Source organism: Exobacillus caeni, from assembly GCF_005747095.1.
GTDB lineage: Bacteria > Bacillota > Bacilli > Bacillales > Guptibacillaceae > Exobacillus > Exobacillus caeni.
In genome coordinates this window covers 1-55,989 of record NZ_SWLG01000017.1, presented here as the reverse complement: position 1 = coordinate 55,989, position 55,989 = coordinate 1, and the positions used below count along the sequence as shown (strand labels likewise).

General features: G+C 41.2%; 65 protein-coding genes and 1 rRNA gene (1 of these 66 only partly in view). 45 read left to right on the top strand and 21 right to left on the bottom strand.

Features of this window, described 5'->3' with window-relative positions:
• On the top strand, positions 1-1,125 hold the 3' portion of the coding sequence (locus tag FCL54_RS19040) for a glutamate-5-semialdehyde dehydrogenase (RefSeq protein ID WP_138128522.1). The gene continues 126 nt to the left of window position 1, outside the view; 1,125 of the gene's 1,251 nt are visible here — the last part of the coding sequence; the start codon falls outside the window, past its left edge; the stop codon is at positions 1,123-1,125.
• 43 nt (positions 1,126-1,168) lie between these two features.
• Here the strand turns inward: FCL54_RS19040 and FCL54_RS24135 are convergent, their stop codons facing one another.
• Positions 1,169-1,318: a hypothetical protein gene (locus FCL54_RS24135; RefSeq protein ID WP_171016928.1), complete on the bottom strand. Its 150-nt coding sequence runs from the start codon at positions 1,316-1,318 to the stop codon at positions 1,169-1,171.
• Between the two features lie 159 nt (positions 1,319-1,477).
• Between FCL54_RS24135 and FCL54_RS19035 the strand changes: the two genes are divergently transcribed.
• The 5 genes from FCL54_RS19035 to FCL54_RS19015 all read left to right on the top strand — a co-directional run bounded on the left by FCL54_RS19035 (position 1,478) and on the right by FCL54_RS19015 (position 4,632).
• On the top strand, positions 1,478-1,891 hold the full coding sequence (locus FCL54_RS19035; RefSeq protein WP_138128521.1) for an NUDIX domain-containing protein: 414 nt from the start codon (positions 1,478-1,480) through the stop codon (positions 1,889-1,891).
• A 66-nt stretch (positions 1,892-1,957) separates the two neighbouring features.
• Positions 1,958-2,359, top strand: a complete 402-nt coding sequence (locus FCL54_RS19030; protein ID WP_138128520.1) for a secondary thiamine-phosphate synthase enzyme YjbQ — start codon at positions 1,958-1,960, stop codon at positions 2,357-2,359.
• Positions 2,360-2,488: 129 nt separating this feature from the next.
• On the top strand, positions 2,489-3,136 hold the full coding sequence (gene trhA, locus FCL54_RS19025; protein ID WP_246055344.1) for a PAQR family membrane homeostasis protein TrhA: 648 nt from the start codon (positions 2,489-2,491) through the stop codon (positions 3,134-3,136).
• Between the two features lie 153 nt (positions 3,137-3,289).
• Positions 3,290-3,760 (top strand): low molecular weight protein-tyrosine-phosphatase, encoded by a 471-nt coding sequence (locus FCL54_RS19020; RefSeq protein ID WP_138128519.1) that lies wholly within the window; start codon positions 3,290-3,292, stop codon positions 3,758-3,760.
• Complete coding sequence (locus FCL54_RS19015) at positions 3,757-4,632, top strand: fructosamine kinase family protein (protein WP_138128518.1); 876 nt, start codon at positions 3,757-3,759, stop codon at positions 4,630-4,632. Before FCL54_RS19020 ends, FCL54_RS19015 begins: the two co-directional genes overlap by 4 nt.
• A 147-nt stretch (positions 4,633-4,779) precedes the next feature.
• Here the strand turns inward: FCL54_RS19015 and FCL54_RS19010 are convergent, their stop codons facing one another.
• Positions 4,780-5,025: a GlsB/YeaQ/YmgE family stress response membrane protein gene (locus tag FCL54_RS19010; protein WP_138128517.1), complete on the bottom strand. Its 246-nt coding sequence runs from the start codon at positions 5,023-5,025 to the stop codon at positions 4,780-4,782.
• A 181-nt stretch (positions 5,026-5,206) separates the two neighbouring features.
• On the opposite strand from FCL54_RS19010, the gene FCL54_RS19005 reads away from it, so the two are divergent.
• From FCL54_RS19005 to FCL54_RS18995, 3 genes are all read left to right on the top strand, one after another.
• Positions 5,207-5,584, top strand: coding sequence for a YtxH domain-containing protein (locus FCL54_RS19005; protein ID WP_138128516.1), 378 nt, complete (start codon positions 5,207-5,209; stop codon positions 5,582-5,584).
• A 26-nt stretch (positions 5,585-5,610) separates the two neighbouring features.
• Positions 5,611-6,435 carry a YihY/virulence factor BrkB family protein gene (locus FCL54_RS19000; protein WP_246055343.1) on the top strand — a complete coding sequence of 275 codons (825 nt, stop codon included), beginning with the start codon at positions 5,611-5,613 and terminating at the stop codon, positions 6,433-6,435.
• A gap of 168 nt (positions 6,436-6,603) precedes the next feature.
• Entirely contained in the window at positions 6,604-8,241 is a 1,638-nt protein-coding gene (locus FCL54_RS18995) for an acetolactate synthase large subunit (RefSeq protein ID WP_138128540.1), read from the top strand.
• Between the two features lie 369 nt (positions 8,242-8,610).
• On the opposite strand, the gene FCL54_RS18990 is transcribed toward FCL54_RS18995, so the two are convergent.
• Complete coding sequence (locus FCL54_RS18990) at positions 8,611-10,545, bottom strand: heavy metal translocating P-type ATPase (RefSeq protein WP_138128514.1); 1,935 nt, start codon at positions 10,543-10,545, stop codon at positions 8,611-8,613.
• Between the two features lie 275 nt (positions 10,546-10,820).
• Here FCL54_RS18990 and FCL54_RS18985 point away from each other — a divergent pair, with 275 nt between their 5' ends.
• The gene (locus FCL54_RS18985) at positions 10,821-11,618 is read left to right on the top strand and encodes a VLRF1 family aeRF1-type release factor (protein ID WP_138128513.1); all 798 of its coding nucleotides are present in this window, start codon (positions 10,821-10,823) and stop codon (positions 11,616-11,618) included.
• An 82-nt stretch (positions 11,619-11,700) separates the two neighbouring features.
• On the opposite strand, the gene FCL54_RS24770 is transcribed toward FCL54_RS18985, so the two are convergent.
• Complete coding sequence (locus FCL54_RS24770; RefSeq protein ID WP_342773903.1) at positions 11,701-12,894, bottom strand: class I SAM-dependent methyltransferase; 1,194 nt, start codon at positions 12,892-12,894, stop codon at positions 11,701-11,703.
• A 231-nt stretch (positions 12,895-13,125) separates the two neighbouring features.
• Between FCL54_RS24770 and FCL54_RS18975 the strand changes: the two genes are divergently transcribed.
• Positions 13,126-13,605: a VanZ family protein gene (locus FCL54_RS18975; RefSeq protein WP_138128512.1), complete on the top strand. Its 480-nt coding sequence runs from the start codon at positions 13,126-13,128 to the stop codon at positions 13,603-13,605.
• A 220-nt stretch (positions 13,606-13,825) separates the two neighbouring features.
• Here the strand turns inward: FCL54_RS18975 and FCL54_RS18970 are convergent, their stop codons facing one another.
• On the bottom strand, positions 13,826-14,281 hold the full coding sequence (locus tag FCL54_RS18970; RefSeq protein WP_138128511.1) for a TlpA family protein disulfide reductase: 456 nt from the start codon (positions 14,279-14,281) through the stop codon (positions 13,826-13,828).
• Between the two features lie 152 nt (positions 14,282-14,433).
• Entirely contained in the window at positions 14,434-15,624 is a 1,191-nt protein-coding gene (locus FCL54_RS18965) for an MFS transporter (protein WP_342773905.1), read from the bottom strand.
• Positions 15,625-15,771: 147 nt separating this feature from the next.
• Between FCL54_RS18965 and FCL54_RS18960 the strand changes: the two genes are divergently transcribed.
• On the top strand, positions 15,772-16,152 hold the full coding sequence (locus tag FCL54_RS18960; RefSeq protein WP_138128509.1) for an OsmC family protein: 381 nt from the start codon (positions 15,772-15,774) through the stop codon (positions 16,150-16,152).
• Positions 16,153-16,556: 404 nt separating this feature from the next.
• Here the strand turns inward: FCL54_RS18960 and FCL54_RS18955 are convergent, their stop codons facing one another.
• Together FCL54_RS18955 and FCL54_RS18950 are read right to left on the bottom strand one after the other, a co-directional pair.
• Positions 16,557-16,979: a pyridoxamine 5'-phosphate oxidase family protein gene (locus FCL54_RS18955; protein WP_138128508.1), complete on the bottom strand. Its 423-nt coding sequence runs from the start codon at positions 16,977-16,979 to the stop codon at positions 16,557-16,559.
• Positions 16,980-17,204: 225 nt separating this feature from the next.
• Positions 17,205-17,624 (bottom strand): hypothetical protein, encoded by a 420-nt coding sequence (locus FCL54_RS18950; RefSeq protein WP_138128507.1) that lies wholly within the window; start codon positions 17,622-17,624, stop codon positions 17,205-17,207.
• A 141-nt stretch (positions 17,625-17,765) separates the two neighbouring features.
• Between FCL54_RS18950 and FCL54_RS18945 the strand changes: the two genes are divergently transcribed.
• The 8 genes from FCL54_RS18945 (at position 17,766) to rlmD (ending at position 25,641) form a co-directional block, all read left to right on the top strand.
• The gene (locus FCL54_RS18945; protein WP_138128506.1) at positions 17,766-19,136 is read left to right on the top strand and encodes an MATE family efflux transporter; all 1,371 of its coding nucleotides are present in this window, start codon (positions 17,766-17,768) and stop codon (positions 19,134-19,136) included.
• The gene (locus FCL54_RS18940; protein ID WP_138128505.1) at positions 19,137-19,682 is read left to right on the top strand and encodes a short-chain dehydrogenase; all 546 of its coding nucleotides are present in this window, start codon (positions 19,137-19,139) and stop codon (positions 19,680-19,682) included.
• A 100-nt stretch (positions 19,683-19,782) separates the two neighbouring features.
• On the top strand, positions 19,783-20,382 hold the full coding sequence (locus FCL54_RS18935; RefSeq protein ID WP_138128504.1) for a YczE/YyaS/YitT family protein: 600 nt from the start codon (positions 19,783-19,785) through the stop codon (positions 20,380-20,382).
• A gap of 142 nt (positions 20,383-20,524) precedes the next feature.
• The gene (locus FCL54_RS18930) at positions 20,525-21,358 is read left to right on the top strand and encodes a YfkD famly protein (RefSeq protein WP_138128503.1); all 834 of its coding nucleotides are present in this window, start codon (positions 20,525-20,527) and stop codon (positions 21,356-21,358) included.
• Positions 21,359-21,571: 213 nt separating this feature from the next.
• The gene (locus FCL54_RS18925) at positions 21,572-22,000 is read left to right on the top strand and encodes an RDD family protein (RefSeq protein ID WP_138128502.1); all 429 of its coding nucleotides are present in this window, start codon (positions 21,572-21,574) and stop codon (positions 21,998-22,000) included.
• A 418-nt stretch (positions 22,001-22,418) separates the two neighbouring features.
• Complete coding sequence (gene pdaA, locus FCL54_RS18920; protein ID WP_138128501.1) at positions 22,419-23,219, top strand: delta-lactam-biosynthetic de-N-acetylase; 801 nt, start codon at positions 22,419-22,421, stop codon at positions 23,217-23,219.
• 144 nt (positions 23,220-23,363) lie between these two features.
• Positions 23,364-24,248, top strand: coding sequence for a DNA-3-methyladenine glycosylase family protein (locus FCL54_RS18915; protein WP_138128500.1), 885 nt, complete (start codon positions 23,364-23,366; stop codon positions 24,246-24,248).
• Positions 24,249-24,252: 4 nt separating this feature from the next.
• On the top strand, positions 24,253-25,641 hold the full coding sequence (gene rlmD, locus FCL54_RS18910; RefSeq protein ID WP_138128499.1) for a 23S rRNA (uracil(1939)-C(5))-methyltransferase RlmD: 1,389 nt from the start codon (positions 24,253-24,255) through the stop codon (positions 25,639-25,641).
• 319 nt (positions 25,642-25,960) lie between these two features.
• On the opposite strand, the gene FCL54_RS18905 is transcribed toward rlmD, so the two are convergent.
• Entirely contained in the window at positions 25,961-26,119 is a 159-nt protein-coding gene (locus FCL54_RS18905; RefSeq protein ID WP_138128498.1) for a YfhD family protein, read from the bottom strand.
• A 95-nt stretch (positions 26,120-26,214) separates the two neighbouring features.
• The gene (locus FCL54_RS18900) at positions 26,215-26,328 is read right to left on the bottom strand and encodes a YfhE family protein (protein WP_138128497.1); all 114 of its coding nucleotides are present in this window, start codon (positions 26,326-26,328) and stop codon (positions 26,215-26,217) included.
• A 129-nt stretch (positions 26,329-26,457) separates the two neighbouring features.
• On the opposite strand from FCL54_RS18900, the gene FCL54_RS18895 reads away from it, so the two are divergent.
• Entirely contained in the window at positions 26,458-26,667 is a 210-nt protein-coding gene (locus tag FCL54_RS18895) for a hypothetical protein (protein ID WP_138128496.1), read from the top strand.
• A gap of 112 nt (positions 26,668-26,779) precedes the next feature.
• Here the strand turns inward: FCL54_RS18895 and FCL54_RS18890 are convergent, their stop codons facing one another.
• The 3 genes from FCL54_RS18890 to FCL54_RS18880 all read right to left on the bottom strand — a co-directional run bounded on the left by FCL54_RS18890 (position 26,780) and on the right by FCL54_RS18880 (position 29,807).
• Positions 26,780-27,349: a GNAT family N-acetyltransferase gene (locus FCL54_RS18890; protein ID WP_138128495.1), complete on the bottom strand. Its 570-nt coding sequence runs from the start codon at positions 27,347-27,349 to the stop codon at positions 26,780-26,782.
• 222 nt (positions 27,350-27,571) lie between these two features.
• Positions 27,572-28,693: an amidohydrolase gene (locus FCL54_RS18885; RefSeq protein ID WP_138128494.1), complete on the bottom strand. Its 1,122-nt coding sequence runs from the start codon at positions 28,691-28,693 to the stop codon at positions 27,572-27,574.
• A 205-nt stretch (positions 28,694-28,898) separates the two neighbouring features.
• Complete coding sequence (locus tag FCL54_RS18880) at positions 28,899-29,807, bottom strand: TIGR01777 family oxidoreductase (RefSeq protein ID WP_138128493.1); 909 nt, start codon at positions 29,805-29,807, stop codon at positions 28,899-28,901.
• A gap of 209 nt (positions 29,808-30,016) precedes the next feature.
• Here FCL54_RS18880 and recX point away from each other — a divergent pair, with 209 nt between their 5' ends.
• Entirely contained in the window at positions 30,017-30,838 is an 822-nt protein-coding gene (recX, locus tag FCL54_RS18875) for a recombination regulator RecX (RefSeq protein WP_171016927.1), read from the top strand.
• On the opposite strand, the gene FCL54_RS18870 is transcribed toward recX, so the two are convergent.
• Positions 30,828-31,502, bottom strand: a complete 675-nt coding sequence (locus FCL54_RS18870; RefSeq protein ID WP_138128491.1) for an SDR family NAD(P)-dependent oxidoreductase — start codon at positions 31,500-31,502, stop codon at positions 30,828-30,830. The genes recX and FCL54_RS18870 overlap by 11 nt on opposite strands.
• 147 nt (positions 31,503-31,649) lie before the next feature.
• Here FCL54_RS18870 and FCL54_RS18865 point away from each other — a divergent pair, with 147 nt between their 5' ends.
• Positions 31,650-31,943, top strand: coding sequence for a YfhH family protein (locus tag FCL54_RS18865; protein WP_138128538.1), 294 nt, complete (start codon positions 31,650-31,652; stop codon positions 31,941-31,943).
• Positions 31,944-31,980: 37 nt separating this feature from the next.
• On the opposite strand, the gene FCL54_RS18860 is transcribed toward FCL54_RS18865, so the two are convergent.
• Together FCL54_RS18860 and sspK are read right to left on the bottom strand one after the other, a co-directional pair.
• Positions 31,981-32,139 carry a YpzG family protein gene (locus tag FCL54_RS18860; protein WP_138128490.1) on the bottom strand — a complete coding sequence of 53 codons (159 nt, stop codon included), beginning with the start codon at positions 32,137-32,139 and terminating at the stop codon, positions 31,981-31,983.
• Positions 32,140-32,166: 27 nt separating this feature from the next.
• Complete coding sequence (gene sspK, locus FCL54_RS18855) at positions 32,167-32,328, bottom strand: small, acid-soluble spore protein K (protein ID WP_138128489.1); 162 nt, start codon at positions 32,326-32,328, stop codon at positions 32,167-32,169.
• A 122-nt stretch (positions 32,329-32,450) separates the two neighbouring features.
• Between sspK and FCL54_RS18850 the strand changes: the two genes are divergently transcribed.
• The gene (locus FCL54_RS18850; protein ID WP_138128488.1) at positions 32,451-32,717 is read left to right on the top strand and encodes a YfhJ family protein; all 267 of its coding nucleotides are present in this window, start codon (positions 32,451-32,453) and stop codon (positions 32,715-32,717) included.
• Positions 32,718-32,771: 54 nt separating this feature from the next.
• On the opposite strand, the gene FCL54_RS18845 is transcribed toward FCL54_RS18850, so the two are convergent.
• Positions 32,772-33,749, bottom strand: coding sequence for a metal-dependent hydrolase (locus tag FCL54_RS18845; protein ID WP_138128487.1), 978 nt, complete (start codon positions 33,747-33,749; stop codon positions 32,772-32,774).
• Between the two features lie 190 nt (positions 33,750-33,939).
• Between FCL54_RS18845 and mutY the strand changes: the two genes are divergently transcribed.
• Both mutY and FCL54_RS18835 read left to right on the top strand, forming a co-directional pair.
• On the top strand, positions 33,940-35,046 hold the full coding sequence (gene mutY, locus FCL54_RS18840) for an A/G-specific adenine glycosylase (RefSeq protein WP_138128486.1): 1,107 nt from the start codon (positions 33,940-33,942) through the stop codon (positions 35,044-35,046).
• Positions 35,047-35,063: 17 nt separating this feature from the next.
• Complete coding sequence (locus FCL54_RS18835) at positions 35,064-35,825, top strand: SDR family NAD(P)-dependent oxidoreductase (protein WP_138128485.1); 762 nt, start codon at positions 35,064-35,066, stop codon at positions 35,823-35,825.
• A gap of 40 nt (positions 35,826-35,865) precedes the next feature.
• Here FCL54_RS18835 and FCL54_RS18830 read toward each other — a convergent pair whose 3' ends face one another.
• Positions 35,866-36,057, bottom strand: coding sequence for a hypothetical protein (locus tag FCL54_RS18830; protein WP_138128484.1), 192 nt, complete (start codon positions 36,055-36,057; stop codon positions 35,866-35,868).
• A gap of 152 nt (positions 36,058-36,209) precedes the next feature.
• Between FCL54_RS18830 and FCL54_RS18825 the strand changes: the two genes are divergently transcribed.
• The 10 genes from FCL54_RS18825 to FCL54_RS18780 all read left to right on the top strand — a co-directional run bounded on the left by FCL54_RS18825 (position 36,210) and on the right by FCL54_RS18780 (position 46,042).
• A complete protein-coding gene (locus FCL54_RS18825) occupies positions 36,210-36,398 on the top strand; it encodes a gamma-type small acid-soluble spore protein (protein WP_138128483.1) in 189 nt (62 codons plus the stop codon).
• Between the two features lie 107 nt (positions 36,399-36,505).
• Positions 36,506-37,183 carry an SOS response-associated peptidase gene (locus tag FCL54_RS18820; RefSeq protein WP_138128482.1) on the top strand — a complete coding sequence of 226 codons (678 nt, stop codon included), beginning with the start codon at positions 36,506-36,508 and terminating at the stop codon, positions 37,181-37,183.
• 100 nt (positions 37,184-37,283) lie between these two features.
• The gene (locus FCL54_RS18815; protein ID WP_138128481.1) at positions 37,284-37,520 is read left to right on the top strand and encodes a hypothetical protein; all 237 of its coding nucleotides are present in this window, start codon (positions 37,284-37,286) and stop codon (positions 37,518-37,520) included.
• A 226-nt stretch (positions 37,521-37,746) separates the two neighbouring features.
• On the top strand, positions 37,747-38,274 hold the full coding sequence (ntdP, locus tag FCL54_RS18810; RefSeq protein WP_138128480.1) for a nucleoside tri-diphosphate phosphatase: 528 nt from the start codon (positions 37,747-37,749) through the stop codon (positions 38,272-38,274).
• 154 nt (positions 38,275-38,428) lie between these two features.
• A complete protein-coding gene (locus FCL54_RS18805) occupies positions 38,429-40,174 on the top strand; it encodes an ABC transporter ATP-binding protein (protein ID WP_138128479.1) in 1,746 nt (581 codons plus the stop codon).
• Positions 40,175-40,388: 214 nt separating this feature from the next.
• A complete protein-coding gene (locus tag FCL54_RS18800) occupies positions 40,389-41,363 on the top strand; it encodes an ABC transporter ATP-binding protein (RefSeq protein ID WP_138128478.1) in 975 nt (324 codons plus the stop codon).
• Positions 41,364-41,374: 11 nt separating this feature from the next.
• Complete coding sequence (locus FCL54_RS18795; RefSeq protein WP_138128477.1) at positions 41,375-42,352, top strand: ABC transporter ATP-binding protein; 978 nt, start codon at positions 41,375-41,377, stop codon at positions 42,350-42,352.
• Positions 42,353-42,387: 35 nt separating this feature from the next.
• Positions 42,388-44,016 (top strand): ABC transporter substrate-binding protein, encoded by a 1,629-nt coding sequence (locus FCL54_RS18790; protein ID WP_138128476.1) that lies wholly within the window; start codon positions 42,388-42,390, stop codon positions 44,014-44,016.
• Positions 44,017-44,080: 64 nt separating this feature from the next.
• Positions 44,081-45,085 carry an ABC transporter permease gene (locus FCL54_RS18785; RefSeq protein ID WP_138128537.1) on the top strand — a complete coding sequence of 335 codons (1,005 nt, stop codon included), beginning with the start codon at positions 44,081-44,083 and terminating at the stop codon, positions 45,083-45,085.
• A gap of 45 nt (positions 45,086-45,130) precedes the next feature.
• Positions 45,131-46,042, top strand: a complete 912-nt coding sequence (locus FCL54_RS18780; RefSeq protein WP_138128475.1) for an ABC transporter permease — start codon at positions 45,131-45,133, stop codon at positions 46,040-46,042.
• Between the two features lie 62 nt (positions 46,043-46,104).
• Here the strand turns inward: FCL54_RS18780 and FCL54_RS18775 are convergent, their stop codons facing one another.
• Positions 46,105-47,178 (bottom strand): FUSC family protein, encoded by a 1,074-nt coding sequence (locus FCL54_RS18775; RefSeq protein WP_138128474.1) that lies wholly within the window; start codon positions 47,176-47,178, stop codon positions 46,105-46,107.
• 232 nt (positions 47,179-47,410) lie between these two features.
• Positions 47,411-48,700: a glutamate-1-semialdehyde 2,1-aminomutase gene (locus FCL54_RS18770; RefSeq protein ID WP_138128473.1), complete on the bottom strand. Its 1,290-nt coding sequence runs from the start codon at positions 48,698-48,700 to the stop codon at positions 47,411-47,413.
• Between the two features lie 188 nt (positions 48,701-48,888).
• Between FCL54_RS18770 and FCL54_RS18765 the strand changes: the two genes are divergently transcribed.
• From FCL54_RS18765 to perR, 7 genes are all read left to right on the top strand, one after another.
• Positions 48,889-49,911, top strand: coding sequence for an ABC transporter ATP-binding protein (locus tag FCL54_RS18765; RefSeq protein WP_138128472.1), 1,023 nt, complete (start codon positions 48,889-48,891; stop codon positions 49,909-49,911).
• Positions 49,895-50,686, top strand: coding sequence for an ABC transporter permease (locus FCL54_RS18760; RefSeq protein WP_138128471.1), 792 nt, complete (start codon positions 49,895-49,897; stop codon positions 50,684-50,686). The genes FCL54_RS18765 and FCL54_RS18760 overlap by 17 nt, the downstream gene beginning before the upstream one ends.
• 3 nt (positions 50,687-50,689) lie before the next feature.
• Positions 50,690-51,475 carry an ABC transporter permease gene (locus tag FCL54_RS18755; RefSeq protein WP_138128470.1) on the top strand — a complete coding sequence of 262 codons (786 nt, stop codon included), beginning with the start codon at positions 50,690-50,692 and terminating at the stop codon, positions 51,473-51,475.
• A 151-nt stretch (positions 51,476-51,626) separates the two neighbouring features.
• A complete protein-coding gene (locus FCL54_RS18750) occupies positions 51,627-52,052 on the top strand; it encodes a potassium channel family protein (RefSeq protein WP_138128469.1) in 426 nt (141 codons plus the stop codon).
• 59 nt (positions 52,053-52,111) lie between these two features.
• Positions 52,112-52,582, top strand: coding sequence for a thioredoxin-dependent thiol peroxidase (bcp, locus tag FCL54_RS18745; protein WP_138128468.1), 471 nt, complete (start codon positions 52,112-52,114; stop codon positions 52,580-52,582).
• A 305-nt stretch (positions 52,583-52,887) separates the two neighbouring features.
• Positions 52,888-53,436, top strand: a complete 549-nt coding sequence (locus tag FCL54_RS18740; RefSeq protein WP_138128467.1) for a cob(I)yrinic acid a,c-diamide adenosyltransferase — start codon at positions 52,888-52,890, stop codon at positions 53,434-53,436.
• A gap of 119 nt (positions 53,437-53,555) precedes the next feature.
• Entirely contained in the window at positions 53,556-53,984 is a 429-nt protein-coding gene (gene perR, locus FCL54_RS18735) for a peroxide-responsive transcriptional repressor PerR (RefSeq protein WP_425467151.1), read from the top strand.
• A gap of 47 nt (positions 53,985-54,031) precedes the next feature.
• On the opposite strand, the gene FCL54_RS18730 is transcribed toward perR, so the two are convergent.
• Complete coding sequence (locus tag FCL54_RS18730; protein WP_138128465.1) at positions 54,032-54,406, bottom strand: YgzB family protein; 375 nt, start codon at positions 54,404-54,406, stop codon at positions 54,032-54,034.
• Positions 54,407-54,604: 198 nt separating this feature from the next.
• On the opposite strand from FCL54_RS18730, the gene FCL54_RS18725 reads away from it, so the two are divergent.
• Both FCL54_RS18725 and FCL54_RS18720 read left to right on the top strand, forming a co-directional pair.
• Positions 54,605-55,465, top strand: a complete 861-nt coding sequence (locus tag FCL54_RS18725) for a nucleotidyltransferase-like protein (protein ID WP_138128464.1) — start codon at positions 54,605-54,607, stop codon at positions 55,463-55,465.
• 428 nt (positions 55,466-55,893) lie between these two features.
• Positions 55,894-55,989 (top strand): 16S ribosomal RNA (locus tag FCL54_RS18720); the annotation flags it as partial.

Sequence of the window (55,989 nt, the reverse complement as noted above, 5' to 3'; positions counted from 1 at the left end):
ACAGCATACATCCTTGTTGAAAATAAAAAAGACCTGGAGGCTGGTAAAGAAAAAGGCTTTACAGAAGCATTCATGGATCGCCTGCAGCTAACAGAGGCGAGAGTAAAAGACTTTGCTACAGGTTTAAGAGAGCTTATTCATCTGGACGATCCAGTAGGAGACAGTCTTGCATCATGGACACTCGATAACGGTATGAAGGTAGACCAGATCCGGGTACCGCTCGGTGTTATCGGTATGATCTATGAAGCACGACCTAATGTAACAGTAGATGCTACAGGATTGGCGCTTAAATCAGGCAACGCTATTGTCCTTAAAGGCGGATCAAACGCGCTTCATTCCAACCAGGCTATTGTAAAAGTAATGCATGAAGCGTTAAATGATACGGATATTCCTGTTGATGCTGTACAGCTTATCGCAACAACGGACCGTGAAGCAACAGGGCAATTGTTTACGATGAAAGAGCACATCGATGTATTGATCCCCCGGGGCGGAGGCTCTTTAATCAATACTGTTGTTAACAACGCGACAGTGCCGGTTCTTGAAACCGGAGTCGGAAACTGCCATATATACATTGATAAGGATGCAGACAAAGAAAAGGCCCTCAACATTTTAATCAATGCAAAAACAGATCGTCCGGCCGTATGTAATGCTGCAGAAACGGTCATCGTCCACAGTGAGTGGTTAAAAGAAAACAAAGAAGAACTGATCGCAGCATTCAATGAGCACAACATTCAAGTGCATGGAGACGATAAAGCGGTAGAAGCGATTCCAGGAGCAGTTCCAGCTACTGAAAAAGACTGGGCTGAGGAATTTCTTGGGCTTGCGATAGCAGTGAAAGTAGTCGATGATGTTCAGGGAGCGATTGACCATATCGAGGAATATGGCACAAAGCACTCTGAAGCGATCATTACTGAAAACAAAATGGCAGCAGCAGCGTTCATGAACCAGGTGGATGCGGCGGCAGTTTACCATAATGCTTCAACAAGGTTTACGGATGGTTCTGCGCTTGGTTTTGGGGCGGAAATCGGTATTTCGACCCAAAAGCTGCATGCTAGAGGACCGATGGGATTACCTGCTCTTACAACAACAAAGTATTGTATGACAGGCGATGGACAAATACGATAAGACAATAACCATGAAAAGGTGCCGTCGTAATGACGGCACCTTATTACATATACCATTTATACGCATCCAGTTGAAAAGCGCGATGTTTCGTTGTCGCCATGATTTGTTTCCACTCACTTTGTACAAAGGGTTTTTCTTCGAAAGGTACATACGCCGGCTCGTTATCCCAAAACCATTTTATAAAGCGTTTCATCTTTATATCTCTCCCTCGGTAGCGCTGGTTTTCTTTCACAACTTACTATACTTGTTAAATGTTAAGGATGATTAAAGGGTTAATAAAAGAAGAGTAAAGGATATGAGAAGGTGAAAATAGAATATTGGGATACCAACTATACGGATTCAGAGGTGGAAAATGCGAAAGTCTGCGAGAGTACTTATCGTGCAGGATGGAAAAGTAGCGCTTATCAAAAGAGAAAAGAATAACCAGATTTATTTTGTACTTCCGGGCGGAGGGGTAGAAGGTGAAGAAGGCTTTGAACAGGCTGCTTTAAGGGAGGCTTATGAAGAACTTGGCGTACGGGTTGAAATAATTCGCCTGGTGACTCTAGTTCGTTCCGAGGAGCGGATAGAATATCTATATGAAGCAAAAGTAATATCAGGGATGTTTGGAACCGGAAAAGCTCATGAATTCTCCGATCCCTTAAGAGGTAAATACTTCCCGATGTGGTTGGATATTAAGGAAGTTACAAATTATGATTTAAGACCATCCATTGTGAAGGGAATATTAACAAAAAAATTTATTAATGAGAAATATAGCTTAAAATAAAATGGTTCACCGATTAAAAGCAATGAGCGAAGGGAAAAAGTAAACAAAACGAAAAGGAGGACAAGAATGCTTCATAAACTCACAGTCGAAACGAACAAGAGGGACGAAATGATCGATATTACTGGACAGGTTCGGGAACTGCTTGAAAAGGAAAACATGGATAGTGGATATGTGATCGTATATTCTGCACATACGACGGCCGGAATCACGATAAACGAAAACGCTGACCCGGATGTTAAGCATGACATGTTGATGCGGCTTGATGAAGTATATCCATGGGATCATGAAAAATACCGGCATGCTGAAGGGAATTCTGCCTCGCATCTTAAAACAAGTACCGTTGGAACATCCCAAACGGTCTTAATTGAGCGGGGAAAAATGATTCTCGGAACCTGGCAGGGCATTTATTTTTGCGAATTTGACGGGCCACGTTCAAGAACATGCTATGTTAAATTTGTAAAAGATTAATGAAAGGACTGTATATCTTCGCTTTGTTGATGTACAGAAATAACGCATATCCGTTATACTTGGTATAGTATATCGTCATTCTCGAAAAATGTAAGCTCATAGTAAAAGAAAAGGGAAGGAGCTGCTTCTTTGCGATTTTTAAAGATGAAAGAACCGGTCAACACTTGGACCCACTTTATTACGTTTCTGGCCGCGATCGTCGGTTTAGTTTTTTTAATCTTGCTGACAAGAGACAGTATGACAAAGCTGATTGTGATGACTGTTTATGGTGTGAGTGTTATTTTATTATACGGAGCAAGTTCACTGTTGCACTGGGTCAGAACAACGCCCAGAAAGGAAGTTATCTTAAGGAAGCTTGATCACATCGCAATATACCTGTTGATTGCCGGATCTTACACCCCCGTGTTCTTTTATGGATTAGAAGGTGTATGGCGGTGGACGATGCTTTCGTCAATCTGGATTCTAGCAGCGATTGGAATGGCGCTTAAAATCTGGTTTATTAATGTGCCGCGATATGTTTCCACAGCTTTTTATGTTACGTTAGGCTGGATAGCAGTGGTACCTTTTGGGCAGCTGATTCACTATCTGCCGATCGGCGCTATCATTCTTATGATTGCTGGAGGAATCGCGTATACTGCAGGAGCGATCATTTACGCAACTAAGTGCTTTGATTTTATTCCGAACAAATTCGGTTTTCATGAGATTTTTCATTTGTTTGTTATGGCTGGGACAATTACCCATTTTATTATGATGCTTGTTTATATCATTCCTTTATAAGGGGAAGTACGCTGGCGATGGTTGCCAGCGTTTTTTTGTTTCTCTTAAGAGAGCCAGGGAGCGTATTTGTTATGTTATCGGTTTCGATAAAGTGCTTCTGGTTTTAATGGGAAAAAGGAAAGATTATAATAAGGAGAAAGGAGGAGGTAGATCATGGTTAACGTTTTATTTGTTTGTCTGGGCAACATTTGCCGTTCACCTATGGCGGAAGCGATCTTTAGAGACTTGATAAAGGAAAATGGCATGGAAGGAAAGATTGCGGTAGATTCTGCCGGCACAGGTGATTGGCATATCGGTGCTCCCCCTCATGAAGGAACACAAAACATCTTATCGAACAATAACATTGATTATGAAAATATTAAGGCACGCCAAATTGTTAAAGAAGACATTGATACTTTTGAATACATAATCGCCATGGATGCTAAAAATCTTGGTGAAATAAACCGCTTGGCTGGAAAAAAACCAAAAAGATTGATTGCAAGGCTGCTGGACTTTGTTCCGGAAAGTAAGGTTGAGGATGTTCCCGACCCTTACTTTACCGGGAATTTCGAAGAAGTTTATGAGATGGTTAGTGAAGCCTGCCTAAACCTGTTTAACATGATCAAAGAACGTGAGGAGCTATGAAAAAATCCATTCAAACTGCACTGGAGAAAATCGGAGATCCCTCTGAAATAAAAGAAATGAAAAGCGTATCAGGCGGGCAAATTAATGATTCCTATTATGTTAGAACGAATGAACATGAGTGGTTTATAAAAATGAATTCCCGCGCAGGAGAAGGTTTTTTTCAAAGCGAAGCCCTGGGACTTAACCTGTTAAAAGAAGTAGGACAAGCAAGAGTGCCAGAAGTGAAAGGGGTTTTTAAAGAAGAGAAAGACCATCCTGCAATGTTAATTTTAGAATGGATCGAGGAGGGGAGAGAGCCTGTAAACCAGGAGGAGCTCGGAAGAATGGTCGCCAGGATGCACTGTGCAACGTCGCGTTTTGCAGGACTGAAAGAAGATAATTTTGTAGGCGAGCTTCCGCAGATAAACCAGCAGAATGAAGACTGGGTCCAATTTTATGGTGAAAACAGGCTGATGCCACAGGCAAAGATCGCCAAAGAAAAAGGTTATTTTAACGGCGCAAGAGAAAAAAGTTTTAACAAAGTCATCGAATTTCTTGATCGATGGATCGGGCATGGTCCGTCATTTTCCTTGCTTCACGGCGACCTTTGGTCTGGTAACTTCCTTTCCGATGAGCAGGGAAAGCCAGTTTTGATCGATCCCGCGGTAAGCTACGGGGACAGAGAGGCAGACCTTGCGTTCACAGAATTATTCGGGGGATTTTCACCGGGATTTTATGAAGCGTATAAGGAGTTCAGCCCTCTTGAAGAAGGCTATACGGAAAGAAAACCGATATACCAATTGTATTACTTGTTGATACACCTTAACATATTTGGAGAAATGTATGGGCCGTCTGTGGATAGAATTTTAAATTTTTACGCAGGAAAGTTATAAGGATAACAAAACTTCCCTGAGTAGCAGATAGATCAATATCGGGATGCTGGTTGCTCTAATAATAACTTTATCAGCTTAAGGTTTTCTTTTTCGTAACAAAGAAAAAAGAGCGTACAAAACGTACGCCCCTTTTTGAAATCTATTCTTCTATCGTACTGCTCGCATAATGGCACTAACAATGAGGATCAACACAATCGCTCCAATCAAGGCTGGGACGATGGCAAAGCCTCCAAGTGTTGGACCCCATGAACCTAAGATAAGGTCACCTAACCATGCACCAATGAAACCTGCGATAATGTTACCAATAATACCACCTGGTACATCACGTCCTAAAACTAATCCGGCTAACCAGCCGATAATACCTCCTACGATAAGTGCCCAAATAAAGCCCATTTTGTATAACCTCCTTATGTTTTTGAATTTTGTTATTTGCTGTTGTGGTTTTCTTATTCCCAAATAGGATAAGCTATAAACAAATTAGACAAAAAATTTTTTGCTTCTCATTTTGGCGTTTTATTGCTCACGGACAAGGGAAATAAAAGATAAATTTTATCATTTTTTAGGAGGAAGAGAGATGGAACAATCATTAAAAGAGAAAAGTGATAGTAAGTTATTAAGAGGGATTTTGATTGGCGGAGCGGTTGGTGCAATCATTTCGCTATTCGATAAGGGAACGAGGAAGAACCTGAAATATCGTTCAGAACAGGCAAAGGAGCTTTATCATGATTTTCGTGAAGACCCTTCCAGATACACAGAGCAATGGAAAAAGACGTATCAGGAGGCCTCCTCGATCGTGAAAGAAGTCCAGGAGGACATGAAGGCGATTTCTTCAACCTTTAATGAAGTGAAAGAGAGCTCCAATTCGGCATTGAGATTGGTGAAAGAAACCCAAAAAGATGTGAAAGATATTGGCTCTAAAGTAAAAGAAGCAGGGGAAGAGCTGATGAAATAAAAGAAATTTCCCGGGGGGACATTCTTGTGGATGCTTCTTATTTAGACTTTGGAAAACGTTTGTTTAAACATTCCCAGAAAGACGGCATATTCGATTTAGCGGCACAATTAGCTTTTTACTTTTTGTTGTCGCTATTTCCGTTTTTAATCTTTTCCATCACATTACTTGCATACTTCGACTTTTCACAGGAGCAGATATTGGAGCTAGTCTATCAGTATGCTCCACCTGAAACGTTTTCTGTGATTCAAAAAAACCTTTTGATTGGTGATGGAGCTAAGAAAGGGCTTTTATCCTTTGGGATTTTATTTACAATGTGGTCTGCTTCGAACGCATTGAATGCGATCATCCGTGCTTTAAACAAAGCGTATAATGTGAAAGAAAGCCGACACTTTATTATTGCCAGGGGACTTGCTGTGATCCTTTCGTTTGCGATGATTTTTGTGATTGTCGTTGCATTGCTGCTTCCAGTGTTTGGGGAAATGTTATGGCGTTTTCTAATGCTTTACTTAAATCTCCCCGATTCTTTTTCTACTGTATTCAGTTTTATTAGATGGGCGTTAAGTTTTCTGATTATCTTTGCAGTATTTGTTGTAATTTATTTTTTCGCTCCTAATAAACGTATTGGGATAAGGGATGTCATTAAAGGGTCTATATTTTCTACCGTTATATGGCAGCTTTTATCCCTGGCGTTTTCATACTATGTTAGTAATTTTGGGAATTTCACTGCTACCTATGGAAGCCTGGGCGGGGTGATCGTGTTGATGCTCTGGTTTTATTTAACCGGGTTAATCATTGTTCTTGGCGGTGAAATAAACGCCCTGAGCTATTATTACAGAAACAGGAACAGCTAGTTTTTCGGCTGCCTTTAAAATGATCGGCAGACGTGATATTTGAACTACAAACTCGCTTATCGGCGGGTTTTTTATTTGTTTTTCCAGATGTTTTTTGTTTGGGGATACCGGGGAAAAGGTAATAAACATAATGGTGTAATTATAGAAGAAAAGGGAGAGGTGAAAAGAATGCGTGGAGCTGAACTAATGGTAAGATGCCTTGAAGAAGAGGGGATCAAATACATTTTTGGCGTTCCGGGAGAAGAAAATATTGCGTTTATGGATGCGCTGCTTGATTCTGACATTGAATTTATTACAACCAGACAAGAGACTGGTGCAGCTTACATGGCCGGAACAATGGGGAGGCTTACCGGGAAACCAGGCGTCAGCTTATCTACCCTCGGTCCTGGCGCTACGAACATGATGACGGGTGTGGCGAACTCTAACATGGACCTGTCACCCCTCATCGCTATTACAGGACAGGCAGATTTAGAGCGCCAGCACAAAGAGTCCCATCAATATTATGACTTGAAAGCAATGTACGCCCCGGTAACCAAGTGGAATGCTTCTGTCCTTGACCCGGACATTATTCCTGAGATTGTTAAAAAAGCTTACTATGTTGCCACAGCAGAAAAACCAGGAGCGACTCACATTGTCCTTCCTGAAGACATTGCGGATATGGATGTAAAGGCTAGTCCGCTTAAGCAAACAGAGCATACTTTATCTGAAGCTGGAAACACAGTTATTCAAAAAGCTGCAGAGCAAATAAAAAATGCAGAACGGCCACTCATTATTGCAGGGAACGGTGTTACACGCTGCGGAGCGGCAGATGAATTGAAGGAATTGGCTGAAAAACTCCAAGTACATGTCACCCATACTTTTATGGGAAAAGGAGCTATCCCATTTACAAATGAACTCAGCTTGCTAACATCAGGCCTTGGAGGAAAGGATTATATCAACTGCGGTTTTGAATACGCAGACCTGATTATTGCTGTTGGATTCGACATGGTTGAATACCCTCCAAAAAACTGGAACCCGGACGGGGAGACGCCTGTACTTCATATTGATACGAAGGAAGCCGACATTGATGAAAACTATCCTGTATCCCTAAATGTGGTAGGGAATATAGATACTAACTTGAAAAGGCTGACTGAAGCGGTTGAAGGCAGGGCAGAGAAAGATGAGCATTATGCAAAACTCAGACAGGACATTTTAGACGAGTTAGAGGATTATGAGAATGATGAAGGGTATCCGCTTAAGCCCCAGCGTATCGTTTCAGATCTAAGAGATGTTTTAGGCGAAGAAGACATTCTTCTCTCTGACGTAGGAGCTCACAAAATGTGGATTTCACGTATGTACCACTGCTATAAGCCTAATACTTGCTTAATCTCAAACGGATTGGCTTCAATGGGTATCGCACTGCCGGGAGCGATCGGTGCAAAGCTTGCTAAGCCTGATCGAAAAGTATTGGCAGTGGCAGGAGACGGATCCTATTTGATGAACGGAGAAGAGCTCGAAACTGCAGTTCGGTTAAACCTTCCGATTGTAGTGATGATCTGGAGGGATAACGGATACGGCTTGATTGGCTGGCATCAAGAAAAAGCTTACGACAGAAAATCAAATGTAGAATTCGGTAATCCTGACTTTGTAAAACTTGCAGAAGCTTATGGTGCCACAGGTTATAGGATTGAAGAGCAGGAGGACTTGAAGCCTACGCTCGAAAAGGCTTTCAAAAGTGATGGTCCTGTTGTAATCGAATGCCCGGTAGATTACAGAGAAAATATGAAGCTGACAGAACGCCTCGGCAAGGTAATATGTAAAAACTAGAGCATAAAAAGCTGCCCAATATGACTGGGCAGCTTTTTTGTGTTCATACTTTTAGCAATACAATAAGCCTGCAAGAAATTACATGATATAGACGGGGATACCGAGCAATGAATCAGCGGAAATAAAGAGGAAGTAAAAGAGATATCTCCTTAAAAAACTTAAACAAACGTTTGATTGAAACGGGGAAAACGTGACATCCACGCAAGTTCCAATCACTTAAACAAACGTTTGATTAAATTCAAATAAATAAAATGGTGCAAAAAAAGTCTGGGATAAAAGTATTTCAGCCAATGGAAAATCCGAACTATGATTCAACATTCTTTCATTCGAATACGAATCGGTTCGGATTTTCCTTTTACCAGCTACGATTTAGTTTTTTAGCATCCGTAATCCGTTCAATATAACAAGTATGGTACTTCCTTCATGGCCGATCACTCCAAGTGGAAGGGACAGTGCTTGCAAGAAGTTGGATAAGATCAACAGAAGAATTACTGCGATTGAGAAAAAGACGTTTTGCTTAATAATACTGTTAAGCTTCTTTGAAATTTTTATTGACTTTGTGATTTTGCTCAGGTCATTTTTCATTAACACGATATCTGCTGTCTCCAGTGCTACATCAGTACCGTTCCCCATTGCGATTCCTACATTAGCAGTCGCAAGAGCAGGTGCATCATTAATGCCGTCCCCGATCATCGCAACATCTTTATAGCGTGTTTTTAGAGAGTTTACCTCATCTACTTTTGTTTCAGGAAGACACTCGGCGATGTATTCTTCAATCCCTACTTCCCGAGCGATAGCATTGGCTGTTTTTTTGCTGTCCCCGGTAATCATAATGGAATGGATACCGCTTCTTTGAAGCCCTCTGACCATATCGATCGCTTCATTTCTCACTACATCCTTTAATGCGATTATTCCGGCGATTCCAGTCTTATCACCAGCCAGGACAATGGTTTTTCCATCCTCCTGGAAAGTGGAAAGGATTTCTTCAAAGTCATTCATTCCTGAATACCCTTTAAAGAATTCTTTCTTTCCAATACGCCACTTTTCACCATCTATTAGTGCTTCCACTCCCCAACCGGAAGTATCTTGCATCTCATCAGGTGTCGGAAGTAAGAGTTTTTTAGATTCGGCCTCAGAAACGATTGCCTTTGCAAGCGGATGTGTTGATTGCTTTTCTACAGCTGCCACAGCTGTAAGAAAGTCCTTTACTGAAAGTCCGTTTCTTGTGAAAACATCAGTAACGATCGGTGTTCCTTTGGTCAATGTTCCTGTTTTGTCAAAAGCGATCGCTTTTATGCTGGCAAGGTGTTCAAGATGCACACCGCCTTTAAACAGGATTCCGTTCCTTGCACCTGCAGAAATTGCAGCCAGGGTAGCCGGCATGATTGAAGCCACAAGCGCACATGGCGAGGCAACCACAAGGAAAACCATTGCCCGATAAAGGGTTTCTTCCCAGCTCCAGCCGATAAGGTAATGTGGAAGGAACATTAGTGCTGCCGCTGCGATAAGAACAGTTTTAACATAGACGCTTTCCATTTTTTCAATAAAGAGCTGGGAAGGAGCTTTCTCGCTCTTCGCCTCCTGAACAAGGTTGATAATCTTTTGGAAGACCGTATCTTCATTACGCTTCGTGATTGATATAGTAATATGTCCAGTTAAGTTTAATGTACCGGCAAATACATCCGCGGAGTCTTCCTTTTCAACTGGAAGCGATTCCCCGGTGATTGTCGCCTGGTCAACAGTTGTTTTTCCTTTTTGGATGATGCCGTCGGCCGGAATACGCTCCCCGGGCTTGACGACAATTTTATCTCCGATTGATAAAGAAGAGACAGCGACTGTTTTTTCCTGTCCGTTTATGAGCATGGTAGCTGTTTCCGGCTGTATCTCCATCAACGACTCCAGCTCGCGCTCACTTTTGTTTAACGTATAAGTCTCAAGAGCCCCAGACAATGAAAAGATAAAGATCAGTATGGCGCCTTCTGTCCAATAGCCGATGATACCTGCGCCGATCGCAGCGATTATCATTAAAATCTCAACATTGATAGACCGATCGAAAATCAGCTCTTCGATTCCTTCTTTTGCCTTTGCATAACCGCCGATCAAAAACGCCAGGATAAACAGCGGAGTTGCCGGAAAACTGGAATAAAGACTATCGAAAGTCCAGGCGATTGCTATTAAGGTCCCGCTTAAAAGTGCTGCGACCAATTCCAGGTGGGGCTTTATTATATCGAGCCAGCTAGTGTCATCGGCAGGTTCATGGGTTTCAATTTTCTGGGTGAATTTTCTTTCTTTGACCTGTTCCATTAACAATTACCGCCTTTCTAATTGAGAAAGATATTCAGAATCATTACCCTTAAAATGACGAATGCTGCCATCCGGAGTGCGGAATGACAGCAATCTATTTGCAAATTAGAATAATTATTATTTTTTACTACTTATATTTTACCATAAAAATGAAGAGTTTCAATATAAAATTCGAAAATAGGCAGGCCAATAGAAAGTTTAAAAATCTTCCTGAACAGGAAAATAATTTAATACAGCATGTATAACCTTACCTTTTAACAGGAGGAGGATAACGAATGAGTATAAATGACAAATTGAAAGAGCTGGAACAAGTAAAAGGTGACAACCAGAATAAAGTCTTTTCTATGTACCTTAATACTGACAGAAGGCAGTTTGACTCCCAGCACGGGGAATGGGAAATCCAATTGAAAAACGGCTTGAGGAACTTTGAAGACTATATTGAAAAATCCGGGGATGAGCAGGAGCTTAAAAATTTTAAAAAGATTCGAGAAAAAGTTGAAAACGAAGTGTCAAGGCTGGACGATAACCTTCGTCGTGGTTTAGTGATCTTTGCGAACTCGGACGATAGCCTATGGTATGTTCAGTTAACACAGGTACCGGTTGAAACGAATATGTACTGGGAAACAGAACCGAAGCTTGAACAATTCAAAGAGCTTGTAAACAAGTATCCCAACACAGGCCTTGTGCTGGTTCAGCATAATAATGTAAAGGTCATTGAAACAGAAATGGGATTTGTAAAAGATTCTATTAATTATGAATGGGATATCGGAATGGATAACTGGAGGATTTATGAAGGTTCCTTCACGGGGGATAGAACAGATAAAACAAATGCTTCTGCACAGGACTTATATGAAGACCGTGTAAAAGCAAACCGTGAGCGCTGGTATAAAGAAATGGCTGAAAAACTGCATGAAAAAGCCGAAAAACATCATTGGGATAAAATTGTGGTTGCAGGAAGAAAAGATGAAGCGGAAGAACTTGCTGGCAACATGGGCCAGTTAAATCCGGAAATCGTTAACAAAAATCTGGCTAGCAAAAAAGACGAAGAAGTCGTCAGGGAACTGGTTTCATAAAAAGAAGTGAAGCTGCACCCAGTTAAGGGATGCAGCTTTTTCTTTATGGCATCATTTTTTAGGCTTGGAAGGAGGCGCGATGTTAAGCCCCTTTTTCCGCAACCACGGTAAATGTTTTGGGGATTCCGATATCATGGACTTTAATGTTGGGTTCTTCAGATAGCTTTTTGATGACCAGGTTTTCCTCAGCTATCGCGGTGATAATCTCACCAAGTGTCCACTTTCGAAGCAGCACCTCGTGTTCATCCGTTGCTTCAGTTGAAAGGTGCTTGGAATAGGCTACGTTTGCAGCGCTTAAGGAAGGGTTAAAATAGTTTCCGTCCACTTTATGTTTCTTTCCCTTTGAAGTGATCAGTTTTGTAGAAATGGGATGGAAATCATGCAAAACCAACCTGCCGCCTGGACTCAGGAGCTTCTTGATCACATCGAAAAGCGGAGCAAGATCCATGAAGTAATGCAAAATGCCAAGTTCCATCAATACATAGTCGAATGATTCCCATAACGAGTCATCTGTAAGATTGAGAACATCTGAAACAATATACCTGATTGAAGTGTTGGCTTTCTCAGCCAGGTCGCGTGCATAGCTTGCGTTTTCCTCGGAAAAGTCAATGACTGTTGCCTGCGCTCCTAAAAGAGAAAGTGCCACCGCTTTACTTCCGTGTGATCCCATAAGGTTAACGACCCGTTTTCCCTTTATGTCTCCAAAAAGACCATTGAGTGGGCGCAGCCTTGCTGCAGGATTTTTCATTATTTTGGAAGCAGCATCAGCAGGTGAACCATATCGATTGATCAGGGCATCATAGTTGTTCTGGTTCCAGGCGCTTTCGTTCTGTGCACTGATCTCCAGCTGCTTCGTTCGCAAGAAATTCTTAATCGCGATTCGATCAGAATGTTCTGCTGGCAAATCAGCGTAATAAAAATAAAGAGAGAGGCACCAAATCGGGACTCCGTTTCGAACGACTTTGATACGGTAGGGATCAGTTTTAATCACGGTATTATATATGCAGCTCACTTCTACCGGAATTCCGTTTTTATTGAATTGGAATGAAGATCGTTCATCTGTTGCAATAGTTTTACTGGCACCGCAGGCTTCAAAAAGTGTAAAAGCTTTTTCAAAAAGGTCCCACTGTACGGATACGGTAATGGTGCGGGGAGTTATAGGTACACCCTGAACAAAAAGGGCGGTTTGTTCGATATATGAATAGGGAATAGCTGATTCATCAAGATCTGATACGATTGATTGAATAGGTTCCCATAGTGTTGCTGTGTAACTCAAATCGTCCACCTCTAATTTTGTGTATGGTAATGCTTACTATAGCATAAGCGAAAGATAAATCTCTAGTTAGGGGAAGGGATACCAGGTTTAATTCAATTTGGTCACTATTGAAAGACGATACCGGTTTATAGGGCGGTTGCAAAAAGTCTCCAAAGGGAAGAAATCTGTGGAGATTCTGGAGAGGCTCACGCTATAATATCACTATTGGGGAAAATAGAATGGAGTATAAAAATGAAAGTTGAAAAGAAGATCGAACAATTCAAGGCATGGACAAAAGGCTTTCTATCTCTTGGCTTTTTGCTATATGCTGTCATGCTGATCTATACAACATTATTTATATATAATTATTACCCTTATGGAAAGTCAGTTAATTTAGTCCTTTTTGATAGCATCCGCCTTATGTGGAGAAGCGGCAACTACTGGCTCATTTTTAAAAATGTTATCGGGAATGTGCTTCTTTTCATGCCGCTCGGACTCTTGCTGCCGATTATTTTAAAGAAAGTAAGATCGCTGTGGAAGATCATCATTCTTGGATTTGGCACAAGCCTGTTGATCGAAATATTGCAATATGAATATGCCCACCGAATTTTTGACATCGATGATATCCTTCTCAATGGATTTGGGGCGATCGTGGGGTATATTTTGTTTGGAATATCGTACGGGATTATAAGGGTGATAAAAAATATAATAGTAAAAAGGAAGCGGAAGTAGAACCCCTATTCGAAATGGAGAACTTATGTGAGATAGAAAAGATGGCATGCAAACGGGATACTTGTTTGTCATGCCATCTTTTTTTGGTTTAGGAAAGTACCGATAAGTGTTTTTTGGAGACTCCGAATTGCAGCCCTAAAATCGGCAAAAAGAGAAACGGCGTGTATGCATCACACGCCGTTAAAACTATTTGTCCGAGCTTGTCCCGGTCTTCTAACGATTAAGATTGTTTTGCTTTATCAAGCAGTTTGGTAATACGTTTCGTAAGCATCTTTCTACCTTCTCCGCCAGCCTGGAAGTGACGAAGCTTGCCTTCAGAATCAAACACATAGTAAGCAGGCACATATTGGTTTTCAAAAGCGTCGGTAATCTTGTGCTCGTTATCAACCGCGATTGGCTGGCTGATATCATGTTCTGCAGCAACTTCTTTAACTTGTTCCAGATCAAGATCTTTTTCCGAACGAGGCATATGAACAGCAACTACATTCATGTTATCTTTATATTCATCGCGGAACTCATTGACCATCGGCATGGCTTCTTTACACAGGCCGCAGCTTACAGACCAAAAGTGGATTAGAGTCAAAGGTTTGTTACCGATTAAGTCACTTTTTTCAACTTGTCCGTTCAGCCATTCTGTCGCACCGTTAAGTTCTGGCATTTCGTCACGTAATTTCATCTAATATCGGCTCCTTTGTAACTTTATTTATAATTATTATCAACTAATTACTATTATAATGGTAGATAACATAATGTCAATGAAACGGTTCTGGGCAATGTGTATATTCTCTTTTGTAGTTATGTTGCCAAACAAACAATTAAATAAACCTCTTAATTCGCCTCTTGATTCTGATAAACAGGAGAATGGCTTTTTTCTTTATAAAGCAGGGTCGAGAGAAACAAGATGAGAAGCATACTGCTTATTCCGTAAAAAAGGCTGCCCTGTCCAAACCATTCAATAAAATAGCCGCCAAGGTAAGGGCCGATAATGCTTCCTATACCAAAAAATATCCCGGACAGAATGTTTCCTGTCGGCAGCAGATAAGCTGGCAAAAGATCGGCTAGATAAGTGATGCTGAGTGAAAACAAAGAGCCTACAGCCATACCGGCCACAAAAAACAATCCAAACAATAGAGGAACAGATGCTTCGGCAAAAATGGCTGCAGTAAAACAAACAAAACCGATAGCCAGGATGAAGACAAGAATGTTCTTTCTCCCTAATCGATCACTTAGCATTCCGAGCGGCATTTGGAACACAAGGCTTCCGATCACAAAGGAAGGAAGCAAGATCGAAACGGCACTAATGTCCATGCCTGTTCGCAGGGCATAAACGGGAAAGTTTCCATGCAGGGAAGCTTCCAGGAATCCATAGCCCAATGACGGCAACAGCGCGACCCAAGCAATTTTAATGACCTGAAAGTATCGAAAAACCCCTCTGACACTGCTGGAAGAATCGATGTTTTCTGGCCAGTTGTTTTTGATCTTTAGCAAAAGGGTCCATGTGATCAGTGATGCGGCAAAAGCTATCATAAACGGAATCATAACGGAATATTCGATAAGCCTGGTCGACATTGGACCAGCAGCAAACCCCAGTCCAAAAGCAAACCCATAGATGGCGATATTACGGCCCCTTTTTTCTATAGGTGTTGTCGTGGTAATCCATAACTGAGTCGCAAAATGGAGAAGGTTATCCCCTATTCCGACGATCATGCGGAGGATGAACCAGAACCAAAAAGCCTGCCAGATCGGAATGAAGAGCATAGAGAACATCACTAAAAGAAGGCCAACAGAAATGGCCGGCTTATATCCAAACTTTCTTACCGGAGCTTCAATAAAAGGAGAAGCAAGTAATATTCCTATATAAAGAGCGGATGCGTTTAAACCGTTAAGTGAAGAAGAAACGCCTGCCTGCTCAAGTAAAATCGATAACAGAGGAAGAAGCATCCCCTGTGAGAAGCCTGATATAAAAACGATGCTTACCAAAACAAAGAAGCGGTATCTCATTTCGTTCATTGTAGTCACTCCTGAAAATAAAGCACATAATAAGAATTCCTTTGCTATTATACTTGATGGGCTGAAAATCAACCACCTTCAAGGATGGATGGAATGTTCGCTTTTTAGATTAGAGTGTTTTAAAATGATTCTGGAGACTGAAAAAGGAGTGATAGCATGGAATACAAGATGAAAGATCATGGGTTTAGTATAGATTTAGAGTATGGAACACTGGATATTTGCGGGGATGAAACATACGGCTTCAGGCCATACCAGCTTTTGGTGTCTTCTGTCGCAGTTTGCAGCGGTGGTGTTTTAAGACAGATTTTAGATAAGAAAAGAATGGTTTACGAAGACATCTCAATCAAAGCAGATATAAAAAGAAATGAAGAAGAGGCGAACCGTGTAGAAGAAATCCATTTGCACTTTACGATTAAAGGTAACCTTGATGAAAAGAAGGTTCAAAAAGCGATGGAGTTAACGACGAAGCACTGTTCAATGGTTCAGTCAGTAAAAGACAGCATAAAAGTGGAGGAAACGTTTGAGATTATTGCTTAATCAAACTTTTTGCTCTTCATGGCGGCCAGGCTTCTCTTTGTGGTCCTTTTTTAAAGTCAAAGCTTTACTAGAGGTCATCTGTTCCGTTATTTGTGACAAATGGGCATGTTTTTTTAAAAAAAGGTCATCTGTTCCGCTATTTGCGAGAAAAATGCTCATTTTGATAGGATACAAGGTAAATAGCGGAACAGATGACCTATAAATTCTTAGAAGTAGTGTTTTTAGGCAAATAGAGGACTCAATGACCTATAAAATTCATCCGATAACTTCAGTAACTGCTTCAATTACAAAGGGACTGACACTTTGCTTTTGTGTCAGTCCCTTTGTTTGCTAATCTTTTTATACTGCAAAATGACTGATTGGAACTACTAACCACTCTGGGCTGCTGGTTTCCTCACTGTTAATTAAAGCTCAAGCGTTTGTGGAGTATCTTCTCCTTCGTTCATAAGCCGAATAGCTGTTGGCTTGAGTTCAAGAATAATCAAGCGAGGATCCTCCGGCCCTTCAAACCATTTGCTTAGCTCCTCGTTCCAGACCTTCTCTTTAATTTCTTTAGAATCTCCAATATTTGCTTTTGCTTCAATTTCTAAATACGTATCTCCCCATCCCTGGCCTTCATAGCCAAGTAGAATATGCACGTCATCATTTTTTTTGATGTCGTTCACTTTATGGGTTTTTTCGCTTGTAGCTGTGTACAGGGTTAGGTCGTCATTGAAGAACGTCATGAATCGGGAATAAGGTTTTCCTTCTCGTACAGTGCTTAATGTACCCACCTGATGGTTGTCGATTACTTTTAAGACTTGTTCTTTAAGTTCGGATTGATTCATTTTCAATCTCCTCCTTTTAGCTTTCCTTATACTACTTAGTTTCCTTCAAAGGTGAAAAGATAATCATATAAATGTGTTGAGTTGGTGAATCCCTGGTGTGCCATGTCGTATACATACGACAGTTATACATGTGATACGAACAAATAGATTGTTGGACATCTGCTGTGTCGCTGCAGGTAATGATTTGTGAGACATTAGATGGGGTTATTACTATTAACCCCCGGATTAATAAGGGTCGATTCCGCCGGCTCCGTAAACGCCGTCGATAAAGAGGTTTCGGTAAACAAGTGCGTTTTGCTTTAGTTGTTTGTCGGAGTATATGCCGAATAAATATTGCATGAATAAACCATCGAGTACAGCACCGAGATATGATACGCCTGTTTTAGTATGAAGAAGCGGATATTTTCTGCCCGGGTCGAGCGAAGATATTTTGTCCTGGAGGTAGGAGAAAGAGTCTTTGTACGTAGCCTGAATCGAAGAGAGGTCGTTCTCTTTCTCGTTTACAAGATGTTTTCTGATTTCTTCTTTATGGTCGACGCCAAAGTCTATCGAGTATTCGATAAGCTTTGTAATGAAGGCTGGAACATCATCTTCTTGAATGTCTTTTAGTACATTTTTTATTTCTTTATGAAAAGAAATAGCCATAAAAATACCTCCCTTTGTTTGCTAATTTTATACACTTTTTTAATAAGAATTAAACATCGGGCAAAGCGTTATCGTTGGAATCGAGAGGTTGCTTTGGCTATCATAAAAAGAAACGACAAAAGACAAAAAGAAGGGAAGCGAATGAGTAAGAGTCATGATTTTACAGAAGGCAATATAACAAAGCAGATGATCTGGTTTTCATTGCCGATCTTTTTTGCGAATTTATTGCAATCATCTTTTCAAATTATAGATAGTCTCTGGGTGGGGAATTTACTCGGTTCAGACGCGCTTGCGGCCATTTCTCTTGGAGCGCCGGTTATTTTTACTGTCCTGTCATTCATTATCGGTATAAACAGCGCGACGCTCACCGTTCTATCCCAGAAGAAAGGTGCCGATGATGAAGAAGGGCTAAAGGAGTCATTGAATGCCTTTGTCTTCGTTCTCGGTATATTATCGATTTCTTTTGGGGTTATCGGTTACTTTTTAACAGAGTGGATCTTGAACTTGCTCGGAACGCCTGCTAGCATCATGCCGCTTGCGAAAGAATACTTGCAGATTAGTTTCCTGGGAATCATCTTTTTATTCGGCTATAACTTTATCAGTACGGTGTTAAGAGCGCTTGGCGATAGCAAAACTCCGATTCGGTTCGTTTTTATCGCTGTCGTCCTGAATATCTTTCTTGATCCTCTTTTTATTTCGTATTTTGACTGGGGGATCAAAGGCTCTGCATATGCGACCATTATCTCCCAGGGGATAGCGTTCCTTTATGGGATTGTCCACTCGGTTTGGACTGCAAAGGTGCCTTTTGAAGTTCCCCATCTACCGGAATTTAATTATTTAAAAGCATTATTTAAACTCGGAATTCCAGCTGGCCTTCAAATGATGACTATTTCTGCCGGTGTTACTGCGATTATGGCAGTCGTTGCAACTTTTGGTTCAGAAGTTGTGGCTGGGTTTGGGGCAGCGCAAAGAATAGACCGGATTATTATGCTTCCGGCTTTCACACTTGGGGCTGCTGTAAATAGTATGGCTGGCCAAAATATAGGAACAGTGAAATGGGACCGGGTTTCCCAGATAGCCAAAAATGGGATTATCCTGATTCTCTCTGTTTCTACTTCCATTGGATTAATTATGTTTTTTGCTGCTGATGTATTGATTCGTTTATTTGTGGATGACCCGGAGACGATTGCTTTTGGGGCACTATATCTAAAATCGGTAGCCTTTTTCTATCCGTTTTTAGGGATTAACTTTGTTTTAAACGGAGTTGTGAAAGCAGCAGGAGCGATGTTCCAGGTGCTCGTGTTAAATATTATTTCCTTCTGGATATTACGGGTGCCCTTGACCTATCTTTTTGCCGAGTGGTTCGGAAAAGCCGGCATTGCATTCGGGATTGGGGTAAGCTTTATCATTTCAAGCATTGTTGCAGTACTTTATTATCGCCTGGGTAAATGGCGGGAGATCAAAATCTTTGATGAAGAAAAAACCCCAGGCCAAAAGAGAGGGGAAGTGTGATTGAAAAAGCATGCACTTGTCGTTGGCGGAACCGGAATGCTCGCTTCTGTCGCAGGCTGGTTGAAGGAACAGGGTTATCATGTGAGTGTTGTTGCTCGTACAGAGGCTTCATTACAGCGGCTTGAAGAAACTTATGGCCGGCAACATCTTGTAACCATACAGGTAGACTATCATAACAGTGAAGCCTTGTGCGCAAGAATTAAAGACGCCATTAAAGAACATGGGCCGATCTCAAAAGTTGTTTGCTGGATCCACTCTTCTGCTCCTGAAGCACTTCAGAATGTTGCTGAGGAAGTGGGAGCATACGGTGAAGAGTGGGATTTGTTTCATGTGAATGGAAGTGCAGGCTATATGAATCGGGACAAAATAAAGGTACCTTCCAATTGTAAGTATCATCAGGTACTCCTGGGATTCGTGTTAGAGGACGGCAGATCCCGCTGGCTCACGAATAAGGAAATTGCCGATGGGGTTATAGAGGCTTTTTGTACAGAAAAAGACTCGTTCATTGTTGGAACCCTCGAGCCCTGGGAGAAGCGTCCGCAATAGTCCACTGGAGTTTATTGGATCTCTCTGGTAGAATGTTGCAGGGGCATGAAGGCCGATTGTGGTACTTTTGCCGGCAGAGTCTGTTAGGAAGGGATTATCTATGAACAGTTATATGAAAAGGTTAGCTTATTATTTAAGCGGTTTGTTTATCCTAACGTTAGGAATATCTTTATCGATAAAATCAGACCTTGGAGCTGGTGCCTGGGATGCTCTGAATGTAGGGCTATCCAATACGGTCGGTTTTACAGTCGGTACATGGGTCATCGTTGTAGGTATTGTATTGATCGTTGTCAATGCTATCTTAACAAAGTCAAAACCTGATTTTTTGGCACTTATTACAATTTTTATAACAGGGGTTTTTATCGACTTCTGGTTACTGCAGGTAATGGATGATCTTGTCGGACAAACCGTACTTTTGGAATATGTCATCTTATTGGGCGGAATGGTCTTTATGGGATTTGGAATCTCGCTTTATATGCAGGGGAAACTTGCGATTATTCCTATCGATGGATTAATGATGGCGATTCGTAACAGAACAGGATTAAACTTAATGGTTTCTAAAACGATCGGAGAGCTGACTGCGCTTGTAGCAGCATTGATTTTTGAAGGGCCGATAGGAATTGGAACAGTTCTTATTACTTTTGGAATCGGTCCGCTGGTGCAATTTTTCTATCCAAAAATAGAACGTTATACACAGTGAAGAGAGGAAGTCAAAAAGCCCTCTCTTTTTTTATGTTTCAATTCTTTGGATAAATCTCCTTTAAGCAGAAAATGATAAGCCTAACAGCAAAATTATAATAGGTCTATTATGGTGAACTTTATAAAAAAAGGAGAGTATGGTGATGAATAAATTCATACTGATGCTTACTGTCGCACTACTCATGTTTACTCCTATCCAGAGCTTAGCTTCGGAGGGTAAAGAGAAAAAACAAGCACCAAAAACGGAGCAAAAAGCCCCGGAGAAAAAAGCGGAGCCAGTAAAAATACCGAACTCAGCAGTAAATATCTCTAAGGAAAACACATATCCCAACCCTGCTCAAAACCTTCCGACACTGCAGCCGAGCGAATTAACAAAAGAATTGATCGAAAGCTCAGGAATAGAAATTGAAAATCCTGATTTAATCGCCAAATTAAATGAATCAAACATTTCACCTTCAAAGCTTGCGATAGGTTACCGTGCAAGCATCTATCTTGGAAAATGGCCGCTGAGCTACGAATCAAACGAAACAAGTGTTAACTGGGAGTATCAACAAGCAAATCAAAACAAAGCAGACAACAGAGGCGGGAAAGCCCCGGTTCAAATGCGATATAGCCAGGAACAAGAAAAGAAAATTACTGGAGGCTTAACAGCAAAAGTTCCTGAAAGTGAAGCGGTTAAGAAAATGATGATGGTCGAAGCCTCTGAGAAAACTCAGCTTTCCCTTTCATTTCAGACGATCATCGGAAGAGGGACAAAGAAAAGCCATGTGTATAATGTAGCTCCAAAGCATTATGCAGTTTTAACAAGCTATGTACCGGCTGTTAATGAAAAAGGAAAAGTAACTTACGGCGAAGTTTATTTGAACTTACGCGGAAGCAGAAAATCCCTGGAAGTGAAAAACATAACACAGCAGGGAATAGGTGCATGGATTCCAGTACAGGACTATATAACCCATCAGTTTAACACGATGCAATAGAAGCCCGGCACCAACATGGTGCTGGCTTTTATTATTAGGCACTTTAAGCAAGCGTAGTTGAATTTTATTCAGCTCTGCTCTTCCGGACGATGGAGGATTTGCGCCATGAAACATTTTCTTCCCTTTTAGTAGATACTTCTAAAAAGTATAAGCAACTATGAGCAGTCATACATATATAAATACGAATAGAGAAAAGGGAAAAGAGGGGTAGAAATGAATGTGGAAAGGCCGGCCGGATTCTGGATTCGTCTTGCAGCATTGATTTTGGATGGATTAATTATTGGGGTTCCACTCAGCATCATAGGATACATGTTTACAGGAGATGTGCAGACATCTAACGATAACTGGGTAATCAATCTTATTTCGTTGCTTTATACATTACTTGTCCCTGTGTTCTGGTATGGATATACAGTTGGTAAGCGGGTCTGTGGCATTAGGATTGTAAAAACTTCAGGAGAAAACGTTGGACTTGGCTCAATGCTTCTTCGTTATATCGTAGGTTATCTTGTCTACGTATTCACGCTTGGAATTGGTATTCTCGTCAGCGCTATCATGGTCGGTGTTCGGAAAGATAAACGTGCCATACATGATTTTATCGGCGGCACTTATGTGACTTATCAAAAACCGGGGGAGAAGGGATGAGATTTCGTCCCTTTTTTTATTGGCGTAAAAGAACTTTTTTAGTAGAAGTCTATGAAAGATAAGGGCAATTTCGCTTTCATTTTACCTTAAAGGATTGCTGGCGAGTTTTCTTTACAAAAAAGCCGAACAGAGGTCTTAAACAAACGCTTGATTGAACAGGGATAAATCTCTTGACCGCTATTGATTAGATGGATTCAAACAAACGTTTGATTAACAAATTTATGAAGTAGAATTTGAAGCGAACCTTTGAAATGTAAGTGGATTAATCAAACGTTTGATTAAGACGGTGAAAACATGACAACCACGCAAGTTTGGCAGCATTTAAACAAACGTTTGATTGAGCTGGAAAACGATTCCGCGTATTGTTTGTTCCTGCTATAAAAAACTAAGAACAACTAACAAACAAAGGAGAAAAGACATGAAAACTTTTTTGTCATTTATACTTGTTCTTAGCAGTTTAATGCTATCGTTCAATATAGCGGAAGCCTCTTCAAGCAATAGGCAGCATGATTGGTATTTTAAACGTTCGAAAAACCATCAACCGGCAACAACAGAGCCTGAATTTTTGGACATGCTTACGAAAAACGGGGGGATGTTCATCGGGAATACCGATAAAAAGGAGCTTTATCTTACCTTTGATAACGGTTATGAAAACGGCTATACAGCAGAAATCCTGGATGTTCTAAAAGAGAAAAAGGTCCCCGCCACTTTTTTTGTAACAGGACATTACTTAAGAGATCAACCTGATCTTGTCAGGCGGATGGTTAAAGAAGGGCATATCGTTGGAAACCATTCATGGAGCCACCCGAACATGACCCAGAAGAGTGACGAGAAAATAAGAGAAGAACTTGAAAAAGTTAAAGAAGAATTTACAATGATCACCGGAAAAAAAGAAATGATCTATTTAAGGCCGCCAAGAGGCATATTCAGCGAAAGGACTCTTGAAGTTTCCAACAAGGCAGGTTACGTTAATGTGTTCTGGTCACTTGCTTATAAAGACTGGGTGACAAACGAACAAAAAGGCTGGAAGTATGCCTACGATAATATTATGAGGCAGGTGCATCCGGGTTCCATTATGCTGCTTCACACTGTTTCTAAAGACAACGCAAAAGCGATGGGGAAAGTGATCGATGACCTTCGGAAACAGGGATACACTTTTAAATCACTGGATGATATCCTGGTTCAGCGCGCTATCCCGAAAGCTATTTATTCCCTATAAACTTATCCACAGAACTGCGGGGGTCAGACCCCCGCAGTTTATTTTTAAGAGCCATCTTTTTATGCCGACTTTATGGTAAGAGTAGGAATGTTTGTTCCCTTAGTGATATAATAGGGGATAGATTGACAAAAAGGTGGGAATAGCATGTGGTCAGAGAAGATAGCGCCGAAAGCCCCGTATGATTTTAGGAGAGCATTACAACGCCTGGCTTTTGACCCGATTCAGGTTATCGACCTTGAGCGTTTAGAGATAATGGTCCCGCTATATATTAGGAACAATCCAGTAGTAGCCTCGGTCAAAAGCATCGGAACAGTGGAAGAGCCTGTTATGTTGGTTACCTGTAAGGAAGACCGTTTCAAAAAAGAAACAATAAACAGGGTCATCGATCTCTTTCATTTCGATGTCTCACTGGCAGAGGTATATGAGCATTTCAAGGGTTCCGAATTGGAAAGGCTGGTGGAACAGTTTTATGGCATTCCAGTTGTTCGAGATTTTAGCGTATACAATTGTCTTGCAAAATGTATTATCCACCAACAATTAAACTTGAAGTTTGCCTTCACATTAACAGAACGCTTTGTGAAAAGCTTTGGATATGAAAAGGAAGGAGTTTGGTTTTATCCATCTCCGGAAACGGTCAGTGAGCTTTCTTATGAACAGTTGCGTGAAATGCAGTTCAGCCAGCGTAAAGCAGAGTACCTTATCGATACTTCGAGGCTGATCGATAGCGGTGAACTCAGGTTAGAAGAATTTGATAAGATGGAAAACCAGGCGATTTTTGATAAACTCGTTAAGATACGCGGCATCGGGCCGTGGACTGCAGAGAGCATATTGTTGTTCGGATTAGGGCGGGAAAATGTTTTTCCGGTTGGCGATGTCGGCCTGCAAAATGCGATTAAGCATCTATACGGACGATCTGAAAAGCCAAAAGCAGATGAAGTGCGGAAAATGGCCCGAAACTGGGAACCTTATGCGAGCTACGCAGCTTTATATTTGTGGGAAAGCCTGGGTAACCAGGTTGTAAGGAGTTGATCGATTGAGTAAGAAACAATCAAGCGCGGTAAAGCTGAGTGAAGGGCAAACGATCCCGATCACTGTTAAACGGATAGGCATAAACGGTGAGGGTGTAGGCTTCTTTAAAAAGACGGTTGTTTTTATCGAAGGAGCTTTGCCAGGGGAAGAAGTGGTCGCACAGGTGACAAAGGTTTTCCCAAACCGTGCTGAAGCCAAAATAAAAAGGATAAGAAAGAGGTCATCTGACAGGATCAAACCACCATGTCCGGTATATGACCAATGCGGAGGCTGCCAGCTTCAACATATGAAATATGAAAGCCAGCTCAAGGCAAAGAGAGATATTGTCCTGCAGGCGTTTGAAAGGCATACAAAGTTAGGGGAAAAAGAGTTGCCTTTACAGCCTACAATCGGAATGGAAGATCCGTGGGGATATCGAAACAAGAGCCAACTGCAGGTTGCCAAACAAAAGGAACAGGTTATCGCCGGCCTGTATGGACTGAACTCCCATCGATTGATCGATATCTCTGAATGTATGGTTCAGCATCCTTCGACGAACCGGGTTACGCAAACCGTAAAAAAAGTGTTAGAGGACTTAAATATCTCCATCTATAATGAGCGGAAGAGAAAAGGGATTGTGAGGACGATTGTTACCCGTGTTGGATTTGAGTCAGGTGAAATCCAAATCGTTCTTATTACAACTCAGCAAGATATTCCAAGAAAACAGCTGCTGGTTGAAGAAATCCAAAAGCGACTTCCTGAAGTTGTATCCATTATGCAAAATGTAAATGGCAAAAAGACTTCTCTTATTTTCGGAGAGAAAACACTGCAGCTTGCCGGAAAAGAAGTGATACAGGAAACGCTTGGCGATCTTTCGTTCGAGCTTTCTGCCAGAGCATTTTTTCAATTAAATCCTAAACAAACGGTAAAACTTTATGATGAAGTGAAAGATGCAGCGAAGCTTTCCGGAACTGAAAGAGTCATCGATGCATACTGCGGAGTTGGAACGATCGGGCTCTGGCTGGCTGAAAGTGCGGCAGAAGTAAGAGGGATGGACGTTATAAAAGAGTCGATTGTTAACGCTCGAAAAAACGCGAAACAGCATGGTTACCACAACATGAAATATGAAGTTGGAAAAGCGGAAGAATGGGTGCCGAAATGGGTGAAAGAAGGCTGGAAGCCGGATGTAATCGTCGTAGATCCTCCGAGGACTGGTTGTGACAATATCTTGTTAGAGACGATGATAAAAGCGAAACCCAAGCGAATCGTTTATGTATCATGTAATCCTTCCACACTTGCAAAAGATGTTTCCGTTTTAATGAAAAAAGGGTTTACCGTTGAAAAGCTGCAGCCTGTGGATATGTTTCCACAAACGAGTCATGTTGAAGTGGTGTGTTCACTGGTTTTGAAATAATGTTTTAAAGTCTGTAAGTAGGGAAAAAGCATATAGGTTTGCTTTCTAAAAGTTGTCAACACTATTCACAGCCTTATCCACAGAAAAATCCTTTAAAACAAAGAAAAAAACAAAGATATCAACAATATCCACAGAATATCCATCGGTTATCCACAAAAAATTATCCAGAAGGAAAAATGTTGATTTATAAAAGCATTCACAGCTTTATCAACATTATCCACAATTTGTGGATAATTATTTTTCCACAATAAAAAAAAGACTGACTGTAAGGAGAAGTTTCAAATAGGGAAACTTCCTTGAAAGTCAGTCTTTTATTATGCTATCTTTCCTGGCGCTGGTCAGCAGCTTCAGCGCGTTGTTTTGCTTCTACATCATCGGCGTCAGCCATTTCCTGAGAGTACTCTACATCTTCATTATGTGCAGATCGGATCGGCGTATTGTTTCTCTCGTACATATTTTGCTTTTTTCGTTTTGCCATCAACGACAGCTCCTTTTAATCTAATGTGAGAGTTTCTCTCGTTATTAGGATGGCTTAACAGGAGATAAGGTATGTGGGTAAAAGAAGGAAGCGTCCTACCTTTGTCCTGCTCTGTCTGCTACTTTAAACTCGTGTCCAAACAAGACTTCCTGGTTCTTATTTAAAACTTTTCTTCCGTTTTTATCTCGATTTCTATTTTTCTTTTCCATAAGGATCCCTCACTTTTTTTAGTCTCACTTCTAATTTTTTCCTAAAACAAAAAAGATATACACATCAGAAATTACTGCCGGGTATAGTTTTTCCTTTATTGTTGACCTTAAAAGCAAGGGGGAATCCATATGAGAAAAAATGAAGTGATTTATAATGGAGAGCTCACCGGAACAATCGGGGAAAAGAATGGTTTTACAGATGCTAAAAACCAATTTGCCTCAAAGGAACAATTCATTGAAGAGTTTGGAGAAGAATTTGCACCAATACAGCAAACCTGGAGAGTAAACCCTGCAGACGAAGAAGACTATAAAGGAACGCTTGGTTATAAAGATGCTTAATGGGGTCTGACCCCATTAAAAATGTGGATAACTTGTATAATGATAAGCATCTTCAGGATTTTTTCCGCACAAAAAAGCTCCGGTTTTCCGGAGCTTTTATATTTAATGGATTTTAAGCTTCTTTTAGATGGGCTTCTTCGATAATTTCTTCGTGGTTGTGTGTTTGTCTTAGTGTGTGGAGCATGTAGTTGTCTTTTTCAATCTGATATAAATTATAAATATCGCCATTTGCGTTAAGCTGATCGTAGACATCTTTTCTTGTTTCGTTCGCAAGTGTTACATACGGAATTTTTTCAGCTGCTTTTTGAGAGCGGATGTTTTCTTTTCGAATCCGCATAAACACAGTCTGAATGTCTTGTTCAAAAAACAACTCGTCAAAGAAAGCTTCCTTTGCTACCCTGTTATAGCCTTTGCCGTGATATGGTTTTCCGATCCAGGTTCCAAGGAATCCGGCGTTGTTGTTTATGTCGAACAGGTTGATCGTGCCGATAGGATTTCCCCATTCATCTGTAACGGTTCTAGAAATCAGCTCTTTGCGTTCTTCTGCTTCGATCGTTTGTTTTGTTAAAAATAAAAACTCATCATAAGAATATGCCTTTTGGCGAACAAAAGGAAAGACAGATGGATCCACCATCAAATCATATAGCACGTGGCTCTCGGACAGGTCTCTTTTCTTAATCATTACATATCCCTCCTGCCGAGGGCAGATTCGTTCCATCCACCCTCGAATAATAAAAGTAAAAATAAGCTTTTTTATTATTCGGGGTGGGAATCGAACCCACTAGAACCAGTGTTGCTGACTGGTGGCGCACCAATTGCCTTCCCTAGTTTGTTTGTGTTTTCATATTGAATTCACTGAGAGTATCATAAATCATTTTATGTTAAAAAGAAATAGGTTTTTTGTTTATTTTTTGTGAATAATTTTTCCATCGATCATAGTGATTATCGGTTTAGCTAGATAATGAAAAGGATGGTGGGACCATAGCACGATATCTGCGTCTTTTCCAACCTCCAGGCTGCCGATTCTATCTTCCACGCCAAGGCTTCTTGCAGGGTTAATCGTAATAGCTTCAATAGCTCTATCTTCCTGTAACCCTTCCCGGACAGCGATGGCTGCTGCAATATTTAAGTACTGTATCGGTACATAAGGGTGATCGGTAGTGATGGAGACTTCGATGCCATTTTCATTCAACACACGGTACGTATCCCATGTTTTGTTCTTTAGCTCAATTTTAGAGCGGCGAGTCATCGTGGGGCCAACAGTAACTTTTAGATTACGGCCTCTTAATTCTTCAGCGATCAGGTGCCCTTCCGTACAATGCTCAATCCTTAAATCAAGATTGAACTCATCTGCTAAACGGACCGCAGATAAAATATCATCTGCTCGATGGGCATGGACTCTAACTGGTATCATTTTGTTGAGAGCTGCAATGAGAGGCGCGACACGAGGGTCATCAGGATGCTTACTTCGGCTTGCATGAAAAAAAGCTTCGCGAAGAAGGCCCATTATTCCCATTCTTGTAATAGAATCATTGTTCGACTGGCTGTGGACCCGCTTTGGATTTTCTCCGAGTGCGATTTTTAAACCGGCCTGCTGGCGAATCATCATTTTATTAATATTATTACCGTATGTTTTCAAAACAGAAGTCGTACCGCCAATTATGTTGGCACTTCCGGGTAAAACCTGGATAGCAGTAACACCATGTCTGTATGCATCTTTAAAAGCGATATCCAGAGGATGGACGCCGTCAAGGGCACGTACGTGAGGGGTGAGTGCTTCTACTGTTTCGTTTGCATCGCTCCCGGCCCAGCCTGTTCCTTCATCATAAAGGCCAACGTGTGTATGGGCATCGATGAAACCTGGGAAAAGAGGCATTCTTGCGCAATGGATAACTTCCATTTCCGGTTTTTCTTGAATGTGCCTAGAGATTTTCTTGATTTTGCCATCCTTTACTAAAAGATCGGCAACCTCAAGCATTGGACTTGAAACGGGATAAATAGTTGCATTCTTAAATAAAATTTCCATTTCTTCTCCTGCCAATTTAACATTGTAACACGCCATGGATGTGTAAATTCTTATATTAATTGAAAACATTATATATAAATTCGAGCCAAAAAGCTATACGGTAGACATGCTTCTTTGTCGACAAATTTTTTAATTAGTTTCATACAAATAAAAACTTTTTTAATTTCAGGAAATCCACAAAAGAGAGAGTTGTCCGAACTCTCTCTCAGCTTCCAAGCAGGTTTTCCAAAGCTTCTTTTGCGTGCGAAAATTTAAAGGGAAAGCCGTTCTCCTTTGCCTTTAACGGTAGAACGCATTGGCCTTCGAGCACGAGAACACTCATCTCACCCAGAGCAAGTTTTAAAGCGACAGAAGGTGCGGGCAGCCAGTGGGGGCGTCCAAGTACATCAGCAAGCGTTTTACCGAAATCCTTCATTCTTTTTGGTTCAGGGGCAGTTACGTTTAAAGGGCCGGTAATTGCTTCGTTCTCCATGGCAAATCGTATCATTCCGACTACATCATCGATATGCACCCAGGAATACCATTGCATACCATCCCCTAAGGGCCCCCCTGCAAAAAGCTTGTAAGGAATCACCAGTCGAGGGAGTGCCCCATCTTCCTTTCCGAGGATTAAACCGAACCGGCAATAAACGGTTCTGACACCGAGAGCCTGTGCTTTTCCTGCTTCTTTTTCCCATTGTTGAACAACACGTGCAAGAAAGTCATCGCCCCTGTTATCACTGTCTTCCGTAAAAGAACGGCTCTTCGATGTTCCGTAACAACCGATGGCCGAGGCATTGACAAGGACTTCGGGTTTTTTCTCAAGATTGCTGATGATAGAGACCACTTCACGGGTAGCGTCGATTCTGCTGTTTAGAATGCGTTGTTTTCGTTCTGAAGTCCATCTGCCGCTATTAATTGGCTCTCCTGCAAGGTTTACAAACGCATCCAGACCCTCTAATGCTTTTTCTGGCGTGTGATGGCCATTTAGCCATTCAACATAAGTAACTCCTTTCCGAGGTGTCTTTCCTTTGCTGTTTCTCGTTAAAATAATAACCTCATGCCCTTCATCTCGTAATGAATCAGTGAGTGCACTACCAACAAAACCTGATCCTCCAGTAATAGCGACTTTCATCAAACTACCTCCTCTGGCCGTTATAAAATCACGGCGATTTTGGACATCCGTTACCACTCATATTTCACGAAAAAAATGACTGTTCCTATTGGGGAGTTTTCTTAAAGTATACTCTACCCCCGGACAAAAACCTTCAATCGAATGTGCAGTTCGGATAGAACATTCCCGTACCTTTCCTGTGATAAAATAATAATGAGGTGAACGCTGTGTTGACCATAACAAGGATAGAAAGACAAAAACGCAATGATGAGCGCTACAATATTTTTATAGAAAAGAAGCATAACAAAGGCGATGAATTTGGCTTTAGTGTAGACCAGGATGTCCTTATCTCTTACGGATTAAAAAAAGGAATGCAGATCGATAGCAAATTGATGGAAAAGATCGCGTTTGACGATATGGTCAAAAAAGGGTTGAACCAGTCGCTTCGTTTCCTTTCATATCGAATGCGATCCCAAAAAGAAATTATCGACTATCTAAAGACTAAGGAAATATCAGACAATGCGATTGCTATGATACTGGACAAGCTTTCAAGCTACGGGTATACCGATGATCTGGAATTTGGAAAAACGTTTGTAAAAAGCAGGATGAATGCTTCTTCAAAGGGGCCTACTGTTATTGCGAAAGAGCTTTTTGAAAAAGGCCTTGATCGTAAAAAAATAGATAAGAGCCTGGAAGAATTCGATGAAGAAACACAACTGGAGAACGCCAGGTCCTTCGCCTTGAAAAACGCCAAAAAACATAAGAGGAGCTCTTCAAAAGAAATACGCCAAAAAGTAAGCCAGAACCTGGCATCTAAAGGGTTTTCATGGGAGATAATCGAAAATGTTTTTGATGAAGTTTCCCTTGAAAAAGACGAAGAGGAACAGTGGGATGCCATCCTTTATCAAGGGAAAAAGGCACATAGAAAGTACAAAAAATACGATGGATATGAATATAAGCAGCGGATGAAGCAGTATTTGTACCGAAAAGGATTTTCGATAAGCCTCATTGACAGGTTGCTTGAAGAGGGAAGAGAAGAACTTAACGATTAATAAAGATTTCTTCTCTTCCATCAAGCTGTTCGATAATTTCAGAGGCCACCTCTTCGGGAGATTTGAGTCTCGACCTATCGGAGATATGTGTGCTGTCTTCCCAAAATGGTGTGTCCATTCCTCCCATATACACAGCGGTAGCCGTAACACCACTTCCTTCAAGCTCTTTCCAGAGGCTTTCTGTAAATCCTCTGACCGCATATTTACTCGCTACGTACACTGATTCGTTCACTTTCCCTTTTTGGCCAGCGGTAGAAATAATATTAATGATAGAACTTTTCTTCTGCTTCTTTAAGTAGGGAAGGAAGGCCTGTGTCATATAAATAGTCCCTTTTATGTTCGTATCGACCATTTGATCAATTTCCTGTACGCTAATCGTTTCAAGAGGGCCAAAAAACCCAAGGCCAGCGTTGTTGATGAGCATATCGACTTTGTTCTCTGCCTGCAAAATACTCTGTAATACTGAATTAACAGCTTCCGGGTTTCTGATATCACAGATTAAGGAAGTGGCAACGCCATGCTGTTCCTCGACTTCCTTTTGTGTCCGGTCCAGAAATTGATGGTTTCGGCCAAGTAAAAAAATATGGATGTCCTTTCCGGCCAGCTGTTTTGAAAGCTCTTTTCCAAGACCGGAACCTCCGCCGGTTACAACAATTGTTTTCATGTCGAAAAACCTCACTTTCTTGTCGATTGTATGTAAGAATTTTGTACCCTTTGCCAAAATACTTTATACTTAAATTAAAGCATTTTTAGAAACATTTTCTAAACACACAACTTGGGGGGAGCCCTTTTGCAAATAAGATACAGCCAGATGACTGAACAGCAGCTCAGAAAAGAGATTGCTGAATTGAACGAGAAAGCTAAAAAAGCAGAACAAATGGGAATGGTAAATGAACTTGCAGTGTATGAAAGAAAGATTGCCCTTGCTAAATCGTATTTAATAAACCCTGATGATTTTAAAAAGGGAGAAAGCTATGAGATCGATGGTGATCCTGGTTCGAATTTTGAAATCGACTATATGAATGGCGTTTTTGCCTGGGGCTATCGCAATGAAAATACAGAGCTTGAAGCATTTCCTATTTCTTTGCTTGTTAAGAAAGCATAAAGGAGCAGCATTTGCTGCTCCTGGTAAAGAATACTGTTTAGTTTCGTTTTTTCGCCTGTACTTCTAGTACGATATCGTTATACGTTTGCTTTGTTTCACCGTTAGCCTGATTATAAGCATGTTTTGGATTTGCTCGTGGAGATTGAAACGGGTCACTATATAAAGCATTTAAATACTCACGGATATTTTTTCCCAAAACAAGCACCTCCAGCTTTTTTCAGGGTTACTTGTGGCGAAATTGGGCCTGGTTAGACTTGAACATGCGCTCCTGCGGGTGTGTATTTGTCGTACCGTCGGGCCTCTTAGAAGCAAATTCTTCTTTTGCGCGAGGTTCTCCAGAGAAGGAAATTTGATTTGGAAACCCGCTGTCTTTGTTACGGACCATCGGTAATTCCCCCTTTTTATCAAGCGGTACAGTCTTAGTATGTGTTAGGGCTTATACTGGTATGTAGAATCCTCTGTCCATTTACAGAAAATAATTGGAGCACCAGGAAAGGAGAGGTTTGTATGGATGATGTATTTGAAAAGCTGACTTTTTCCCTGTTGGAAAAAAACGATCAACTGTCCTATGCACAGGCGCGGACAATGATCGAACTATTATGGGAAGACTTTGAAACGACCCGGGCAAAGGCCGGCCATGAATACCGCGGCCCGGAAGTTACTGAGAAGATTGTAAAGCAATGGATTGAAAATTACGGGCCGATGCTTCACGAATTTATTTCTCGGAGCACCAAGTACCATGATATTATCGGAGACGACAACATTCAGCATTAAAAAAATTCAAAAGAGGTTGACTCATAAGGGTCTTGAGTCAACCTCTTTTCCATTTTATTCGGTTGCAAGATCTAATTTTTTTCTTAGCGTGTCCTCACTGTACACCCAGCCTGTGTAGGAACTGATGATCTCGAAGCCCTCCAGTTGAACGACTGCCACAAAAGGGTAATGCCCCTTGCTTCGATAACGCAGGTCGATAAAACGGACTTCATATCCTTCTTCGGTCTCTTCTACCTCCCACCTGTAAACAGGGGAAAAAGAAAGGAATGCTGAAAGGTTAGGGTCTTCTTTTGCAGTTTCAATAACAGGTGTTTTAGGCACAGGTGCCCTGTCGTATTCATCATGGATGATAATATTCTTATTTTCGGCCTTTGCTACGTAAAATTGCGTGGGTGTTTTGATGGCAAGGTGCCATTTTCCCCACCTGATCGTTGGTGATACAATGATTTCAGTAGCATCAGGTATAATTTTTTTTACTTCTTTTATAACGTTTTGTTGAGCATTGATACGCAATAAATAGTATATGATCAGAATCCCGTATATCGTTAAAAATGTATATCCAGGATGAAAGCCTGTATACCAGAAGATAAAGCCGATCAAATGGCTGATGAAGATGAACGGATCAAAGATGTTAATAACACCTAGTGCGATCCACCTTCTTGTAAAAGGCCTCAATGCCTGGGTTCCATATGCGTTGAATATATCGACAAACACATGCAAAAAAACGGCTAGAAATGTCCAGAGCCATAAATGGAGCCAATTTGCCCCCGGTGTAAAAAGAAGTATGGCCCAGCTGATCAACAATGGCCAGATGAGGACAGCAGGTATGGAATGGGTTATCCCTCTATGATGCCGAATATAAACTGCGTTGTTTTTCAACTTGAGTACTGTATCGAAATCAGGAGCCTGTGATCCGATGAGGGCACCGACCAGTATGCTTTGTGCGGTGATCGGGTCCTGTGCGACAACTGGGTCTAAGGTTGCTAGTGCTCCAATTCCTAGACCCATTACAACATGAGTCCCTGTATCCATTCTGCTCGTTTCCTCCTTAGAGTGGTTGATGATTTGCAGAAGAACGTTTTGTTATTAGTTATACCCAATTTAAAACAAGTCAAAAAGTTGGATTGTACAAAGGAAGGTTTTTCAAAAATCTAAAGTTGGACGATTGCCGGGGTTGTTAGTTTTCTTCTTATTACTATTTTATCACACGGAGGAATCATTCGTGAACAAGACACACAATCTTCATAAAAGTTTAGAAAAGATAAATAAAGAGCGGTTTAACAAAGATCTCTTATCATGGTACCGATCAGAACAAAGAGATCTCCCGTGGAGGCAAAATCAAGATCCTTATCGAATATGGGTATCCGAAATAATGTTGCAGCAGACGAAAGTGGATACGGTGATCCCATATTTTAAAAGGTTTATAGAAAGTTTCCCAACTGTATATGATCTTGCAGCAGCCCCTGAGGATAAGGTGTTAAAAGCATGGGAAGGCTTAGGGTATTATTCCAGGGCAAGAAACCTTCAATCAGCTGTGAAAGAAGTTGTTGAAACATACAACGGGAAAGTGCCGGATACTCCTGAACAGATCGCAAACTTAAAAGGCGTGGGACCTTACACTGCTGGAGCGATATTAAGCATCGCTTACAATAAGCCGGAGCCTGCAGTAGATGGAAATGTGATGCGGGTGTTTTCCCGGATATTATCAATTTGGGATGATATTGCAAAGCCTTCAACGCGAAAAATTTTCGAGGAAGCTGTAAGAAAGCTGATTTCAGAAGAAAACCCTTCCCATTTTAATCAGGCTTTAATGGAGCTTGGGGCAATGGTATGTACTCCAAAATCGCCATCATGTTTATTATGCCCGGTTCAATCCCACTGCCAGGCTTTTGCAGAAGGAGTCCAGGATGAACTTCCGGTGAAGAGTAAGAAAAAACCGCCGAAGCCAGTTCCTATGGCAGTCGGAGTGTTAAAAACAATGGAAAATGAAGTGTTAATCCATAAACGCCCCTCAACCGGCTTGCTAGCAAACCTATGGGAATTTCCGAATCACGAAACACTGTCAGGCGGCAATGCCCAGGACGAGCAGTTACAGGCGTTTATAGAAGAAAGCTATGGGGTAGAAACCGAGATTGAGGAGCATGTTAAAAATTTCGAGCATGTTTTTAGCCACATTAAATGGAAGCTGGCAGTTTATTCAGGCAATGTTGTTAAAAAAGCAAGCGAAACAGAAGAACTTCGATTTGTTAACATAGACCAACTTGAGGAATTTACTTTTCCTGTATCTCATCAGAAAATAATCCAACTCTTAAAGGATGGAACTATTTAAGAAAGGAAGTGAAGGCTGTGGATTTAAACTTGAAGGATAAGAAAGTCTTTGTAACTGGCGGTTCAAAAGGCATTGGGAAGGCTATAGTGGAAGCTTTTGTGTCAGAAGGAGCACGAGTCGCGGTGGCAGCAAGAACGGAAGAGGACCTGTCACTTCTGAAGGATGAACTCGGCAAAAGAGTAACAGTCTATCAGGTGGATTTATCCGACGTGGATGAGAGAGGAAGCGTGTTCAAAAAGATCGTTAAAGAATTTGGAGCCCTTGATGTTCTCATAAATAATGTTGGCGGAAGCAATGGTGGGTCGGTCATGGAGACTGAACTGGTGCTTTTTAAAGAGGCGATGGAGCTTAACTTCTATAGCGCAGTCCACTTTAGCAAGCTTGCAGTACAGGAGATGAAAAAGAAAAAGGAAGGCGCTATTATCAATATCTCATCCATTTTCGGAAGGGAATCCGGGGGTAAACCGACATATAACAGTGCAAAGTCTGCGATGATTAGTTTTACAAAATCACTGGCAGATGAAGTGATAAAAGATGGAATACGAGTAAACGGTGTAGCCCCGGGAGCGATATTGCATCCTTCCGGTAACTGGCAAAAACGTCTTGATGAAAATCCAGAGAAAATAAATGCGTTTGTAGAGAAAGAAATACCAGCCGGACGCTTTGGAACAGCGGAAGAAGTTGCAAACGTTGTAGCATTTCTCGCTTCTGGCAAAGCTTCATGGATAGTAGGAGCAACAGTGAATGTTGATGGTGGACAATCCAGATCCAATTTTTAAAGCCGACTTTTGTCGGCTTTTTGTTTGGAATTTAGATGCTTCATTGGTTCAGCTTTTTCATGCCGCCGCGGTTTTCGATTTCTTTAATAATTTCATGATGCATGCTGACTCCCTCGCTATTAAGATAGGCGGCCATTTGCTTAAGATTACTATGATAAAAGGCGAGTTCCTGGTCCTGCCATTCGTTTTTGGGGATCATCGTTAATTCTGTAATATCGCGTTCAAAAGCCATGGGATTTCCTCCTTTATCACTGTTTATTTTTAGCTTCTATCCGCTGAATATGCAAGTTAGATAGCGCTGTAATGTGAAATAAATTCCTTTGAAAATTTCTTACATAACAACTCTTCAACTGGACATTCTATATATCGTGGAGGTGATACCAAATGGCAAAACAACCAGGTAAAACACAAGCTGGTACTAACGTTCAACACGTTAGACAAAAGAACCAACAATCTGCAGCTGGACAAGCTGGAGCTGAAGCATTCGGCACTGAGTTCGCTAGCGAAACTGATGCTCAACAAGTGAGACAACAGAACGCTAAAGCTGAACAGAAAAAAGGACAAAATTCTTAATCAACCTCGACTCAAGCAGGCGCTCCTCTATGGGAGCGCCTCTTGTAATATCATGCAGGTAAAAGGCCTTTCATATAGAATTGTTATAAGGATTGGAGGGTTCAACAATGTGCGGGAGATATAGCTTATTTACTGATTTGGAAACCATCCTTGAACGGTTTAGCATAGAAGCGGCTGCTGACGGCTTCGAATATGAACCGGCATACAATATTGCTCCTGGGCAGGAAATTGTAACAGTCATTAACTCAAACGGTTCAAATAAAATAGGAAAACTTAAATGGGGATTGATTCCCTTTTGGGCAAAGGATTCTAAAATAGGGAATAAGCTTATCAATGCCCGAGCCGAAACAATTGCAAAAAAGCCCAGCTTTAAACACTCGTTCCAAAGAAAGCGCTGCCTTGTCCTGGGAGACAGCTTTTACGAATGGAAAAAAGAAGACGATAAAAAAATCCCGATGCGAATCAGAGTCGATCAAGGAAGGCTCTTTGCAATGGCAGGGCTATGGGATAAATGGAAAGACAAAAACGGTGAATCCGTTTTCACCTGTACAATTATAACGACCAGGCCAAACGACTTGATGAAAGACATACATAACCGGATGCCTGTTATTTTATCAAAAGAAGAAGAACAAGCGTGGCTCGATCCAAGGAATCAAAACGCAAATGATTTAGAAGAATTATTGGTGCCGTTTCCTGAACACAAGATGGACGCTTACCGTATATCAAGCGCAATAAACTCCCCAAAAAATAATTTTCCGGAATGCATTAAACCGATAAGCGGTTAACCGTGTGACAAAACTACTCATTTCTCAACATAACTAGTCAAAGGATAATGTAATGCTTTTTTGAATTCAATTAGTGGAGAAAATGAGGGGAGTTGGACTTATGGATAGATTTAACGAACTGATCTACCAACAGTTAGAAATGGCAGACAGGATGATAAAGGCAGAAGAAGAGATCAGAGGCCTTGAGCATCGATTAAGAAGCGGAGAATGCGGCCATATTGATAATCTTGTCAGTGAATTAACGGAAAAAAGGCAGTCCTTCACCCAATTGGAGACTGATTTTGAAAACTTGATATCAAAAGTAATCAACTGTTACCAAAAGACAACAAAAGTGTAAAAATGGTGCTGCCTTTCAAAAAGGTGGCACTTTGTTTTTCTTTTCAATTTTTAAACGTTATAATAATAGGGAATAAAAGTAGAGCCAGCTTTATGATGTTTTTGATTTACGGAAAAAGGAAATAGGAAAGGCAAATGTATGCAAAGCGTTAAGAAAGAAGGAGGATGTGTTCCTATACTAACAAGGAGTCCATCGATTTCCGGAATTCTTAGGAAAGGAGCAGAAGATGAGTTTCCCTACGGCCGGAACGAAAATACCGATTCAAAGTTATAAACATAATGGAACCTTACATCGAACCTGGGAAGAAACCATTATACTAAAGGGAACATCAAAAGAAATCATTGGTGGAAACGATCGCATTCTTGTTACCGAATCTGATGGCAGACAATGGCGGACCCGTGAGCCTGCAATCTGCTATTTCAGCCCGGACAACTGGTTCAATGTGATCGGGATGATCAGGACGGACGGAATATATTATTATTGCAATCTTGGATCGCCTATCACTCATGATGAAGAAGCATTGAAGTACATTGATTATGATTTAGATATAAAGATTTATCCAGATATGACCTATAAATTATTAGATGAAGACGAGTATGCGCTTCATAAAAAAGAAATGGAATATCCTGAGGCGATTGATCGGGTTCTTCAGAAAAGCGTTAAGCAGCTGATCAGCTGGATCAACCAGAGAAAAGGCCCTTTTGAGCCAGGATTTATTGATGAGTGGTATGAGCAATTTTTACAGTACCGATAAAAAAACCACTCGTATCTTTTAAAAGGCATCTGTAGCTGCTGAGTTAAGAATGAAAACTGCATAAACCTGTCTGCAGCTTATCCAAGCAGTTTACAGAGCCTTCGAGCGCCTATAAAAGGCGCTCTTAAACTTTTGTAGTCAGAGGTGATTTGGTCTGGAAAGCATCAAAAGATATTTAAAGTTTGTTACTCCGTATCGGAAAGAAATATTTATAACGATTATAATCGGCATTTTGAAATTCGGAATTCCGTTGTTGTTGCCGCTTTTACTAAAGTATGTCATTGACGATGTTATAAATGCGAACGGCATGACCAAGGGTGAGAAGATCGACCAGTTGTTCTGGCTCATGGGGATCGGCCTGTTTATCTTTGCGATTATTCGGCCGCCGGTAGAATACTTCCGGCAATATTACGCCCAGTGGATCGGCAGCAAGATTCTGTATGATATTCGTGATCGGATGTTTTCACATATTCAGAACCTCAGCCTGCGATTTTATGCTAATAATAAGGCAGGAGAGATTATTTCAAGGGTAATCAATGATGTGGAGCAAACAAAAACGTTTGTAATAACCGGATTGATGAATGTCTGGCTGGATATGATCACAATCCTGATTGTGATTGGAATTATGCTAACGATGAATGTCTGGTTAACGTTGATAGCAATTTGTTTATTGCCTTTTTACGGATTTGCGGTTAAATATTTTTATGCGCGTTTACGCCAGCTTACTCGAAACCGTTCACAGGCACTTGCTGAAGTGCAGGGACATTTACATGAAAGAGTGCAGGGGATGACGGTAATCCGCAGCTTTGCATTAGAAGATTATGAACAGGAGCAATTTGATAAACGAAACTCAAACTTTCTTGAGAAAGCATTAAACCACACGCGATGGAATGCGAAAACATTTGCTACTGTAAATACAATAACAGATATTGCGCCTCTGCTTGTTATCGGCTTTTCCGGGTATTTAGTGGTAAGCCAGGGCCTGACAATCGGTGCGATGGTCGCGTTTGTTACTTATATGGATCGCTTATATAATCCGCTCCGAAGACTTGTTAACTCTTCAACAACCCTAACACAATCGATCGCATCAATGGACAGGGTTTTCGAATTTATGGATGAAGAATATGATATTAAAGATACCCCAGATGCAGTGCCGTTAAAAAATGTGAAGGGGAATGTTAATTTTGACCATGTCTCTTTTAAATATAATGAAGATGAACAGCCAGTTTTAAAGGATATCAACTTAAATGTCCAGACTGGTGAAACAATTGCGCTTGTAGGGATGAGCGGGGGAGGGAAATCTTCGCTTGTCAGCTTGATCCCGCGTTTCTATGATGTGACAGATGGGACGATTTACCTTGACGGTGAAGATATCCGTAACTTCCAGGTGAGGACGCTAAGAGATAAAATCGGAATGGTTCTACAGGATAACGTACTTTTTAGCGAGTCGGTTAAAATGAATATTTTAATGGGGAATCCGGAGGCTACCGATGAAGAAGTTGAACGAGCCGCCAGGGCTGCCAACGCCCATGGATTTATTATGAATCTCCCTGAAGGTTATGATACAAAAGTAGGCGAAAGAGGCGTTAAATTATCAGGGGGCCAAAAACAGCGGATCGCTATCGCCAGGGTGTTTCTGAAGAATCCTCCGCTGCTCATCCTTGATGAAGCTACTTCTGCCCTCGATTTAGAAAGCGAGCACCTGATTCAAGAGTCTCTGGAGAAATTAGCGAGAGAAAGAACGACCTTTATTGTGGCCCACCGTCTTGCAACAATTACCCATGCAGATCGGATCGTAGTGATCGAAAACGGAAAAATCAGCGAAATCGGCCATCATCAGGAACTTATGGCAAAACAGGGGGCTTACCATAAATTGTTCCAGGTTCAAAACCTTTCTTAACCAGGAGAGCAGCACAGGCTGTTCTCTTTTTTTGGTTATTTTACAGGCATTATTACCTGGTTCAAATTTACCAAATAAATAAAATAGTGGGAATAATGATAAATTTCCACAATATTTGACATTGATAAAGCGGAGATTTAATGCAATAATTATTAAGTATTAAAAGCATTCAGTCATTTCCGTTAATTAAAAATTATGTGAAAGGTGTGGGAACTTGGGGGAGACAATCTTAGAAGTAAAGGGCTTGCAAACCCACTTCTTTACTGATGACGGAGAAATTCCAGCAGTTAATAAAGTAGATTTCCATGTAGATAAAGGGGAAGTTTTGGGGATTGTAGGAGAATCTGGCAGTGGAAAAAGCGTAACATCTCTTTCTGTGATGGGCCTGGTTCCAAAGCCTCCTGGTAAAATCGTAGGAGGAGAAATAAATTTTAAAGATGAAAATCTTGTGAATGCTTCTGAAAAGAGAATGCGCCAAATACGCGGAAATGAAATAGCAATGATATTCCAGGAGCCGATGACCTCTCTAAATCCTGTGTTTACGATTGGTAACCAGCTTATCGAAGCCATCCGGTTACACAACAAATGGGATAAAAAGAAAGCGAAAGCGCGGGCTGTTGAGATTCTAAAACTAGTAGGACTGCCTCGGGCAGAAGAATTGATAGATGAATATCCGCATCAATTATCCGGGGGGATGAGACAGCGTGTCATGATTGCGATGGCGATGGCATGCGACCCTGAAGTACTGATTGCGGACGAACCTACCACTGCTCTTGATGTAACAATCCAGGCGCAGATCTTAGAATTGATGAAAGACCTGAACAAAAACAGGGGCACTGCTATCATGCTGATCACCCATGACCTTGGTGTAGTAGCGGAAATGTGCCAGCGAGTAGCTGTAATGTATTCAGGAAATATCGTTGAAGAAGGTACTGTTAAGCAGATTTTTAAGGAGCCCAAGCATCCTTATACAGTTGGCTTAATTAAATCAGTACCTGATATGACCAGCAAAAGAGAGCGGTTATATTCAATTCCTGGAAGCGTCCAGAAGCCTGGCAGCATAAAAGTAGGCTGTCCATTTGCTCCAAGATGTGAACATGCATTCGATCGATGCGTGTCGGAAACTCCGGCTTTGCTTGAAGCAGGGGATGAAGGGCAAAAAGTAAGCTGCTGGCTGCATCATGACTAGGAGGTAGAACCGTGACTGAAAAACTATTAGAGGTACAGGACTTAAAGAAATATTTTCCTATTAAAGGCGGAATTTTAGGGAGGCAAGTTGGCCAGGTAAAGGCGATCAATGGTGTATCTTTTTATATCAATAAAGGAGAAACACTTGGCCTGGTCGGCGAAAGTGGATGCGGAAAATCGACCACAGGCAGATCCCTTTTAAGGCTGATTGAACCTACTGAAGGGACGATCACTTTTGATGGAAAAGAAGTAACTTCGCTTTCCGGAAGAGAAATGCGAAAAATGAGACGTGACATGCAGATGGTTTTCCAGGATCCGTTCGCGTCTTTAAATCCAAGGCATACTGTTGAAAGAATAATTGAAGAACCGATGATCGTCCATAAGATGGGTACATCTGCTGAAAGAAAAAAACGGGTTCGGGAATTGTTGGAAGTAGTTGGATTGAACAGCTACCATGCAAAACGATATGCCCATCAATTCAGCGGCGGGCAAAGGCAAAGAATCGGAATCGCGCGTGCACTTGCCGTGAAACCAAAGCTTATTATCGCGGATGAGCCGGTTTCTGCACTGGACGTTTCCATTCAATCACAGGTTTTGAATTTACTCGAAGACCTTCAAAATGAGTTTAACTTAACTTATTTATTTATTGCCCATGATCTGAGTGTTGTTAAACATATAAGTGATCGTGTTGGAGTGATGTACCTTGGACAACTTGTTGAACTAACAGAAAGCGATAAGCTTTATGCTAATCCAAAACATCCTTATACAAGGGCATTGCTTTCAGCGGTTCCGATTGCTGACCCTGAATTTGAGCAAGAGCGAATCGTTTTGAGAGGGGATGTGCCAAGTCCGTCAAACCCTCCAAAAGGTTGTCCGTTCCATACGAGATGTCCGGAAGCAATGGACATTTGTAAATCAGTTAATCCAGCTTTTAGGGAAGATGATGAAGGTCACTATGTAGCTTGTCATCTGTATGATGAAGACAAGTGAAATAGATTAAGTAAAAAAAATGAGGGGGAAAGAGAATGAAGAAAAAAGGCTTTTTGCTAATGCTCTCCATGCTGATGGTTCTTTCTATCGCTTTAGCAGGATGTAGCAGCTCAGAAAACGGAAGCAATGATTCTTCATCCGGGAACTCGGATGATGGGGGCTCAACCCAAAAAACATTAGTGTTTGGCCGTGGAGGCGACTCTGTTGCACTTGACCCGGCGATTGTAACTGATGGTGAATCATTTAAAGTTACAAAGAATATCTTTGACACTCTGGTAACATATGGAGATCAAGATACTTCCATTAATGAAGGACTTGCAACTGAATGGAAAGTTTCAGATGATGGTCTGAAATACACTTTAAAGCTTCGTGAAGGTGTAAAGTTCCATGATGGAACAGACTTTAATGCAGATGCAGTAGTTTATAACTTCGACCGCTGGATGAATGCGGGACAGGATCAAAAAGGTAAATTCGCTTACTATGCTTCCATGTTCGGTGGATTTAAGGGCGATGAAGGCCATGTCATTAAAGAGGTTAAAGCAGTAGATGATTATACTGTAGAATTTACGCTAAATAGACCGCAGGCACCGTTCTTGAAAAACCTTGCGATGTCTCCGTTTGCGATCGCAAGCCCGGATGCACTTGAAAAGCAGGGCGACAAATTCGGTGAAAATCCTGTAGGAACTGGTCCATTCAAATTTAAAGAATGGAAAAGAAACGATCGAATTGTAGTTGAGAAAAATGAGGATTACTGGATGGATGGTTATCCGAAGCTAGACAGAGTTATTTTCCGTGCTATTCCTGACAACTCAGCTCGTCTGAACGCATTGAAAACAGGTGAAATCGACTTGATGGATGGCGTGAACCCTAGTGATGTGGAAGGGATTAAAGGTGATGATAATTTACAAGTATTCTTCCGCCCTTCTATGAACGTTGGTTACCTTGGATTTAACGTTGAAAAAGAACCGTTCAACAACAAAAAGGTTCGTCAGGCTCTAAACCATGCTGTTGACAAGCAAGCGCTTATCGATGCGTTTTACGAAGGACAGGCAGAACCTGCCAAAAACCCGTTACCGCCAGTTATCGAAGCTTATAACGACGAAATCGAAAAATATGAGTTTGATCTAGATAAAGCGAAAAAATTATTAGAAGAAGCCGGGTATCCTGATGGATTTAAGATGGATCTCTGGGCGATGCCAGTTCCTCGTCCGTACATGCCGGATGGAAAGAAAATCGCTGAAGCGATCCAGGCTAACTTCAAAAAGATCGGTGTAGACGTAAACATCGTATCTTATGAGTGGGCAACATACCTTGAAAAGGCCCAGGCCGGAGAAGCACCTGCTTTCTTATTAGGCTGGACCGGGGATAACGGAGACGCAGATAACTTCCTTTATGTTCTTCTTGACCAGGACAATATCGGAAGCAATAACTACTCCAGATATTCCAACGCTGAGCTTCATGAGATCTTAGTTAAAGCTCAGTCTACTCCGGATGAAGAAAAGCGTAAAGAACTTTATAAAAAGGCACAAGAAATCATTCATGAAGACGCTCCATGGGTGCCACTAGTACACTCTGAACCAGCACTTGGCGGAAAAAGTAACATCAAAGGCTTTACTCCACATCCAACTGGTTCTGACTACCTGACAAAAGTGTACTTTGAATAATTAACCGTGAGAGGGGAGTGGATAGCACTCCCCTCTCTATATGAAAAAAGAGGTGATTTTCTCGATGTTTTCCTATACGATCAGACGTATTTTAATGCTTATACCCGTACTCATTGGAATGACCCTCATTGTTTTTTCCTTAATTCGGGCGATTCCTGGTAATCCTGCACAGGTAATCCTGGGACAGCAGGCTTCTAAAGAAGCGGTAGCATCATTAACAAAAGAGCTGGGATTGGATAACCCCTGGTATGTGCAATATTTTGACTATATTAAGGGGATTTTGACAGGGGATCTTGGTACCTCTCTTCGGACAAGCTCTGCAATAAGCGGGGAAATCTGGAATTACCTCGCGGCCACAATAGAGCTCTCTTTTGTAGCAATGGTTATAGCGGTCGTCATCGGAGTGAATGCAGGAATTATAAGTGCATGGTTCCAGAATTCGTGGTTTGACTACCTTGCGATGTTTATTGCGCTTGTGGGTGTTTCGATGCCGATCTTCTGGCTGGGATTGATGGAACAATGGGGTTTCTCAATCGAGTTGGGCTGGCTTCCTTCTACTGGAAGAGAAGATGTCCGAAACCCGATTGAAGCGATCACCAATCTTTATTTAATCGATACGTTGATACAGGGCAGATTTGACCAGTTCGTTACGGCGTTTAAGCATTTAATACTTCCTAGTATCGCTCTTGGAACCATTCCGATGGCGATCATTGCAAGAATGACTCGTTCAAGTATGCTAGAAGTTATGAAATCGGATTATATTAGAACTGCCAGAGCGAAGGGGCAGTCAATGTTTTTGGTAGTATATAAACATTCTTTGAAAAATGCCATTATTCCAGTGTTAACTGTTATCGGCCTCCAATCCGGCCTATTATTGGGAGGAGCGATCCTGACAGAAACGATCTTTGGCTGGCCGGGAATAGGAACGTATATCTATGATGCGATTGGCTTCAGGGACTATCCAGTTATACAGTCAGGTATTTTAGTAGTAGCTACAATCTTTGTTTTTATCAACTTAATTGTAGACCTCCTGTACGCTGCCTTTGATCCAAGAATTAAATATAACTAGAGTTAAAGCAAAGAAAGAGGAAGTATTGATAAAGGAGGGGTAAATATGCCTGAATTGGCTCCCGAAAAACAGAAGCTTCCACCGGACCATCCGGGATTCGAGGTGGAAGAAAAGGTTTCATCACCATGGCTAGAAGCCTGGAAGTCATTTAAAAAGAATAAGCTAGCCATCACCGGCGCAGTAATCGTCCTTCTATTTATTTTGATGGCTTTACTTGCAGATTTTATCGCTCCCTATGGGATGAATGAACAAAGTTTAGCAGACAAAAACTTAGCTCCTTCCTCAGAACACTGGTTTGGTACAGATGATTTTGGCCGGGATATTTTATCACGAGTGATATTTGGAGCTAGAATCTCGCTGTGGGTCGGTTTTTTTGCGGTATTAGGTTCTGCGGTTGTCGGAAGTCTCTTAGGCATTATCGCCGGATACTTTGGCAGATGGGTAGATACGATCATATCTAGAATTTTTGATATCATGCTTGCATTTCCAAGTATTTTATTAGCGATTGCGGTAGTAGCTGTTCTTGGACCTTCTTTAAGAAATGCCCTTATCGCTATTGCGATCATCAACATTCCAAACTTCGGAAGGCTAGTACGTTCGAGGGTGTTGAGTGTTAAAGAGGAAGAATACATTATGTCCGCAAAAGCTATCGGAATGAGTAATGGAAGAATTTTATTCAGCCATGTTCTTCCTAATAGTATTGCGCCAATTATTGTACAGGGAACACTTGCTATTGCTACAGCCATTATTGAAGCGGCGGCACTTGGGTTCCTGGGACTGGGAGCTCAGCCTCCTCAACCTGAGTGGGGTAAAATGCTTGCAGACTCAAGACAGTACATTATTCAAGCGCCATGGACAGTATTTTTCCCGGGTCTTGCAATCATGCTCACAGTTCTAGGCTTTAACCTGATGGGTGACGGATTGCGTGACGCACTCGATCCGAGAATGAAAAACTAACATTACACAAGTGAAAGCGGATCAGCAAAAGGTGCTGACCCGCTTTTTGTTTTTGTCGTGTGTCACTCTATATTGATTTCAACTTCATTATCATCCTGGTGGTAACTGTAGAAGCTGTCCACTAACTTATCGAGGTGCTCTAATTCATCACTGTAATCGATTATTAGCCCGATGAGCGGGAAGATGGTCATCCACTTGCATTGCTCTACATTTTTATGATTGTAAAATTCTACGTATGCTTCTGTGAGGGATTTTTCTCCTTCATTAATTTCGCTTAGCAACTGTTCCGGTGACTGGTTTCGTACTTTACCTATATATTTTAAAAGAATGCGCTCATGATAGCTTGTCAGGTTATCCAGATGGACCTGTATTTCCTTTTGAAATAAATCCGGCATTTCTTTTAATTGAACATCATGTAGGTCGAGATTTTTCAGGATCGCGAGTGCTTTATCATTAGTTATATGCATTTGGCGGAATAAAACTAGTTTTCGGCCTTTTGTGTAGTCATACTTTTTTAAATAATCCCTTTCTTCTTTATAGAGCAAATAATATTGGTCGCTTTTTAGCATATCTTCCTTTAGTTTATTAAGATTCTCTTTTAAAACTTTATGTTCGGCATCGTTTCTAGTTGCAAGGCGGATCCACTGGGTAATATACCCCATGTTGCTTACGATTTTGTTATACAGTTTGGTTTCGTATTTAGGCGGAATAAAAACCAGGTTAACGACAAATGAACACAAAACGCCAACCATAATAACCAGAAAGCGGTTAGAAGCAAACGCTATAAAGCTTTCTTCAGGTGTTCCCATAATTAAAATAACGGTCACGACTGCAAGCGGTATTGTCTTTTCGATCTTTAGCTTGATCATGATTCCGATCGTTATAATGGCGACCAGACCTACTACGAATGGGCCGTTACCGAACATAAGTACAAATACTACAGCAAAAACGGCACCGATAATGTTAGCCTGGATCTGTTCAAGGATGGTCTGATAAGATCTGTAGATCGAAGGCTGAATCGCAAATAATGCAGCAACTCCTGCAAAGGCAGGAGGATTAAGATTCAACAAGGATGCTATATATAGAGCCAGAGTAATCGCAATACCTGTTTTTAATATTCGAGCTCCAAGTTTCATTAATTATATAATCCTTTCTGAAAACATAGTGCTTTTACAGAGAATGCGTAAAAGAGCATTTTCAACAGTATCGAACGTACTATACAACTTTTTCAAAAGATAAGCAATCTAATTTTTGGATAGTTATTTGTTTCCCTTATGTCAGCTAGAAAAAACGGATAAAGAAAGTAATGGAAATAATAAAAAGAGGCTGACTTAAAAGCAAAGTGTCAGCCCCGTAAATTTCCTATTGTCATTTTAGCTCTTTAAAAGAGTGTTCAACTGCTGTTAATGTCTTATCGATGTCTTCCTCAGTATGTGCGATCGTTAGAAACCATGCTTCATATTTGGAAGGGGCAAGGTTGATTCCCTGGTTCAGCATCAGTTTAAAGAAACGACTGAACATTTCCCCGTCTGAGTTCTCAGCCTGTGTATAGTTGGTTACTTCTCCAACATTAAAGTAAACGGTCAGGGCACCTTTTAGACGGTTTATGGTTATCGGAATATTGTGCGCCTCGGCAAGTTTTAGGATACCTTCTTCCAGTTTAGCTCCTAACCTGTCGAGGCGATCATAGATCCCTTCTTCCTGTAGAACCTCTAAACAAGCGATGCCCGAAGAGATGGAAGCGGGATTACCGGCCATCGTGCCGGCCTGATAGGCAGGCCCAAGTGGTGCAACTTGCTCCATTATCTTCCTTTTTCCGCCGTAAGCGCCGATTGGAAGGCCACCTCCGATGATTTTTCCTAAAGCGGTCATATCTGGCTCTATTCCAATTAAATTCTGTGCCCCTCCATACATAAAACGGAAGGCGGTGATCACTTCATCATAAATAACAAGGGAACCAAGGTCGTGGGAAATTTCGTTTACCATTTCGAGGAAACCTTCCACTGGCTCCACAATGCCAAAGTTTCCAACGATGGGTTCTACAAGCACCCCTGCGATCTGATCGCCCCATTTTTCCATGGCATGCTTAAAGCTATCGATATCATTGAAAGGGACAGTGATGACTTCCTGTGCGATGCTTTTTGGTACACCTGCAGAATCAGGATTTCCAAGCGTGGAAGGGCCGGAACCTGCAGCAACAAGGACAAGGTCAGAATGTCCGTGATAGCATCCAGCGAATTTAATGATCTTATCTCTTCCTGTGTAGGCGCGTGCAACCCTGATAGTTGTCATTACTGCTTCCGTCCCTGAATTTACAAAACGTACTCTTTCAAGGGAGGGGATTGCCTCCTGGAGCATCTTAGCAAATTTATTTTCGAGTCTGGTAGGAGTGCCATATAAAACCCCGTTTTCAGCAGCTCTGGTAATTGCTTCAGTAATATGCGGATGGGCATGTCCGGTGATGATGGGACCGTATGCCGCTAAGTAATCTATGTATTGGTTACCGTCAACATCCCAGAAGTAAGCTCCTTTGGCACGGTCCATAAATATCGGGGTTCCACCACCAACTCCTTTAAAGGAGCGTGAGGGACTGTTCACTCCACCGAGAATAACATTTTGCGCTTCTTCGTAATACTTCTCAGAATTAGGGAAATTCATAGCGACCTCCTGGTTAATCAAACGTTTGTTTAACTTCCTTTTTCTATAAAAGACACTTTTATATTGTAGCACGGAATACAAATCAAATGAAAAGTCAAGTCAGGAGTCAAGCTGACTAAGCGAAAAAATTGTTTCGTTTAGAAGTATCGGATAGACTAATGGTTGGTGAATCATTGGAGGGAAGAAAAATGTCAAATGCGATTGAAGTGAAGGAATTGCGGAAAGAATTCAAGTCTTATTCCAGCCGTTCGGGTTTGAAAGGGGCTTTTCGTGATTTATTTACTAGAAACTATAAAGTAATTCCTGCTGTTGAAGATATTTCTTTTACAGTAAGGCAGGGAGAAATGGTTGGTTATATAGGAGAGAACGGAGCCGGAAAGTCAACTACGATTAAAATGCTGACGGGAATCCTTACCCCAACCTCCGGGCTTGTTCAAGCAAACGGTATGAATCCTCATAAAGAAAGGGAAAAATTCGTCCAGACAATCGGTGTTGTGTTCGGGCAGCGGTCCCAATTGTGGTGGGATATTGCCGTTCAGGAGTCGTTTCGCCTTTTAAAAAAGGTGTACCGAGTGTCGGATGAGGATTATAACGAGCATATGAATCATGTGATCGAATCACTTGATATCGGCCCACTGTTAGATAAACCGGTACGAAAACTTTCTTTAGGACAGCGGATGAGATGCGAGCTTGCAGCAGCACTGCTTCATAATCCCCCGCTGCTGTTTTTAGATGAACCTACGATTGGCCTGGATGTGCTTGTTAAACTGAAGATCCGAAACTTTCTTAAAGAGATCAACGAAAAATATAACACTACCATCTTGCTGACAACCCATGATTTAAGCGACATTGAAGCGCTATGCGAGCGGGTTGTGATGCTTGATGAAGGAAAGATTATTTATGATGGAAAGCTAGCTGAGCTTCGTTCCAACTGGGGTGAAGGGAAACAAATCGAATTCCAGTTTTCCAACCAGGTCGACGATCAGCAGCTCGATCCACTGGTGAAGGAGCTCGATGTGTTCTGGACGAAAGGGGATCGGCATAACGTATGGGTCGCAAACGTACCGCACGAAGAAGAAGTGATTTCTGAACTGATCGGTAGAGTTGTGGCCGCACATAAGATTACAGACATAAAGATCCATGAAATTTCAACAGAAGAAATTATCCGAAACATTTATGAAGAGGGCGTTATCCATGGCAAAATACGTTGAGATGATCCGGATTCGCTTTCTCATGATGCTTGCCTACCGGACGAACTATTATAGCGGAATCTTGATTTACAGCATTAATATCGGCGCATATTATTTTCTCTGGTCAGCCATCTACGGCGGCAAAGAGTCGATAGAAGGGCTTTCTGTTATTCAAATGACAACATACATTGCGGTAGCCTGGATGGCAAGGGCGTTTTATTTTAATAACATCGATAGGGAAATCGCCCTTGAGATTAAAGAAGGGAAAGTTGCTGTCGAGTTAATAAGGCCATATAACTATCTGGTTATGAAAATGATGCAGGGGCTAGGAGAAGGGATTTTCCGGATCAGCTTCTTTTCTTTTCCAGGAATGATCATTGTCAGCCTTATTTTTCCGATTGATTTTTCAGCTGCCGTTTCCATTTGGCTTTACTTTTTCTTATCGCTTGTTTTTAGCTTCTTTATCAATACCCAGATCAACCTGTTGACAGGAATCATGACCTTTTTCTTCTTTAACAATGATGGATTGATAAGGGCGAAGCGGGTTGTGATCGACTTATTTTCAGGCTTGATTTTGCCGATCAGCTTTTATCCGGGATGGGCGCAACAAATCATGGATTACCTACCGTTTCAGGCTATCAGTTATATTCCGAGCATGATTTTCACAGAAGGATTTACTGGCGCTGAAATTCCAGAGGCGATTCTTTTTCAAGTGGTATGGGCAGTTATCTTAATTATTCCGATCCAATTGTTCTGGTACCTGGCCAGAAAGCAATTGATTGTCCAGGGGGGGTAGAGCATGTTTTATGTATCAATGTTTTTTCAGTACTTATCGCAATATATGAAAACAAGGCTAACCTACCGTGTGGACCTGTTTGTCGAGATATTTTCTGATCTATTGTTCCAGGCAGTCAACCTGATCTTTATCCTTGTTGTTTTTGGCCATACCCAGTTTCTAAGCGGATGGACAAGAGATGAAATCATCTTTATATATGGATTTTTCCTTGTTCCTTTTGCGTTCTTTTCCTCCTTCTTTAACATCTGGGATTTTAATGAACGATATATTGTTAAAGGGGAAATGGACCGAATCTTAACGCGGCCGATCCACAGTCTGTTTCAAATCATCCTCGAACGGATGGAATTGGAATCGCTGTTTGGCGTCATTACAGGACTTGCGGTTATGTTCTATGCAGGAAGCAGATTGGACCTATCAATTTCCTGGTACGATCCCTTCGTTTTCATCGTCCTGGTACTCGGAGGTGCTCTTGTGTATGGAGGCATTTTTGTTATTCTTGCAAGCATCAGTTTTTGGTCGGACAGCAGAACGAGCATCATGCCGATGATGTACAATATAGGAAACTATGGACGGTATCCTGTAAACATCTATAATAAAGTGATCCGATTTATTTTGACCTGGATTTTGCCGTTTGCCTTCGTCGGTGTTTATCCATCTGCCTACTTTCTTGGAAAAGAGGAATGGTATGGATATGCCTTTTTAACGCCCGTAATGGGCATTGCATTTTTTGGTATATCCGTAATTCTTTGGAACATTGGCGTAACGAAATATAGAGGAGCAGGAAGTTAGAGCCGGAAGAGATTTCTTCTGGCTCTTTTCTTGCTGTATAAGAATGTGACTATTTTAGCAGAGGAGAGTGCTCCGCCCCATTGAAATTTTTCCTGGAAAAGGCTGTCCTATCTATGATGGCTAGCTCATAAGTTAAGAATGAGGTGGTCTTATGCTATGGCTGTTTATTCTTACGATTGGCTTAACAGTTATGAGTGTCTGGGGAAGCTTCGTTTCATTACTAAAACGTACAAGGGTTCCCGGGAGCTTAATATCCGTTTATAAATTGATCATGCTTTTCCTGGTGTATATGACCTTGATTACTGCGTTTGGCAGTCTCTACCTTGTTTTTTTAATGGTTGATGTTCCGGTACTTCAGCAGGGAAGCAAGGCATTGATGGGTTCTGCGATCGAGCAGATTGAATCTGTATTATACTTTAGTGCGGTAACATTGCTCTCGGTTGGGTACGGGGATATTACACCGGTTGGGGTCGGAAGGTGGATTGCAATCATAGAGGCGCTTATCGGTTACCTGATGCCAGCAGCTTTCTTTGTCACAACCATTATAGAGTACAAGAAACATCCCTCTGAGTTGTAACTTTTCATTAAATTGGTTACGCTTAAGGTAGATAGTTTATTTCTAGAGGAGGGCAAAGAATGACTGTTGAAGTAGGGCAAAAAGCACCTGATTTTTCGTTGAAGTCAAATAGTGGAGAAGAGGTTTCCCTTGCTGACTACAAGGGGAAGAATGTTGTATTATACTTTTACCCAAAAGATATGACACCGGGATGTACCACAGAAGCGTGTGATTTCCGTGATAGCCATGAAAGCTTCAGTGAACAGGACACGGTAATATTAGGAGTAAGCCCGGATCCGATTGAGCGTCATAAAAAGTTTATCGAAAAGCATGATCTTCCTTTCTTGCTCTTAGCCGATGAAGATCATGAGGTAGCGGAGAAATACGGTGTATGGAAACTGAAGAAAAACTTTGGGAAAGAATACATGGGAATCGAACGCTCTACTTTCATAATCGATAAAGAGGGAAACCTTGTAAAAGAATGGCGGAAAGTTCGTGTGAAAGACCATGTTGAAGAAGCATTGAACTTCATAAAAGAATACCTTTCATAAAAACAGCTGTTTAAAACCTCTGCCATATATTTGCGGAGGTTTTAAATTTAAGTGAAAATGAAGGCGTACGTCCATACAATATCACTGCAAATTACATAACCTGTAGAGAATCATACCTACCTCGGCCTAAAGAGCGAGTTTTCTTTCTCGCTCTATTTTTGTTTAAAAGGTGTTTTATTTTAGAGATTACAGAAAGTTTCGTATAATTAGGGGAGGATACGTAAAATTACATAGTTTTAGAAACGGTAGATTAAAGACCTGTTTAGGGAGAATTAGCAAATATATTAGAAACGGGGGTATTGATGGTGAAAATCTATACGAAAACTGGCGACAAAGGAACGACTTCCCTTGTATACGGAAGCAGGGTTTCAAAAAATGACGTTAGAGTGGATGCGTACGGAACCTGTGATGAAGCAAACTCTCAAATTGGATTAGCATTAAGCTTTTTAGGTAATATTGATTTTGAAGGGAAAAAGGAATTTGAAGAAACGTTTCATAAAGTGCAAACCGCATTGTTTCATGTAGGAGCAGAACTCGCAACACCTGAAGGAAAAAAGGTATCCTGGACGGTGGGAGAAGAGGATGTGACCTACCTGGAAGAAAACATCGATAAATGGGACGAGGAACTCAAGCCTTTGAAAAATTTCATATTGCCTGGCGGCCATTCTTCAGGAAGCGCACTACATGTAGCGAGAACAATCGTAAGGCGTGCAGAAAGGTCTACTGTTGGAATCGAAGGGGTTAATCCTCTCGTTTTAGCTTATTTAAACAGGTTGTCTGATTTCTTGTTTGTGGCAGGAAGGTACATTAATCAAAAGCTCGGTGTTGCAGAATCTGTTCTCCATGAAGAATAATCAACTAATAGGGTGTAGCATACTAATATTGACAAAACCTTGAAGAACGATGTACACTATTTATAAATATTATAAAATAAGAATGTGTTTTGAAAGTGAGGTGCATGACGGTGTCAGATATGCGGCTGCAAGAAGCGATTGATGCAATGAAAAATTCCGGAGTTCGGATCACTCCGCAACGTCATGCGATTTTAGATTTTTTAATACAGTCTATGTCCCATCCAACTGCGGATGAAATATATAAAGCGCTTGAAGGAAAGTTTCCGAATATGAGTGTAGCTACTGTTTATAACAACCTAAGAGTCTTTAAAGAGATTGGTCTAGTTAAAGAACTGACGTATGGCGATTCTTCAAGCCGCTTTGATTGGGTGACAACCGATCATTATCATATTATTTGCGATGACTGCGGCAAAATGGTCGATTTTCATTATCCAGGTTTGGATGAAGTTGAGACATTAGCTGAGCAGGTAACAGGCTTTAAGGTCGGGGAACACCGTATGGAGATTTACGGGACGTGTCCTACCTGCCAAAAGAAAAAGCAACATTAAAAAACTCGCCAGGAAATCCTGGCGAGTTTTTTTATTCGGATAGAGGATTATTTTTGTTTTTCCATTTGTTTTTGATATTTTTTATTGTTGTATTTTTCATCGAATTCCTTTCCTTCAAGGGAAGGGTCCAGCGTTAACGGCTGCTTGCAATACATACAAGCGTCAACTTTTCCAAGTACTTTTGTTGTCTTGTGGCAATTGGGGCATTCGACCTGGACTGCTTTAGTCGAGAGCATGCCGATCCAAAAATAAACGACAGCACTGGCCATTGTGGCTAAGAAACCGATAATCATGAAGATAGTCATTAAAAGAACGGATGTTTTGAAGAAGATTCCTATATACATAATCAAAATCCCAATAAAAACAAGACTCAGGGCGAACGTACGGATTTTGTTTATTTTGTTGGTGTATTTTAATTGCATGTTTTTCCCTCCTGCCAAACAGTATAGCATATGAGTGTCTAATAAGGTATTTCTGTATTGCCAGGACATGAAAAATTCAAATTTTTCCCGTTGCAGAAAAAGTGAAAGGATTTATAATAGAGCCTGTTGAATAAGTTAGATAATCACATGTTTGGCAAAAGTCTTTATTTGAACTTTACATATTTGGAGGACTTATGAATGGAAAACCTACTTCGTCCAATCTACCAGGAACGGGCAAGTCATAAAGATACGCTCGGTATATTAGTGATTGAAAAAACACAACCGTTAAGCCCTTTAACGGATAACTTTGATGTGGTCTTGCTCGTTATTACAAAAAACAATGAGACATATTGGTTTGTAAAACATTACGAGTTTGAAGGCAAAAAGGCAGCTCTTCATATCGTTAGTGAAGAAAAACTTCAGGATTGGCTCATGTCAGGAAGCAACAGACGGATTATTTCATGGATTGTGAACGGAAAAGTAATCTTTGACAGGAACGAGTATGTTGCCAATTTGAAAGAAACAATCCGCTATTTTCCTGAGGAAGAACGAAAAAAGAAGATAGGCATTGAATACGCAAAACTTATTCGGAGATTTACCGATGGAAGAGTATTGTATAATTCAAAGCAATTTTTAGATGCCTACAATTTTATTTTGCATGCCCTCCATCATATGGCCAGGCTTTCGGTGATTGAACATGGATTCCACCCGGAAATAACAGTCTGGAGTCAGGTGAAGCATATTGAACCAGAAATATTTAAGCTTTACAATGAATTACTTAACAGTGAAGAGCCACTTGAAAAGAGGCTGGAGCTGTTATTGATCGCAAATGACTTTTCTTTAAGCTCAAAATCGAAGCTTGGGGGAGCGCACCTCAGACAGGTGATGACCAAAAAGGAAACATGGTCCTACCAGGAATTATTGGAAGAGCCTGAATTGAAGGATTATGGAGTAGACCTCGGCGCGTTACTGGAACACTTGATTGATAAAGGGCTAATTAACATTGAGATTAAAGAGACAAAAGGTGAAGGGATCTTCAGCAGGTTATATAAAGTTTAACTAATATAGGAGCGGTTGATACTGCGCAGAAAAGATTTGACGGCCTTTCTTCTGCGTGGTATATTTTTAAACGCTGCTGTAAATGTTGCGCGATAATCAAGTTGACAATAACAGCATCCAAATGCTACATTAATAAAGTCGCTGTCAGCTAAATAAACTAATATTTATTGTTGACTTCTGCGAAAACAAGTTATATAATAATTTTTGTCGCCGCAGTATCAGTGAGGTTATTGTGAGCGAAAAAACTTCTTTAAAAGTTGTTGACTTCTGCGAAATAAGATGATATACTTAATCTTGTCGCTGAAAACGACGAAACGCATAAAGGATTACTGGCTATAGGCCATCACATCCTGTGCATCGTAGTTCTTTGAAAACTGAACAAAACGCCAAGCGAATTAAGCTTTAAAGCAAGCTAGATTGAACTTATCTTATCGGAGAGTTTGATCCTGGCTCAGGACGAACGCTGGCGGCGTGCCTAATACATGCAAGTCGAGCGAAGAGATGGGAGCTTGCTCCCTGATCTT

Bases quoted from the DNA above. Each gene is read 5' to 3' on its own strand.
- FCL54_RS24135 (WP_171016928.1), bottom strand. From the start codon at position 1,318: ATGAAACGCTTTATAAAATGGTTTTGGGATAACGAGCCGGCGTATGTA.
- FCL54_RS19035 (WP_138128521.1), top strand. From the start codon at position 1,478: ATGCGAAAGTCTGCGAGAGTACTTATCGTGCAGGATGGAAAAGTAGCG.
- FCL54_RS19030 (WP_138128520.1), top strand. From the start codon at position 1,958: ATGCTTCATAAACTCACAGTCGAAACGAACAAGAGGGACGAAATGATC.
- FCL54_RS19020 (WP_138128519.1), top strand. From the start codon at position 3,290: ATGGTTAACGTTTTATTTGTTTGTCTGGGCAACATTTGCCGTTCACCT.
- FCL54_RS19015 (WP_138128518.1), top strand. From the start codon at position 3,757: ATGAAAAAATCCATTCAAACTGCACTGGAGAAAATCGGAGATCCCTCT.
- FCL54_RS19010 (WP_138128517.1), bottom strand. From the start codon at position 5,025: ATGGGCTTTATTTGGGCACTTATCGTAGGAGGTATTATCGGCTGGTTA.
- FCL54_RS19005 (WP_138128516.1), top strand. From the start codon at position 5,207: ATGGAACAATCATTAAAAGAGAAAAGTGATAGTAAGTTATTAAGAGGG.
- FCL54_RS18995 (WP_138128540.1), top strand. From the start codon at position 6,604: ATGCGTGGAGCTGAACTAATGGTAAGATGCCTTGAAGAAGAGGGGATC.
- FCL54_RS18990 (WP_138128514.1), bottom strand. From the start codon at position 10,545: ATGGAACAGGTCAAAGAAAGAAAATTCACCCAGAAAATTGAAACCCAT.
- FCL54_RS18985 (WP_138128513.1), top strand. From the start codon at position 10,821: ATGAGTATAAATGACAAATTGAAAGAGCTGGAACAAGTAAAAGGTGAC.
- FCL54_RS18975 (WP_138128512.1), top strand. From the start codon at position 13,126: ATGAAAGTTGAAAAGAAGATCGAACAATTCAAGGCATGGACAAAAGGC.
- FCL54_RS18970 (WP_138128511.1), bottom strand. From the start codon at position 14,281: ATGAAATTACGTGACGAAATGCCAGAACTTAACGGTGCGACAGAATGG.
- FCL54_RS18960 (WP_138128509.1), top strand. From the start codon at position 15,772: ATGGAATACAAGATGAAAGATCATGGGTTTAGTATAGATTTAGAGTAT.
- FCL54_RS18955 (WP_138128508.1), bottom strand. From the start codon at position 16,979: ATGAATCAATCCGAACTTAAAGAACAAGTCTTAAAAGTAATCGACAAC.
- FCL54_RS18950 (WP_138128507.1), bottom strand. From the start codon at position 17,624: ATGGCTATTTCTTTTCATAAAGAAATAAAAAATGTACTAAAAGACATT.
- FCL54_RS18945 (WP_138128506.1), top strand. From the start codon at position 17,766: ATGAGTAAGAGTCATGATTTTACAGAAGGCAATATAACAAAGCAGATG.
- FCL54_RS18935 (WP_138128504.1), top strand. From the start codon at position 19,783: ATGAACAGTTATATGAAAAGGTTAGCTTATTATTTAAGCGGTTTGTTT.
- FCL54_RS18930 (WP_138128503.1), top strand. From the start codon at position 20,525: ATGAATAAATTCATACTGATGCTTACTGTCGCACTACTCATGTTTACT.
- FCL54_RS18925 (WP_138128502.1), top strand. From the start codon at position 21,572: ATGAATGTGGAAAGGCCGGCCGGATTCTGGATTCGTCTTGCAGCATTG.
- pdaA (WP_138128501.1), top strand. From the start codon at position 22,419: ATGAAAACTTTTTTGTCATTTATACTTGTTCTTAGCAGTTTAATGCTA.
- FCL54_RS18915 (WP_138128500.1), top strand. From the start codon at position 23,364: ATGTGGTCAGAGAAGATAGCGCCGAAAGCCCCGTATGATTTTAGGAGA.
- FCL54_RS18905 (WP_138128498.1), bottom strand. From the start codon at position 26,119: ATGGCAAAACGAAAAAAGCAAAATATGTACGAGAGAAACAATACGCCG.
- FCL54_RS18900 (WP_138128497.1), bottom strand. From the start codon at position 26,328: ATGGAAAAGAAAAATAGAAATCGAGATAAAAACGGAAGAAAAGTTTTA.
- FCL54_RS18895 (WP_138128496.1), top strand. From the start codon at position 26,458: ATGAGAAAAAATGAAGTGATTTATAATGGAGAGCTCACCGGAACAATC.
- FCL54_RS18890 (WP_138128495.1), bottom strand. From the start codon at position 27,349: ATGATTAAGAAAAGAGACCTGTCCGAGAGCCACGTGCTATATGATTTG.
- FCL54_RS18885 (WP_138128494.1), bottom strand. From the start codon at position 28,693: ATGGAAATTTTATTTAAGAATGCAACTATTTATCCCGTTTCAAGTCCA.
- FCL54_RS18880 (WP_138128493.1), bottom strand. From the start codon at position 29,807: ATGAAAGTCGCTATTACTGGAGGATCAGGTTTTGTTGGTAGTGCACTC.
- FCL54_RS18870 (WP_138128491.1), bottom strand. From the start codon at position 31,502: ATGAAAACAATTGTTGTAACCGGCGGAGGTTCCGGTCTTGGAAAAGAG.
- FCL54_RS18865 (WP_138128538.1), top strand. From the start codon at position 31,650: ATGACTGAACAGCAGCTCAGAAAAGAGATTGCTGAATTGAACGAGAAA.
- sspK (WP_138128489.1), bottom strand. From the start codon at position 32,328: ATGGTCCGTAACAAAGACAGCGGGTTTCCAAATCAAATTTCCTTCTCT.
- FCL54_RS18850 (WP_138128488.1), top strand. From the start codon at position 32,451: ATGGATGATGTATTTGAAAAGCTGACTTTTTCCCTGTTGGAAAAAAAC.
- FCL54_RS18845 (WP_138128487.1), bottom strand. From the start codon at position 33,749: ATGGATACAGGGACTCATGTTGTAATGGGTCTAGGAATTGGAGCACTA.
- FCL54_RS18830 (WP_138128484.1), bottom strand. From the start codon at position 36,057: ATGGCTTTTGAACGCGATATTACAGAATTAACGATGATCCCCAAAAAC.
- FCL54_RS18825 (WP_138128483.1), top strand. From the start codon at position 36,210: ATGGCAAAACAACCAGGTAAAACACAAGCTGGTACTAACGTTCAACAC.
- FCL54_RS18820 (WP_138128482.1), top strand. From the start codon at position 36,506: ATGTGCGGGAGATATAGCTTATTTACTGATTTGGAAACCATCCTTGAA.
- FCL54_RS18815 (WP_138128481.1), top strand. From the start codon at position 37,284: ATGGATAGATTTAACGAACTGATCTACCAACAGTTAGAAATGGCAGAC.
- ntdP (WP_138128480.1), top strand. From the start codon at position 37,747: ATGAGTTTCCCTACGGCCGGAACGAAAATACCGATTCAAAGTTATAAA.
- FCL54_RS18790 (WP_138128476.1), top strand. From the start codon at position 42,388: ATGAAGAAAAAAGGCTTTTTGCTAATGCTCTCCATGCTGATGGTTCTT.
- FCL54_RS18785 (WP_138128537.1), top strand. From the start codon at position 44,081: ATGTTTTCCTATACGATCAGACGTATTTTAATGCTTATACCCGTACTC.
- FCL54_RS18780 (WP_138128475.1), top strand. From the start codon at position 45,131: ATGCCTGAATTGGCTCCCGAAAAACAGAAGCTTCCACCGGACCATCCG.
- FCL54_RS18775 (WP_138128474.1), bottom strand. From the start codon at position 47,178: ATGAAACTTGGAGCTCGAATATTAAAAACAGGTATTGCGATTACTCTG.
- FCL54_RS18770 (WP_138128473.1), bottom strand. From the start codon at position 48,700: ATGAATTTCCCTAATTCTGAGAAGTATTACGAAGAAGCGCAAAATGTT.
- FCL54_RS18765 (WP_138128472.1), top strand. From the start codon at position 48,889: ATGTCAAATGCGATTGAAGTGAAGGAATTGCGGAAAGAATTCAAGTCT.
- FCL54_RS18760 (WP_138128471.1), top strand. From the start codon at position 49,895: ATGGCAAAATACGTTGAGATGATCCGGATTCGCTTTCTCATGATGCTT.
- FCL54_RS18755 (WP_138128470.1), top strand. From the start codon at position 50,690: ATGTTTTATGTATCAATGTTTTTTCAGTACTTATCGCAATATATGAAA.
- FCL54_RS18750 (WP_138128469.1), top strand. From the start codon at position 51,627: ATGCTATGGCTGTTTATTCTTACGATTGGCTTAACAGTTATGAGTGTC.
- bcp (WP_138128468.1), top strand. From the start codon at position 52,112: ATGACTGTTGAAGTAGGGCAAAAAGCACCTGATTTTTCGTTGAAGTCA.
- perR (WP_425467151.1), top strand. From the start codon at position 53,556: ATGCGGCTGCAAGAAGCGATTGATGCAATGAAAAATTCCGGAGTTCGG.
- FCL54_RS18730 (WP_138128465.1), bottom strand. From the start codon at position 54,406: ATGCAATTAAAATACACCAACAAAATAAACAAAATCCGTACGTTCGCC.
- FCL54_RS18725 (WP_138128464.1), top strand. From the start codon at position 54,605: ATGGAAAACCTACTTCGTCCAATCTACCAGGAACGGGCAAGTCATAAA.